The sequence below is a fragment of the Candidatus Chloroploca asiatica genome, assembly GCF_002532075.1.
GTDB lineage: Bacteria > Chloroflexota > Chloroflexia > Chloroflexales > Chloroflexaceae > Chloroploca > Chloroploca asiatica.
This window is the reverse complement of the sequence record NZ_LYXE01000041.1, coordinates 1-57671: the sequence shown is the minus strand read 5'-3', so window position 1 is coordinate 57671 and position 57671 is coordinate 1. Positions and strand designations below refer to the sequence as shown.

Below are 57671 nucleotides of genomic sequence, written 5' to 3'. Positions count from 1 at the left end.
ATGTGCTGACCCGCACGCCGACCGGGTGGCACCTCGAGGGGCATATTACGGCCCCCGGGGCAAGCGGCGTCAATCGCCCCACGTCAATTCCGCCGAATTATACCGATGAGCAAGCGATTGCCGGTGTGGGCACAACCAGCCTTGGTGATATCACGATTAGCCCCGATGGGCGTACGCTCTATGTCGTCAACCTTGGACCGAAACGGATCGAACGCTTTGATCTGACAAGGCTGGGGTTGCCGCGCTATAGCGGTTCACTTCCCATCGATCTGAGTGTCATTTCGTCTGATCCGGCTGTTCAGGCTGATCTGTGGCCGTTTGCAATTGCGTTCTGGCCTTTTTCCTCGGATCGTAATGCGCCTCATCTCGTGGTTGGGCTTACCGATAGTGCTGCGCGTGGTGGTGGTGCAGCGACAGCGAGTGGCGACTATTTTCAGGTGCCGCCACGGATCTATGTGCTTGCGCAACATTTGGGCGTAGGACCCTGGGCGCTCGCGTTGCACCAGGATCTTGGCAATACGCTGATCCAAGGCATTAGTCAGCGCCATGCGGGGACGCTCTTTGAAGAGGTGTATAGCCAGTGGCCTGGTCTGACCCGCAGTTGGAACCCCTGGCGTGAAGACTTGCAAGCGTTACCGCGCTTTGATAATAGTGTTTTCTATGCGCAGCCCATGTTGACGGCGATCGAGTTTCTCAACGAAGCACCGTCAACAGGCTCACCGGCCCAGGGCCGCCCACTGATGATCCTTGGCCTCCGTGATCGCACCGGCGATCAGAGCTTCAATGGCAATGCCCAGACGCCAGACTTTCATTACAGCTCAATTGCGCAGGGCGACACCCTCACCTACCGCCTGAATAGCTCGTGGCAGTGGGTTTTCCAATCAGGTGAAGCCTACGAAGATAACGATTATCAGGGTATGGCAACTGACCCAATCCCTGCCCATAGCGAAAACCATATGGGGGCGCTGGCGAGTGTCCTGAATAGCCAGACTTCGGTTGAGAACATTGGGACCACGCTGGGGATTACGGCGTTGCGTGGACGCAATGCCCAGGAGGTGCGGGTCTACGAGCAGGCCAGTGGAGCGGTGACGAGTAGCGCGATTTCAGGCCGTGCCCCGGTGATTGCCGGCGAGACCGCGTCGGCGTCGAAAGCCTCGAACCTGGGCGACCTCGAGGTCTTGTGCAACTACGCGTTAATTGGTGGGCGGGTCTGGGATGACCTGAATGGCGATGGGATTCGTCAGACAGGTGAACCAGCGATGGCGAATGTTGCGCTCGAACTCTTTCAGGGCATCCCTCGATCGGCTCCGGTGATGAGCTCGACAGCCCGTGCGGTGACTGATAGCCAGGGGCGTTACCTATTTGCCGTTCCGCCCAATACCAACTTTGGCATCCGGATCACTGCCAGCGGTGGGAGTCCGGGTCAGTGGACACGGGCGACGCTGGCGCAGGCGGGATATCATTTCACGCTGCCTCATGCGGTAGCTGACGATACGATTCGCAGCAATGTTGATCCAGCGCTTGGCATCATCGAGTTTGCGTATCCCAATGAAGATCTGAGTCCATATGCCATCCGTCCACCATGGAATCGTGCTGATGAACGCACTTTTGATCTTGGACTCACGCGACAGCCGCCAACGGGACGGATTGGGGATTGGGTCTGGCTTGATACGAATCGCAACGGCCTGCAAGATGATGGGGCAACGGGAGTTGCCGGGGTGACGGTAGCACTTGAAGAGGCGACGCTTGGGGCGACGCTGCCGCGGCTGGTTGATCCAGTCACTACCGGGGGGAATGGTGCGTTTGCGTTCACCGATCTTCCTCCAGGTCTTTATCAGGTGCGTTTTAGCAACCTGCCCTTTGCACCAACTCTTTTGAGGCAGGGCAGTGACCGTAACCGTGACAGTGATGCCAATGCCAGTACGGGGTATGCAACGGGGTGGATCAGGCTGCAGCCGCATGAGACGCGCAACGATCTTGATCTGGGCCTTGTGAGTGAGGCCGATCTCTGGGTCACCAAACAGGGGCCACCCAGCGTGCGTGCCGGGGTGAGTTTTGAGTATACCCTGGCCTATGGCAATCAGGGAAGCAGCGTAGCGGCAGGTGTCGAGATGCGCGATTTGCTCCCGCCTGGCCTCACCTATGTTGCGGCGCAGCCCGCGCCGACAACGGTCAACGGGAATGACTTGCGCTGGAGTATTGGGGCACTCCATGCAGGTGCGACGGGCAGCATCCGTTTGACGGTGCGAGCCGCAACAACTTTTAGTCCGCCGGATGCGGTGCGTTGGCCGGTCGAAAACCAGGCCACGATTAGTACGACGAGCTACGAGGTGACAACTGCAAATAACGAGGCGCGCTACACCACCGAATTGTTGCGTCCCGAGCTTGGTCTGAGCAAAACAGCACCAACCCACGTACTGGCTGGCGAAACATTTACCTATCAGCTCGACTATCACAATAGTGGGAGCACAGTTGCCCGCAATCTTGGGATCACCGATCAGTTGCCTGCAAACGTCGCTTTTGTGGCCTTCGAGCAGAACCCTGGCAATATCTGCCATTATCTTGGGACGGCCATCGAATGTGCCTTGCTCTCGCTTGCCCCTGGCGGGCATGGCACGATCCGTTTTCAGGTCAGAGCGCTACCAAGCGAAGCTAATGCACTGGTCAATGAGGCTCACATTAGCACAACCGACGAAGGGGATCGTCTCGGCAATAATCAGGCGACCACCACAACGCTGGTGCAGTACCCCGATTTAGGTCTGAGCCTGCAGATCAATCCCCGTCCCTTGCCAGTTGGCGAGACCGGAACAATCAACCTCAGCTATCGCAATAGTGGCCCTGGGATCAGCTGGGGCAGTGTGCTAACGGTCACACTTGATGCCGAAACGCGGGTAGGCAACCTCACTGGCAACTGCCAGAGTATAGCACCGCTCAATGGGGAACCGCGGGTGCAATGCAATCTTGGTGAGATCAATGCCAATGCAGCGGGGAGCGTCGTTGTGCCCGTGCAACTTCCAGCGACGCCCCTGGATGCGGCGACGTATGCCGCCAATACATTGACAGCCCGCGGAACCATTGCTGGCATAACGCCCGAGCGCAGCAGCACCCTGGCGAATAACCGTGCCAGCGATCAGGTCGACGTCACGCGCCCGAATGTCTGGGTGCGGGTACAGGCCGTCAACAAGAGTCTGCCCGCTGCCGGGCCGGCTGGTTGGCTGAGCTTTGTCAGGTTCCGGGTGACATACGGCAATAACACAGCGAGTCTGACATTACCGCCGGCGTTACGGCATCCGGCTCACCTGACGCGCCCGGCTGCGGGGACGAGTCTGAGGATTATGCTGCCAAGCAATGCCGAACTGGAACAGGTGAGTGACGCAACAGGGGCTCCCCTTGGGGGCTACGTGAGGACGACTGATGCCAGCGGCGCACCAATGCTCGTCTTTGACTACGGGACACTTGTCGCACACGCGAGCGGCGATCTCTACCTGACGGTACGTGTGCGCGAGCAGCCAGGGGCTATCGTTGGGCTGGCGGCGAGGATTGCAACGACAACCCCTGGTGATGAAACGATTGACAACAGTGCCGCCGATGCAACTGATATTGTTGCTCCTCCTACGGGCATTGATGGCACAGGAGTGGTACGGCTCGCCATGCACTCAGAGTTTGACCCAAACCATGGCGGGAGTGACCCGAACGATGCTGTCTACCTCTCTGAGGGAACCCGGATCACGTGGCCAGCCGGGGAAGTGCTCGATTTCACGCCGCGCCTGACCGAATTACGGGTCAATGACCCCTTCAGTGGCCTCGACCCATTGTTGCCATATGCCTATTACGGACGCGTCGTAGGCTGGAGCGTGGTGAATTACCAGGTCAACGGACGCACCATTGATGCGCGTAGCGACGCTGATGCGGCCGGGAGGGTTGGGTGTCGGGTGGGAAGCAGCACGCTCGCGCAGACGGCGCTTGCCGGTTGCACCTACATCTATCCCGGGGCAACCACGGTCGGCGGGCCAATCAATGCCGTCTTGCCAACAGCCCCTCTGACCGAAAACGAGATGCAGAGTCAGGGCCATGTCTACTGGACCCATCGAGGACCGGCGGGCACCCCACTGCCAACGATGCGGTCGGATGTATATCTCTTTACGCTTGACCCGATGGAGGAGGTACGGCTTACCGTTGCGATCGAAGTAGAAGTCTGGGTTGTCAACCTCTACCCTGGCGCACCCTTGGGCGACTGGACGCTAAACCCGATCAGGATCACCAGCATTCCCGAGGTGCGCCAGATCTACCCCGAGACGTTCGGGATCACGCTGGTTGTCCCACGGAGTGTCGTTGGCCCGGGCCATCGTCCAGGTGGCGCACCAACGACACCATAACAACAGCGGAACACCGCAAGGAGGAACGAAATGATAGTCAGACGTGAACGTGGACAGGCGATTGTCGAATTTATGCTGGTGATAGGCATCTTTCTCGCCCTCGTTTTGTGGCTGGTCTGCATCGGGCAGATCCTGTTGGCAGGCTACACCGTCAACCAGGCCGCACGTGCAGCAGCGCATCAGGCTGCGCTAGCGGGCGGGGCCTCGGCAACGGCCTATGATGCGGCGGCAGCGGTGCTCAATGCGGGCGTGGGAACACGGGCCGATGCGGCGGAGGTACGGATCGAATGTCTGCGGACACCGTGCCGACGTTACGACCCGATCACCGTCAACATTGCCTATCAGGGAGCGTACTGGGCGCCGGTAGCCCCCTTTTTCAACGAATTCACCCTTGAGTCTGAAGCTGTGCGCGCTGCCGAGCGTGATCAGCAATAGGAGGGTTCACATGAAGCAAGCGCAACCAACCACCTTTGAACAAGCCTCACAGGTTGCCTCCAGCAAACGTGAGACAACGCCACTTCAAAGCAAGCCCCAGCGTTCATTGCGTGGCACCGCACCGCAATGGCAATGGCGGCGACGGCTCGGGGGGCTACGTTCGGCGAGGGAAGCGGGGCAGATCATCCCGTTGGCAGTGATCATCCTGCCCTTCCTGGTGCTCTTTACCCTGTTGGTGATCGAAGTGGCGGAGCGCTGGCTTGAAGTCGCTATGGTCGAAGATGCCCTGCAGCAAGCGACGCGCTCGGCAGTACAGCAACTCGACTATGCCGCCTTTGCCCGGGGCGAGATCGAACTACGGGGAGGCGCGGCCTGCCAGTCCGTAACCGTCGCCCAGGCCCAGGGGACAGCCTGTGCCGCCATTCTTGGGGTTGCTGCCGAACTCTTTCGCACTAACCTCACGAGTGTCAGGGGGCTCGTTGCTTCACCGGCAAGCGTCACCGCCCAAGTACGCTGGACCGTCTTGCCCGCAGGAGGGAGTTGCACCTACAGCAATGGGGTGAATGTCCCAACTGAAACCACGCCCCTGATCTGTGCCGAGGTTCGCCCGACTATGAAGGGGTTGGTCGGGTGGGGCACCTACACACCCCTGATTATCGCAGCGGATCGACTAGAGCCTGTGACCCCGCTTATCTATTGAACTCTTTTTTGGAAAGGAGCGAACACCATGACGACCATGACACCCAACGCGCCCTCTTTAGGGCAGGCCCTGACACGGAAGAAGGCGAGTCCTTTGCCAGTTCTGATGCTTGCGGCAGGCTTGATCGCAGCGATCGCTTTTGCGGTGATGGGATATCTCGAGAGCCAACGAACCGAACAGGTCGTAGTCTTGATCCATGAAGTGCCCTTTGGTCAACAGCTTGTGGCCGAAGACTTGGGCATGGTTGAGGTACCTCTGCATCGTCCGGTGCCCCTGGCGGGCATAACCGACGCGAGTCTTGTGATTGGACAGTATGCGGCACGCAACCTTGGCGTCAATGATCTCGTGCAACCAGGGATGCTTATGGCTGCACCACCGGATCAACCTGTCTATCCGAATGGCGAGCAATTGACGGTCAATATGGTGCCAGTCCCCTTCAGCGTCGCAGCGCTCGGGCCAGTGAACTACCGTGATCGGGTCAATCTTGGTTTTAGCGATCCGTCGGGCGATCCGGCGCTTTGTGATGAGGCAATTGCAGCGGCGGCAGGCGAAGCACCAAGCAGAGTGACGGTCAGCCAGGGCGAACTCGGGACACCACGCCCGTATGCGTGCCGCCTGCTCAGTTCGGTGCGCGTGCTCTGGATCGAAGGAACTACTGCTTATCTTGAGATGACACCCTATCAGGCCCATACCATCTGGGCGTTGCAGGCGGCTGGGTTGCCAATGTGGGGCGAGCGTTACGGCAGCACGTCAGAAGTCCTGAGTGCATTCGACCGGCTCGATATCGGACAGGTCACCCTACCGGCCTTGCTTGCACCTGCGCCTGAAGGAGAGGCCGCTGACGTTGACGCGAACGAGCTCCCCGGAACGCATACATCCCTTCCTGGGGCCAATAGTCCTGTGCCTGGAAGTGAGCAGCCTTGAGACGGGAAGCCGAAGAGATGCAAGCGAGGCCTGCGGCCTTGAATAGGGGCGCGCCGTGAGGTATTCAGCCAGGTCAAGCCCTGCCTGAGCGCCTCCCTAGTGCAGAGAGAGAAGGTTTATATGCATACCGAGTGCGATCTGGTCGAGACCGAACTGGCGGCATGTGCAGGGCAGAGCAACGAGGAACGAAAGAGGGCGCTGCGCATCAGACCTGATTATGCAGCGATCACCGAAGAGTTGCAGATGCTTGTGCGAAGTGGACGCTTCCGTGACTGCTGGGATCTACCGCCTGAAGAAGCCTTTGCGCGCCTTGGGGTCGGCTTAGCGTTGGGGAGCGACGACTGGGTTCATATCAACTGGTACGGCCCGCTGGAGATCTGGCGTGATCCCGAACATCAGGTCTCGGATATTTTGTACAACGGGCCGCCCGAAGAGCCCTTCTATGTGGTGCAACGTGGTGCGATGGTCTGCACCGGGGTCACAGCACATCCCGACTGGATCACCTGGACGCAGCATCAGTTGTTGTTGCGCGATATGAAGGTTTTGCCCTATGTGCTCGACTGGCCGCCTATGGCGCAGGGCGTGGCCGACCTGCTCCGCTATGCCATCACCGGGCCACCTGTCTCACGGATGGGCCGGAGTCTCTCGATCAGGCTCTTGCCTGAGCGCTGGCGAACGCTTGATGATCTTGTGCAGGCCCACATCATTTCGCGTGAGGCTTCAGAGCTCTTGCTTGCAGGACTCGCTTCAGGCGCATCGTTGCTTGTCGCAGGCCCAACGGGGAGTGGCAAGACAACCTTGACGGCAGCGCTGACGCAGGCCGTTGGGCAACGGATGCGGCTCGTCTTTGTCGAAGACGGGGGCGAACTTCCCCGTTCGCCCAACAGTCTCCATCTTGAGGCCCCGGCAGAAGAGGGTGGTTTCACGCGTGCCGTAACCTTTGCGTTGCGCCAGAAACCGAACTACATCATTGTGGGTGAGGTGCGCGGCGGCGAAGCGATGGCGATGCTCCAGGCGGCGGCCACTGGACACCCCGGCGTCGGAACGATCCACGCCGGCGGGGTACAGGGAGCCTTGCGCAATCTCGAACGGATGGCAATGCTTGGTCTCGCCGCCGAAGCAGGTGGTGGCGGTCAAGCGGCAGCGCAGATTGTCCGTGGTTTGATTACGTCTGATACGGTCAATCTGATTGTCGTCACCATTGGACAGACAGCCCGTGGACGGCGTGCCGTCCTCTCGATTGAAGAGGTTTTGCGTCAGGGAGCGCAAGGACAGAGTGGGGATGTTTTTCCGACCAATACGCTCTTTAGCTATGACCAGTACTACGAGCGTCTCGTGCAGACTGGGAATGTCAATGCGGCGTGGGGGCTTGGCCGTTTCTGAGAAGGGCGCGGTCGTTCCGGCCACGCCGATACCGTCTAAGAGGAGAGACCTCGATGGAATTGATCATTTTTACGGCAATGGATGGGCTTGCAACGCACATCGAACAATTTCGCGATCTTGCGGTGCTGGCACCATCGCAACTCGACCAGGTAAATCGCTTGATCGAAGGAACACGCCCCCCCGACGCGCTGTACCTTGATGATACACGCGCAGCACCGCTCGCCGAGTTGTGGCGCACCGCCACACTCGCACGGCGAACAGGGGTACGGGTCTTCGTCAACTTTCCCGGTACTGCACGGGCCGCCCTGAATGAGGCCCAGGGAGCCGGATTGCCTGCCCTTGCCGAACGCGATCCTGCGGTTGTCGCCACCTGGCTGGGCGAGCAACTCGGCCTCCGCCCTGGTACGGGCCTCCGCAGCAGTGCCGTCATTGCGGTTGGTGCAGCCAAAGGCGGCATTGGCAAAACTTTCGCGACCTGTGTCCTTGCCGAAGGCTTACGGCGGCGTGGCCTGCAGGTGCTGGTTTGGGATAGTGACATCTCGAATCCGGGTCTTGTACCAGCATTTCGCGTGCCGTCTAGTGCGCCATCGTATCTGCATCTGATTCAGCGGGGACCAGCGCACTGGAATCCGACGGGTATCGAGCCGTTCATTTACCAACCTGAGCATACGCGTGGCACGGCGGAGGGGTGGGGTGCCATTGATTTTCTGATCGGCTCGCATGCTGTTGCGCGTGCCGAAAATGATGTGCGTCTGCCTGATTGGCAAGGCTTTTATCACGGAACAGCAGCCCTGAGTGGCTATGATCTGATCATTGTGGATACGCCTCCAGATTACCTACGACGTCCGTATGCCACGCATGTGCTGCAATCGGGAGGCACTGTTATCTTGCCGACGCCTCCCGGCGCACGCGAGCGAATGGGTGTAGGCCACCTGCTCGACCATTTGCGTGACCATGCCCCAGATAGTCTCGAACGGTGTACGTTGCTCTTTATCGAACCTGAGCGTGGGGTGACGGCAACTGTCCCTGATGTTGCAGCGCTCTTTCAGCGTCGTTACCCACAGGTACGTCCACTGGGTACCTTGCCGCGAGCGCCACGGCTAGCCAGTCTTGCCGACGAGCATGACGGCTATATCTCGATGCTCGATCTTGGGCCACACTCAGCTTTTGCTGGAGCCGTTCACCGTGTCGCCGATACACTCTGTGTCCGTCTCGGGCTGCAACCAACGCTCCCGATGCCACGTTCGAGTTTCTGGGCGCGGATGCATGCCCGCCTCCGCGGTGATCGGACGCTGGCGGTGCCTACACCGGCTGTCGCGTAAGGAGAGAGCACATGCTTACCTCACATCGTCCATTGACCGTGATTGAAGATGGTGGCCTGACCAACTTGAGTCCCGTTACGTCGGGGCAAGCTCAGGCGAGTGGCCTGGATGCCCTGACGCTTCAGGCGGTGCGCGAGTCGCTGCGCGATCGCATGAGTGCCACCTTGCTTGACCCGGTGGCCCCCGCATCGGTACGCGATCCAGAAGTGTTACGCGTCTTGCGTGCCGAGATTGGGCATCAGGTCGAGGCAGGGTATGGCCCATTGCGCCATTTGCCAACTGATGAACACTCACTCTTACGGCTCTTTCAAGAGGCGCTCGGCTGGGGGCCGGCCCAGCCATACCTGGATGATGAGCGCATTCAGGAGGTAAAGATCATTGGTGATCTGATTATGGTGCAGGAAGAAGGCGCCGATTTTAGTCTGGTTGCCGAGCGGTTCCAGGATCCACGTCAAGCCCTGGATCGGGCGATGCTTCTAGCGGCGCGCTTGAATGTACCGCTCGACCGTTCGCGCCCACAAGACACGCTGCCGCTTGCGCATGGAACACGGATGCATGTCACCATTCCGCCGTGTACACCCGATGGGACTGGCCTGATCTGCATTCGTCGCGGGCGACGCTATGCCTGGGTGCTCGATGATCTGCTGCGTCGGCGGGCGTGCGATCAGGTCGTGAGGGATCTCTTGCGCCTACTTGTGCGGGCGGGCTGTTCCTTCATCATTGCGGGCGAGACCGGGTGTGGCAAAACGGCGCTACTCGAAGCCCTGGTCAACTCGTGGCCGGGCGAGCCGCATGTCATCACAATTGAGGACAATACACTGGAGATCAACGTTCGTCATCGGGCGTGGACGCGCGAACTGGTGCAGACCGCCGTCGAACGGGGTGCCTTTGGGCGCGCAGCGCGTGAAGTCTTGCGCCAGACACCCTCGCTGGTCGCACCTGGCGAGACGCGTGCCGATGAAGCGGGGGCGATTCTCGCCGTTGCCGTCAGCGGCCATGCCGTTGTGACCACCATCCACGCCCGCTCGGCAGCGCGTGCAGTAAGCCGTTTTGCCGATTGTGCTGCCATGCCAGGCTCCTATATCTACGAAGGGCGACGTGAGCATGCGCTCGAAGATACGTGCGATAACTTTCAGGTCGTGATCCACCTTGAGAAGGTGAGCGGACGGCGCTACATTGACGAAATCCTGCTCCTTGATGGTGTCGAGGCGCAGGGAGAGCGTTTACGCCCCCGGTTTGTCCCGCTGGCACGCGTGAAACATACTGAAGGCGAGGTGACATGGCACGTCGAGGCAGTCGCCCAGGGTGATCGTCTGGTCTGGCAAACAGAGGGGCAAACCCCAGAGGCCTTGCAGCGCCGGTTTGAGCTCTTGCAATTGCGGGCCGATGTACGTGCCGCCGCGACAACCCATACTGCGGTCAGTGAAGCCATTGCGCGGGCAAGTGCCGTCACGCGCTCGGGCGATGCAACGCAGGCGCTGGCAATCTTGCGGCGAGCCTGGAGCGATCGCCGTGATCAACGGCTTGTCACTGCGGCTCAGCGCGTCCTTGAACTCGATCTTGAGACTGCCAGCACGATGGCGACCCAGTCGCGTCAGGCCGAGTCCACTATTCAGGCGGCGCTTGGTTCGCGTCGTTGGCCTGACGCACGCGCCGCCTATGGCGAAGTCATGGCGGATCTCGCGATCGTCGCAGCCCACAGCCCCTCGGGGGGGTGGGAGCACCTTGAGCGCATGATTGCTGCTGGTGAAGACCGTGACTACCTGGCCCGGTCTCAGATCGCCGAGGCCCGGTTGGCCCTGACGCAAGGTCGTGCCCGTGATGCGGTTGACTTGTTGATCCAGTGCGACCCGATGGCTCTGTCGAAGAGCGTGGCCGTTGAGACGCTCGCAACGCGGCGTGACGCACTCACCATCCTACACGCCGCCGGTGAGATTGGTGGAGACGCGCTCGGCCCGGTGCAGGCTGCGCTTGAAGCTTTAACTACTTGACCAGGGATACGACAATGATATCACTTCTTGTTGCGATTACCCATCCCGAAACCGCGTGGCTGATCCACGCCGTCATGCCTGTGACCGGCTTGCTGACGTTGCTGATCCTTGCCACCCTTGTACGTCCTGCCCTGATCAGGCTCACGGTCACCGTGCAAACAAAACGGCAGCGGCACAGGCTTGCCACGATGCCTGAGCATATGCGTCCTGATCTTGCTTTGCTCTGGGCACCCGTGGTGATCACGCCAACGCAACTCGTCACAACTGGCCTTGCGCTAGCGATCATGCTCAGCATCGGCTTGGTCCTTTTTGCCCCGCTGAGTCTCGCGCTCTTGCTGGGGCTCCCACTGACTGCTGTGCTCGTGTGGGGAATGGTGTTGGTCGCTCAACAGCGTTATATACATAAACTCGATCAGCAATTAACCGCTGCTGTTGGGCGTCTGAGTGCGCTGCTCAAAGCAGGAACTGGTTTACGTCCTGCGCTGGAGCGGGTGACCGTCGATCTTGGTTCCGGCCCCTTGCAGAGCGAATGGAGCTACCTGATTTCGCGCCAGGGGATGCCCTTGGAAGGAGGAGGCATTGCCACCGCACAACAGGTGGTGATTGCGCTCGCTGATCAGACGCCCTCACGCCGCCATGCCAACCTGCTCAACCATCTAGGGGCCTCGGTCGGGCAACCACAGGATGTGCTGGCGCGGCGCTGCGAAGCAGCCTATGCCGCGCTGCAAGCGTCGGATCGCCGACGCGACGAAGCACGCACTGAACTTGCCCAGATGCGGTATAGCGGGGTGGCCGTCGGCCTCGCCGGCGTAACCATGGCGCTCTATCTGGCATGGACACAATGGGAACGGGTTATTGTCGCTTACACCACGCCGCTGGGCATGCTTGTCGCCCCGATCGTTGGCCTGGCCCTGATCTTGCCCGTCCTCGGAGGCTTCGCACTCGCCCAGGTTGAGGATGCCGACTATTAGGTTCAGCTCACGTAGCGGAGAACATCAACCTTCTTGAAAGAATAGAGAGGCCCCTATGCCTGATCTTTTCCTCGCTCCTGGAGCGCCATTCTATACTATGGCGCTCGCGGGTGGACTCTTCAGCCTTCTCGGACTCACCATTGGTGGCCAAAGTTTGTCCCGCCGTTCCTTCACCTTCAGCAACGCACCGTTGACGGCGACAGGGCGGTTGCTGGCCGGGCAACTTGCTGGCCTCAGCCTGGCCGCACTGCTCTTGGGGGCAACCCTGGGGAGCGGTGTGAGGGGGAACCAGGCGAACTTGCTGGTGTGCGCTGCACTCGCGGCATATCTCGCGCTAGGCTTTGTCTTGCCGCGCCTACCGCAACTGCGGCACGAACGGCAGGCCGCTGCATTACGTCGTCTCACGCCGGGCTTTATCAGCTTTGTACGGGTTGCGCTGGGCAGCTTTGAAGCACCGATTGAAATCATGCGGCGGTACACCCGACGACCACATCCGCGTCTGGCCGTGATGCAAACCCTGGTAAGTGACGCCCTTGAAACAGGGGCTGATCAGCGTCTACGGCCTTTTGCCGCCCTGAGTCTTACCGCACGCGAACGAGGGTGCCGCGAACTCTGCGACGTAGCCGATGCGCTTGCCCAGGCCGAGGCCGAAGGAGCACGGGTAGAGACTGTGCTTGCCGCCCATCAAGAGACCCTCGAATTGATCTTGCAGGGCGAATTCAAGCGCATGATCCGTCGCCGCACCATGTATCTGCTCTTGATGGTTGCCATCAGCCTTGTTGTGGGCATTCTTGCCAATCTGCTGTTTGTCATGACTGCCGGAGGGAGCCTTTTTAGCACTATCTGAGAAGCGGTCGGCGGACGTCAGACCTGCCAGGTGTGCGCCGGGACGATTCTCCGGTACGTCCAGGGTTCGTGCGGCGCACACCTGGCAGGTCTCCCGCGACCAAGCCGCTCGCGCTCCCGACCCGCGCAGTCTTCGCGCTTCATGGCGTAGACAACGTCGGGGTTGGGGTGAGTAAGGGTCTTCCCCCTTCAGTAACAGGCGTACGCAAAAGCGACGGGATGATCAGCGTCTGACCAGGTTGGAGCGCGTTGGGGTCAGTGATACCATTGGCAACCGAGAGTTCGTCAATGGTTGTATTGAAACGGAGGGCCAGGTCACTAAGCGTATCACCAGGCTGAATCGTATAGAGAGCGGCCGGAGTTGGGCTTGGGAGCGTAATCAACGCAAAAGCGGTTGCGGTCGCATCAATATCAAGGGTAGGTGCCGGTGTAATATCGAGCACCGCTGGCAAGGTCGGCAAAACACTTTGTGGTGGTTCGGGTACACACGCCACCAGAATCAGCAGCAACAAACTTGCACCTAGCACACGGGTCAGGGGTTGTTGGAAAAGATACACTGGGCTCCTCACTCACTCGAAAGAATCGGGTATACTATAGCTGATGAAGTAACATAATCTGTCTAGTCAAGGTATGACATGGCCATCACATTGAAGAGTGCGCGTCAGATCGAGTTGCTACGCGAGTCAGGGCAACTTGTGCGTGAAACCTTCGAACTCCTGCGCACTCAGATTAGGCCGGGGATCACCACGCTGGAACTGGATGCCATTGCCGAGGATTTTATCCGGTCGCGTGGAGCCGAGCCAGTTTATAAAGGGTATGTACCCCAACGTCGCCGCGGTTGGCCTGCAACGCCACCGTTTCCGGGTACGATCTGTGCTTCGGTCAATGACGTTATTTGCCATGGTATCCCCAGCAAGAAGATTCGCCTCCGTCAGGGCGATATTATCGGCATTGATATTGGCCTGCGCCTCAACGGGTGGATCGGCGATGCCTGCGAGACCTTCCCGGTCGGCGAAATTGATGAAGCGACTCAGCGCTTGCTGGATACCGCCCGTTATTGCCTCGAACTTGGGATTGAGCAAGCGCATCCTGGCAAAACGCTTGGTGATATTGGCGCGGTCATTCAGCGTTATGCCGAGGGCAACGGATTCAGTGTCGTGCGTGAATATACTGGCCATGGTCTGGGACGAAACCTCCACGAAGATCCCACAATCCTGCATTATGGTGAACCTGGAACAGGTCGTAAAATTATGACCGGGATGGTCTTTACTATCGAGCCAATGGTCAATGCCGGCGTTGCCGAGACAAAGCTTGAACGTGATGGCTGGACCGTACGCACTGCTGATGGCAAGCGTTCGGCTCAGTTTGAACATACCCTTGCTATTACGGATCAAGGGCCGCTTTTATTAACTGCATAAATAAACATGACAATACCACTCGAAACCCAATTAATCATGGCTCTGGTGGATGAAGATCAAGATGAAGCTCACCGGATTGCCGCCTTGTTACAGGCCCGTGGCGTCGATATGACGCTGATCGCAAGCTTGATTGAGGATCATCCCGACCAGGAAACAGCCCTCTATGCTGTCCTGAATGATGTTATACCCCTGTCACGTCGCGCTGCCAAGCGTCGGGCAATCCGTGCTGCTGAAGAGCGCGATTGGGGCGATTGGAACGATGGCCGTCGTCAATCATGATTGGCAGCCAACCCCATGTCTCTTATTGTACACCTGTCCCACTACGACAACGAAATCTGTCATGCTGAACGCAGCGAAGCATTTCGAGTTCTGATGCACACGAGCGCCCCTTCGCTCCGGCTGCGCCTCTGCTCAGGTTGACATAGGGATGACATCCTGATGCTCGCACATGCCAGCCCTTATTGTAATACTACTATACCATGACGCAAAAACGAGCCAAAAAGATCCACCGATTAAGCGCAAATCCGATCGTTTTCAGCGTGCTGCTCATTGCAGGAGCATGCGAAATGCTGTTGCTCGCCCGGTTGGTAGCGCGTGCGCTTGCAGCACGCCCCGATAATCCGGCGATCATGGTGTTGTATACGGTGACAGCCCCTTTCGTGAGGCCCTTTGATTTCTTGAATGCGGCCCAGCCGCCTTTTGGGGCAGTGCTGGAATTCTCAACCCTGCTGGTCGCCCTGCTGCTGCCGCTGCTTGCCCTCGTGATCTGGCACTATGCAAGCAAGCACCACGATGACGTGTCTACCAGGGGCAATGACGCTTGGCAGGCGAGCGCAACTAACCTCTCCGAACGAACGTCAACATAAGAGGGTATGTTGTTCGTTGGAAGTACCAACTGCATGAAGTTGCGCTAGATGATGACAATGTTAGAAAACCTTAGTACTATTTTTTTCTGGATCCTGGTTGCGATGGGTGTTGCCCTGATCATCGCGGTGGTCGGGTTGGCCTTGATGTGGCGCCAGATCAAGGCGCTGCGTGTGCCATACCACGCGGGCTTTTTTACGACCCTCCAGTATGTTCCGCTCTCACTGGTCATTTTGTTAGATCTGCTCGATTTTGCGCTCGATATTTTTGCTGCGCCGATTAGCTGGCTTACCCTCGATCGCCTCGGGCTGCGTGGCTTGCGCAATAAGGCGGCGCTTGAGGCGCTTATTCCCTTTACTCAGCCGATTCCAACTTTTACCATTGCCTGGATCGCAACCCGTCTGCTCGATCTTGATGATACGGTTGTACCACAATTCATTGTTGGGGATGACCGTTCCCATGGATAGTTGTTGTTTTGTCGAGGAGCAAGGTTAGCATAGCTAACCTTGCTCCTCGACGGTAGCGTTGAGGGCGGTGAGGAGCAAGATGATGACGGATGAGCCGGTACGCTTCAGGGGGGCATGTCCCCACGATTGTCCCGATACGTGCGCAACGATTACCGAGGTAGAGGATGGACGGGCCGTTCGGTTTTATGCTGATCCAGAGCATCCGGTGACCCGCGGCTGGCTCTGCGCCAAGGTGCGCCCTTATCTTGAACGGGTGACAAGTGATGAGCGCCTGCTCTATCCGTTGCGGCGGGTGGGGCCAAAGGGTGCAGGTCAGTGGCAACGGATCAGTTGGGACGAGGCGCTTGCCACTATTGCGGTCCGCTGGCAAGCAATTATTGCTCAGTACGGAGCAGCGGCAATCCTGCCCTATTCGTATAGTGGAACCCTGGGCCTGGTGCAGACGGTGATGATGGATGCACGCCTCTGGGGGCGGATGGGGGCAAGTGGGCTCGAGCGGGCGATCTGTTCGGCGGCGGCCCACGCAGCCGTGATGGCAACCCTCGGGGCACGCCATAGTGCCGATTATGCCGATGTGCGCCAGAGCAAGCTGGTCTTGATCTGGGGGCACAATCCCGCGAGTACCGGGCCACATTTTATGCCCTTTCTCCGCGAGGCGCAGAAAGCCGGTACCTATGTGGTCGTCATCGATCCGCGCCGTACGCTGACGGCACGCTCGGCGGATGAACATCTGCAGCCCCGTCCCGCGACTGATGGGGCGCTGGCCCTCGGGTTGATGCAGGTCATCTTTGCCGAGGGTTTGCACGATGAGGCCTGGCTTGAGGCGCATAGCCACGGCTGGCGTGAACTGCGCGAACGAGCCAGTGCGTATCCGCCTGATCACGTTGCCGCTATCACGGGCATACCTGCCGAAACCATTGTCAACCTGGCCCGCCGTTATGCGACGACGAAACCAGCGCTGCTCAAGACCGCCGACGGTGTGCAGCGGCATCAAAATGGGGGCCAGATTTTTCGTGCCTTGCTCTGTTTGCCTGCGCTGGTTGGGCAGTACGGTGTACGGGGTGGGGGCCTAGCATATTCAACTGGCGGCTATGCCACCTGGGATGCCGAGGCGCTGACCCATCGCAGCGCGTGCCCACCGGTGCCGCGGGTGATCAATATGAATCGCCTTGGGGCAGCCCTGACTGGCGAAGCGACCGACCCTCCGGTGAAGTCACTCTTTGTCTACTGTGCCAATCCCGTGGCATCGTCGCCCAATGCGGGCCTGATCGTCGAGGGTCTGCAGCGCGAAGATCTCTTTACGGTTGTACACGAGCAATTTATGACCGATACCGCCGACTATGCCGATCTCGTCTTGCCGGCCACAACTCAGCTTGAGCATACGGATCTCCATCGGGCCTATGGGCATCGGTACCTGCAATACAATCATGCCGCCGTTGTGCCCCCCGGCGAGTGCAAGAGCAACTGGGACGTGAGTCGTCTGCTCGCCCAGGCAATGGGCTATACCGAACCCTGGCTGCACGAGAGTGCCGAAGAGGCGCTTGCCGGGGTGCTTGAAGCTTCGCGGGCGACGAACCCCTATCTCACCGGCATTACCCTCGAACGCCTGCAACAAGAGGGGACGGTACCCCTGCACTTCACCGAGGCAACTGACATCCCCTTTGGGGATCTGCGTTTTCCGACGCCTTCAGGCAAAGTCGAACTCGCCTCGAGTCTGATGGAAGCGCGTGGGCTTGACCCCTTGCCCAACTATGAAGAACCGGACGAGTATGTCGCGGCAAGGGCGCATGGGGCCACCGATGGGCTGATCCTCATTTCGGGAGCATCGCACCACTTTGTCTCGTCGAGTCTGGCGAATCAACCTAGCTTGCGAGCCAAAGAGGGCGAACCATTCATTGAAATACATCCATCTGATGCGGCGCAACGTCAGATTAGTGATGGTGCGTATGTGATTGTAGAAAACCAGCGGGGTTGGTGTGAACTGCGTGCCCGCGTTACCGACGATGTGCCACCTGGCGTGGCTGTGGCCCCCAAAGGCCCCTGGGCAAAATTCTCGCGCCACCAGCGCAACATCAACTGGACCACCCCCGATGCCCTGGCTGATCTCGCTGGACAGAGCACGTTTCATTCAAATATTGTCTATGTCCGACCTGTCTCATAACGTTGCTTCGGTGATGGGGGCTGGAGCTTTGGGGGCCTGCGGCCTCCAGGAATCTTTCTTTGGCTGGAAAAAAGTCAGCGTAGCTGGCTTTTTTCCAGCCAAAGAAACCAGGTTTTGGGGCGTAGCCCCAGCAATCCTTGTTGTTCTGGTTGGGAACCAGAGCAACAAGAGGAATTTTCTGTATGAACTTCTTCCGACGTTTGTTTGGCGGTCAGGCTCAACAAGAAGATCCTGCGCTGCACCTCTATGTGCAGTGCAGTCGTTGTGGCGCACCGGTGCATGTGCGCGTGCATCGCTACAATGATCTCACGGTGCTCTACGATGACAACGAGAGCGTCGAAGGCTACCATTTACGCAAAGAGATCATGGATGCGCGCTGTTTTCGGTTGATGTATGCGGAACTTACTTTTGATCGGAAACGCAACGAACGAAGCCGATCAATTGAGGGTGGTGAATTCATTACCCAGGAAACATATGCCCAACTTGTGGCCGAGCAAGCGAGGTCTGTGTGAAGGTCTCACCGGCTTTTTTGATTCCGCTTGGGGTGAGTGCGCTGCTTGGCGGAATCGGGGGGAGTGCATTTCTCTGGGCGGGTGCCGAGCAAGCCTGGAATCTCTTTACTGCGGCGTTTCTCTGGACCCTGATTGCCGCAGCAGGAACAACCATTGGTCGCTTTGCCGGCGAACGGGTGCGCCGGGGCAACTGGCGCCGCGGGCTCTGGCTGGCGCACACCCAGACTTTTCCGTTGACGACGGTGTTCCTTGGCTCTGCCCTGCTCGTCGGTGCGCCTTCGGGTGGCTCAGTGGTGGTGATTCTCTACGTATGTACGCTGGTGGTGGCAGTAGCGATGAGTTTGCTTGGTGTCTTGAGTTCGCCTTATCGCTGATCCAGATCCAATACGTTGCACATAAGGTTGACGCAAAGGCGCAGAGGCGCAAGGTCTGCTCTTCGGCTGAACATCCTGCATTGTCACCCCGAGCAGAGCGAGGGGTCTTGCGCGACCCGCTCAGATTCCTCGCTCCGCTCGGAATGACAAGCAAGCGGCATCACTGGCCCATGGGCCACGTGGTACTCGGAATGACAAGCAAGCGGCATCACTGGCCCGTGGGCCACGTGGTGCTCGGAATGACAAGCAAGCGGCATCATCAATAGTAATTGGTATAAAAGGCATACACCAATGACGATTTGTACGTTGGAGACCCTGGTTAAGGAACGCGCTCGCTGCGAAGCGCAGGGTTTGCGTGTCGTGTTGACCAACGGGATCTTTGATCTGCTGCATGCGGGCCATGTGGAGTATCTGACGCGGGCACGTGCGCTTGGGGATCGGTTGATTGTCGCCCTCAACTCGGATGCGTCGAGCCGGTCGCTCAAAGGGGCGCAACGTCCGCTGATTCCTGAGGCGGATCGGGCGTTGCTGTTGAATGCCTTGCGCCCGGTCGACTATGTGACCGTCTTTGCCGAGTTGACTGCCGAGCGCGTGGTGGCTGCGTTGCGCCCCGATCTCTATGTCAAAGGGGGCGATTATGCCAGCACGCCCGATCTTTCACCAGATCTGAGCCGCTTGCCCGAGGCAAGACTGGTGCTCAGCTATGGTGGTGAGGTGCAACTGCTGCCGTATAGTACCGGTCGGAGTACGACCACGTTGATCGAGCGGATCGTGACCGTCTATGGGCGTGATCCCGTGACTCACGACGAAGCCTCCAAAAAAAACCTGATGGTAGACACGTAAGATGCCAGCGCAGTTGGCATCTTGCGTGTCTACCATCAGGGTTAAAAGAAGACCTTCACCACCTTGAGAATCCCCTGGTTCCAGGGGACACGGTGCGAAACGCCGGTGGCATTCTGGAAATCGCTGAGGTGGTCGATGTACCAGCGATAGTTGCGCACCAACGCATCCTTGTTGGAGTATTTTGGTTCAAACCCGAGGATGCGGGCGGCTTTCTCCACCGAAACAAAAGAATCTTCGGTGACCGTGCCATAGGCCCATTTGTAGACCGGCGAAAGCTTGAGGCGTTCGAGCACGACCAGGGCTGCCGTCATCGGGGCCGCCGGGAAGGTGATAATCTTTTTGCCAAAGCCGGCAGCATCCAGAACGGCCTGAAAGTCCTCTTTGATCGTTGTAAAGACTTTGGCACCAATATTGAAGGTGTCATTGACCTGTTCGCGCTCAAGCGTTGCGCAGCGATAGATTGCTTCGCACAGGTCTTCAACATCAAGTAGTTGATAACGATTCTTGCCATTGCCCGGCAGCGGGAAGTTTTTGCCGTCTTTGGCCCAATCGTAGAGCATCGCAAAGATGCCGAGGCGCTCGGGGCCAATAAATGATTTGGGCCGCAGAATCGGGACACACATGCCTTGTTCACGATAACTGAGACAGATCTGCTCGGCTTTGACCTTGGCTTCGCCATACGGCCCGACCCCATCCATCGGATCGCTTTCGAGCAGGGGGTGATGATCGGGAATGCCATAGACGGCTGTGGTTGAGATGTGGATAAACCGCTCAACATTCTGGGTCAGCGCCGTCTGGATGACATTGCGCGTGCCGTCAATATCGGTCGAAAAGATATCCGCGGGTTTGTAGAGAGGGAGGGCCGCAGCAGTATGGACAACGAGATCAACCCCCGCCATAGCCCGTTCAACCGTGGCCTTATCACGAATATCGCCGGTATGCACTTCGACGCGATCACGTTCGGGGTAGTCGAAGGGGGCAATATCAAGCGAACGGACAGCATAGCCACGCTCAAGCAAGTAGCGGGCCAGGTTGATGCCTAAAAACCCGGCCCCACCAGTAATCAAAACCGTTTTACTCATATTCAAAGTACCTTATTCACTCTGTTGCAAAAGAGCTCGAACGAGTCCACCAGGCGCTATTATACCCAATAATGTCTGTTCGCCATTCACGACAGGCAATTGGGTCGCCTGAAGCTCGATCAGACGATGGGCCGCGTCGATCAAGTTCGTATCGGGGACAAGTGAAGGAGGCGGTGGCTCCAGCAGTTCGGCAAGGGGACGATCGCGCCCCGGCAAACTGGCCGCCTCTGGTGGCTCGGGTTGCTGAAGGGCGGTCAGCAATTTCGTTCGTTCTTCGCCAGCCAACCCCTTCAAGACTGAGGCAAGGGTGAGCAAACCAACGAGACGACGCTCAGGATCAAGGACAAAGAGCGGCTGAAGAGGCGTTGCCAACAGTTGCGCCAGGACCCGGTTGAGCGGTTGTGTTATGGTCACCGCGTGAAAGACCGTCTGCATCACCAGGCTCACCGGAGGTGGCGGTTCAGCCTCACGCACTGCGGGTTCATCAGCACTGTTCTCTGCTTGCATCACAGCTTCACGCAAGATATCGTCTTCACCAAGCAGACCGACGAGCCGGCGGTGGCGATCCACGACAGGCACCTGGCGCAGGCCCCATTCGATCATCGTGGTCAGCGCCTGCGGGATCGTGATCGTCTCCACGACATACCGTGGTTCAGTCGTCATGATGCCGCCGACTGTGAGGCCATTCAACAGTTGCACGAGTGGTTCACGTTCAGCAGAGGTCAACTTGGTAAGCATCCAGATAGGCATACGTAGCGGTGAGCGCCAGGCTACCTCCTGGCTGGTCAGGGTGCCCACGAGCAGACCCGTCGCATCAACCACAGGCAAAACCGCAAGTTTATCGGTGACAAAATGGCGCAGCGCCTCAAGTAACGGGGTAGCACTGGTGACGGTAGGCGATTCGGTTTGCATCAGATCGCCAACCGAGCGATCGGCGCTGAACGGCCCCCGCGCACGCAACGTGGCGCGATAGACCGGCACGGGCTCACTCGTCACCATGGCCTCACCACAGAGATCGTCGAGCAGCGGCAAGATGCGGGCAACCCGCTCGGGGCGATCTAACCATTCGATGATGACCGGTAGATCGTATCCCGACTCATTGAGCATAGCGAGACGACCGCGCTGCCCCGGTCCAAACCCGGCCAACCCCGTCAGCGCCGTGGCCCCGGTCGCCCCAGCACTGCGGAGCCGCTCGAGAATCGCCAGATAGAGTGGGCCGCCTTGCCACTGATCGCTCTGGCTAAGATAGATGCGCACCCGCTGAACACTTGCCTCAAGCGCCATCACGCGTTCCTCCTGTCGTGATTATAGCGCAAAGTGTGGGGGCAGGGCAATGGCGGCGGCGAGGGGGCCATAATCTATGCATGTGCGAGGGAAAATGGCTAGCTTCGCTGGCTATTTTCCCTCGCACATGCGAGATTCATTTGTCTAGTCAAATAATGTTGCCCATCTTGTGGTATGATACAGGCCTGTTTTCCGTGCTCACAACAGGCAAGCACTCGTGAATAAAGGTGTACTCTACGCAATCGGGGCGTATGTTTCGTGGGGCTTACTGCCCATCTTCTGGAAAGCCTTGCATGACGTACCAGCGCTTGAGATTCTGGCGAATCGGGTTGTCTGGGCAATGGTTGCTGCGCTCATCGTCGGGTTCTTTGCGTTCCGCACAAACTGGGGGTGGCTCTTCCAGGCGTTGCGCCAGCCACGTACGATGCTTGTCTTTGTGCTGTCAGCGAGCCTCCTCTCCTTCAACTGGGGCCTCTATATCTGGGCGGTCAACGCCGATCATGTAGTTGAGACCAGCCTGGGCTATTTTATCAATCCGCTGGTCAATGTCTTTCTTGGGGTTGTCGTACTACGCGAGCGTTTGCGGATCGGGCAGGGCCTTGGCATTGCGCTCGCGCTTGCCGGGGTGCTCTACCTGACGCTCACCTATGGTTCGCTCCCCTGGATTGCCCTTAGTCTGGCTGGATCGTTCGGGCTCTACGGCCTGTTACGTAAAACGGCCCCGCTCGCTTCGATCCAGGGCTTTACCCTCGAAACGCTGGTGATGGCACTCCCAGCCTTGGTCTTCCTGGGTTTTGTCGAGCGCAGCACTGGTGGTACGCTCGGCCATGCGGATCTCTTTACGACAACCCTGCTGATCTCATCGGGTGTGGTGACAGCGGTGCCTCTCTTGCTCTTTGCCGCAGGGGCACGCCTCGTGACCCTGACCACGCTCGGGCTCTTGCAATATATTGCGCCGACGCTCCAGTTCCTGCTCGGGGTCTTTGTCTATGGTGAGTATCTCAGCACGCAGCGCTTGTTTGGCTTTGTGCTAGTCTGGATTGCCCTGGCGATCTATTCGATCGAGGGCATTATCACGAGCAGGCGACGCCAGACGATGACCCCGGCACAGCATACCAGTAGCGTCTAGGGGCAATACTTTGCAAATAAGCTCACGCGAAGACGCGAAGGGTGAAGCTCACCTACGCAAAAACCTTTGCGCCTTTGCGCCTTTGCGTCAAAAGAGCCGCCTTATTTGCAAGGTATTGCGTCTAGGGGCGGTTGGTTCTGGCGAACGAGGCCCAGCAAAGCGGGCCTTGTTCGCCAGAACCAACCATTTTCTTGCTCCCGCCGCGAGGCGTTTACGCTTACGGCAAGGCCCAGATCTCAACAAATCCGCGGCGTGAGCCAACAACAGCCAGCGTATCGTCAGCAGTGACGGCAAGGTTATCGCCATTGCAGGGGCTACTAGCAAGCTCGGTTAGCCCATTAGCCTCAACCTGCCACAGGCTGAGCCCGCCTGTTGGCCCGACGGTCAACAGGTGCCCTGTTGCCGTCGCTGCGAGTGCCGTTGCATCAGCGAGTGCTCCCCGTCCAAGCAAGGTGCCAGCCTTATCCCAGACCCACAGGCGTCCGGTATCATCAAGGGCGGCAAGTTCGTCGTGCGCCCCATTGGCAAGCGCGATCAACCAGCCACCATGGGCAGTACGCAAGACGGTCGGCGCACCTCCAGCACTTGTCTGGAAGAGGCGTACCGACCCATCGTAGGCTGTGCCAATGACAACTTCGCCCTGGTGGGCAAAGGCAACACCGAGGACGGCAGTGGCATTCAGGCCGCCATCCTCGATGACCGTCAATCTACGTACGGCTTCGCCCTCGGGTATGCGCCAGAGGCGAATCGTGCCATCCAACCCCGCCGAGGCGAGCAAGGTACCATCCTGCGCAAAGGCAAGTCCAAGCACCCGGCCTTTGTGTCCCGCCAGTCGGGTTAGCAGCGTACCTTCAGGCAGACTCCAGAGGAGGATGCTGCCATCAGCACCCGCTGAAGCCAGCATGCGTTCGTCAGGGCTCACCGCCAGGGCGTGGATTTTGCCTCGATGTTCCCAGGTTGTCTCACGCAACTGACCTTCCTGGGTCCAGAGCATAAGGCTACCGTCTTCGCCACCAGTAATAACCTGACGATTGCTTGTCGTCATCGCAACGGCGGTAACGGCAGGTACCCCTTCCAGAGTATCAAGAGGCAGCCCATCGGCATTCCAGCGTTTGAGCGCACCGTCGCGGCCCGCCGTAAAGAAGCCCCCTCCGGGAACCGTCACCAGGGCACTGAGCGCCCCACGGTGCGCCTGGATCACCCGTTCGCGTTGTCCAGAGGGCCACGCCCAACGTACGACTTCGCCGCTGGTTGTGCCAGCGAGCACTGACCGACCATCAGAAGCAAAGGCTATCCGGGTGACCGGCGCAAGCTGCGCTGTCTCACTCATGATCGTCAGATAGGCTCGGGCATAGCCACTGACCACATCCCAGATCTGGACTGAACCTGGTTCACTGCGCGATCCTGCGGAAGCCACCGCGAGCGTTGTACCGTCGGGGGTAAAGGCGAGATCGGTGACCTCGCGCAGGCCAAGGGAGAATTGACGGACAGGCGTAGATACAGGCAACTGCCAGACCGTCACCGTGCCATTGGCATCACCGGCAGCTACATAGGTACCGTCGTGATTGAAGGCCACGCTGGTGAAATTCGCCGTTAGTCCACTTATGTCATTGCCTTCTGACGGGCGCAATTCAGATAAGGGCACCCGTTGCTCTACTTGCCAGATCACAAGCGAGCCGGTTGCAAGTGCGACGGCCAGGCGATCACCCCCCGGAGCAAACACAAGATCAGTCACTCTGGCCCGATGCGCGAGGGTCGCAAGCACCGTCCCATCGTGCAGGCGGCGCAATTCAACGTCACTGCCAAGGGCAAGGGCCAGCAGCGCCCCCGAAGGCGCAACGGCAAGGCCACTCGGCGGTACCGCGAGGGCATGTTGCCAGCCAATGCGCCCGAGCAACCCTGCGTCGTGTTGTTGCAGATGCAGCGCAGTCGCCACAAAGAGCGTTGTGCCATCGGATCCAAGTGCCAGATCCAGCGGCACGCCACTGCCCCACTGATGCAACCGTTGCAACATCGGTGCAGACAGGCTGAGGGGCACGTCAGGATCGGGGGAGATCGGGGCTACCGTCGCCAGAGGCACCACCGCATCAAAAGGGGCCATCGTTTCAGCTGTTGGCGACGGGGCAACCACACCGGGTGGCTCAGCCGCCAGACGTGGTGACGTCAACTGAGGCACGCATGCCGCAAAACCTAACACAACGAAGGTCACAATTAGAATAGGGGTAGTTTTGCTTAGCACTGACATAGACAGGCATTGTAGCATACCCTGAGAGGGGATTCACCCCTCAGTGGGCGTGCCGTTCAAGCCATGCCAGCGCAGCATAGAGCCCGATCAAGGTTTTGCCATCCTCAAATGTACCATTGGTGAGTGCCTCGGGCAGGGTTGCGAGGGGCAGCGCAACCTGATGAATGCGTTCATCCCAATCGGGGGTTGCCGCAACGGGATACAGATCGAGCGCCAGAAAGATGGCCGTGGTCTCATCAGTAAAGCCCGGGGACGTGCAATAATTCAGCAGAGGGATAAGCCGTTCGGCCGCGTACCCGACCTCTTCGGCGAGTTCGCGGGCAGCGCACGCCTCCAACGTCTCACCAGGTTCGCGCAGACCAGCAGGAATCTCGATGGTCTCGCGCTCAACGGCGATGCGGAACTGACGCACGAGCAACACCTGCCCGTCTAGCACTGGCACAACCCCGACCCCACCCCGATGGCGCACCACATCACGACGTGCCCGTTGCCCATCATCGAGCACGGCCTCACCCGTCACCACGGTAAAGACCGGGCCTTGAAAGGCCTCGCGCTGTTCAACCCAGGTTTCCATAGAGCTCCTTTGTTATGGCAAGACAAAGCGTATTTCAACGTGGGTACGCGTACGCAGGATCGAGCGCAAGACCGTTAACAGCTCAGGATCGGGATGCTGCTCGATCAAATAATCGAGGGTTGGCTCATCGAGATAATAGGTCTCGTCATCCGAATGTTCTTCAACGAGATAGGTATCGAGAAACTTCATCTGAGTAGGCGTAATCGTGCCGAGCAGCACCCCGGTCTCATCATCATAAAGAATCACGGTATCAGGGGGCGGCGGCACCACCAGTTCTGGCTCGGTTTTGCCGCGTGACACCGCAATAATGCGCCGGCGCTGTTCACGGTCAAAGACATAGGGGCTTGTGGTATCGTTGAGCAGCGTCTCAATCACCACGCGGGCGGCATCAGGACGCGCCAGGCGTTGGGTTCCAGCCCGCAGACCTTCGAGGCGACCAGGCTCTTGCAGCACCTGATCGATCTTGAAGCCTAACACCGGTAGATCGCGACAACGGATGGCGGCCCCGTTCTCGAGCAGATGATCGCTATTGCGTTCTTCCTGCCCGGGGATCGGGTCAATGACGACCATCGGCAAGCCTGCCGCCATACACTCTGCCGTGCTCAAGCCGCCAGGCTTGCCCACAAAAAGCGTCGCGGCGCGCATCAGATCCGGCATTTCGTTGGTAAAGCCAAGCACACGAAAGTGTTCAGCCTTGGCTGCCGTCATCGTCGTAACAGCCTGACGCAATGGCTGATTGCGTCCACACACCACAATCGTCTGTACGGGTGTTTTCATGCCCATAATCTGCTCGACAATCTCGAGGGCTGGCCCACCACCGAGGGCACCCGCTGAAACAAGCAAGACCGGAAGATCCGCCTGGAGATTGTAGCGCTCATAGACCCCGTTGCAATCAAACGGTTCCGATAACAGTGACGTAACCGGAATACCCGAGACGGTAATGCGTTCGTCGTCAACGCCAAACGATGCCAGCAAAGCCCGCGCCTCGTCAAGGGCAACAAAATAGTGATTGAAGCTACGACTGAGCCACATTCCCTGAAAATCATAATCGGTGGTGACAATGCCGAGGCGTGAATTGATCCGCTCTTCGAGCAAGAGTTGCGCCGCAATGCCGGCGGGCATAAAGTGGGTGCAGATAATAATATTGGGATGGTAATCTTCGATCAGTTTGACCAGAGGCTGACCGTTGAGCATATTGAGCACGCGGGAGAGTCCGCGTTCGTTCTTGAAAGGTTCGTCATTATAATCATAGAGCCACCCAACCGACCAGGGATTCTCTTTGACCAGGGCAAAATAGGCATCAGTCGCGGCCACCTGATAGATGCGGGACGTATGTAGCAGCGCATCCTGATTGATCACCTCAAACTCAGGGTAACGCTGGAAAGCTTGTTCAATCGCTGCGGCCGCTGCCTTATGACCTGATCCAACACTTGCCGAAAGAATAAGCACTCGTGTTGGCATACGCTCCTCCACACTCTTTGCTAGGGGTTTCCGGTCTTTGACGCATTTTCAGTATACCTGAGATTGATACATCAGTGGTGGCTTCTTGGTATAATGCCCCGTGCGTGGCGTAAGAGCGGGCTGGTGCTAGCGCAAAAGGGCAGCACAGCCACGGGGTTTTGAGGGCGGTAGCCCTAAAGCAGAGGAAAAAGTTATGGCTCGTGTGGGTATTTACGGGGCAACCGGGTACACCGGGTACGAATTGATCAAACTGCTGGTACGCCATCCCCAGGTTGAGATTAGCTTTGCTACGGCACGCTCAGCAGCGGGCAAACGTCTGTCTGATATCTTCCCTACCCTGATTGATACGCCGCTGGTTGCCGTCGAAGAGGCCAATCTCCAGGATGTAGATCTGATCTTCACCTGTCTTCCGCATAATACTCCCGATCTTATTCCTCTGGTGCAACAGGCACTCGAGGCGGGCAAGCGGGTGATTGATTTCTCTGATACCTTTCGGCTCCACGATGCCGATGACTATGAGCGACGCCGTGGCAAGCCGCACCCGGCCCCCGAGTTGCTCAGTGCCGCCGTCTACGGCTTGCCCGAGTTGCACCGCACAGCGATCCGCGAGGCACGCCTGGTCGCCAACACGGGTTGTTATCCACTTACGGCGATTTTGCCCTTGTGGCCGCTCGTGCAGGCCGATCTGTTTGCTGATCGCACGGTCATTGTTGATAGCAAATCGGGGGTTTCGGGGGCGGGACGGTCGTTGTCGCTCAAGACTCATTTTGGTGAAACGCACGAGACCTTCAGTGCCTATAACGTTGGGCGGGTGCATCGCCATCTCGGCGAGATGGAACAAGAGACCGGGCTGCATATTATCTTCTCGCCACACTTGTTGCCAGTCTATCGCGGGATTCTCTCGACGATCTATGTCACCCTCAAGCCAGGCACATCCTCCGAAATGGTTCACGAAGCCTACAACGTCTTCCGTGACGAACCGTTCATCACCGTGTTGCCTACTGGACACTTCCCTGAATTGCGCCATGTGCAACAGACGATGGATTTTGTCCTCGGTTTTCAGCCAGTGGAGATCGAGGCGGGACGGATGATTATCGTCTCGGCGCTTGATAATCTACTCAAAGGGGCTTCTGGGCAGGCTGTGCAGTGCATGAACTTGATGCTCGGGTTTGAGGAGACCGCCGGGTTGAAGTAGGGGCGAAGCACTCGCCCCTGCTTCAACCCGACGCTGTACCGTCCGCGTGGGCGGGTGCTTCACCCTTACTTTAGACGAGCGCCTTTTCGGTCTCGCGGTCAAAGACGTGCATCTTATTCATATCCACGACGATCTCGACCTGCTGACCAGTCCGGGCTCCGGTACGCGGATCGAGGCGCCCAACAAACTCTTTGCCGCTATTTTCGATATAGGCATAGACTTCCGAACCAAGAGGTTCAATGACATTGACCATCGTCATCAGGCGCGCACTCTCATCCACGCCACGCGGCACATAGTGCGCATCGTGGATATCCTCGGGCCGAATGCCGAAGTAGATATTCTTGCCAACGTGTGTCCCAAGTTGCTCGGTTGCACTAGAGGGCACAGGGACAACAAACTCCTTGCCGACCACGACAGCCAGACCGCCCTGTACCCGGTCGAGTTTGGCCTCAAAGAAGTTCATCGAAGGGCTGCCAATGAAGCCTGCCACAAACATATTGGCTGGGCTATCATAGAGATTCTGAGGGGTGTCGAGCTGCTGCAGAATGCCATCACGCATCACGGCAATGCGCGTCCCCATCGTCAACGCCTCGGTCTGATCGTGAGTCACATAGATAAAGGTTGTCTTGAGGCGCTGATGGAGACGGCTGATCTCAGCGCGGGTCTGCACCCGCAACTTGGCGTCGAGGTTCGAGAGCGGCTCGTCCATCAAGAAGACCGACGGGTCACGCACAATCGCTCGTCCGAGCGCGACACGTTGGCGCTGACCACCCGAGAGCGCCTTGGGCTTGCGGTCGAGCAAGTGCCCAATCGAGAGCATCTCGGCGGCCTCTTTGACCCGAGTGTCAATTTCAGTCTTGGGCAATTTGCGCAGCTTCAAGCCAAAGGCCATATTGTCATAGACGCTCATATGGGGATAGAGCGCGTAGCTCTGGAAGACCATCGCGATATCGCGATCTTTGGGGGGCACATCATTGACGACGCGGTCGCCAATCCAGATATTGCCATCAGTAATCTCTTCGAGACCGGCGAGGCAGCGCAACGCGGTTGATTTACCACAGCCCGATGGCCCAACGAGCACCAGAAACTCGCCGTCATTAATGTCAATATTGAGATCCTTGAGCACCGAGACCTCACCAAAGCGCTTCCAGACCTTCTCGAACTTAATACCAGCCATAGTATCCTCCTCAGGCAAGAAAATATCAACTCCTCAGCGACTATCGTGAGGATCATCAGCGAGCGCTCACTCAGGTAACGGGCAGGTTGTCTTACGGACAATCAACTGTAGCGGCAGGGGCGTAAACGATGGCAGGGGTTGCTGTTCTACTAGGGCGATCAACGTATGAGCAAGCGCCGCACCGAGGGCGCGGCGAGGGGCACGGAGCGTCGTCAGGGGTGGATGCGTATGGGCGGCGAGCGGAACATCACCACACCCGATCAAGGCGACATCGCGACCCACCTCGATCCCGGCATCACGCAGCGCGTGCATTGCCCCAAACGCAAGTTCATCGCTTGCGGCCAGCACTGCGGTTGGCCCTTCAGGTTGCGCTAGCAGCTCTTGCATCGCGGCCAGGCCATCATCTTGACTCGTCCCCGCCTCGACAATCAATGAGGGAGCCACCTCCTCACCAGTTTCAGTCAGAGCTTTGGCAAAGCCCTGGTACAAGAGGTCGCTATCGGTCAGCTCAGAAGGCAGATTGATCAAGGCAATGCGGCGGTGCCCCAGGGTACGCAGAGAGCGCGTTGCGATCAACGCCCCACCGGTGAGATCGAAGCTCAAGCCTGGGCAAGCATTGCCCAAGGCAGGCGCACCAACGCCAACATGAAGAATGCCCGCAGCGGTAAGGTGAGCGCTCCGCTCGTCATCAACCCGCAGGTCAAGCAAGACAAAGCCATCCACCCGCCCGGTTCGCGCTAAACTGGTGGCAACAAGGCGCTCAGACTGAACAGGATCACCCGCGAGCAAGAGGTAATAGCCGTGGTTCGCGGCAGCCTCAGTCAAGCCTGCGACTAGTTCTGCCAGGGTTGGCGTACTCAACCCGGCAGTCCCGTAGGGTAAAATCAGGCCGAGGGTTCGCGAGCGTGAACGCATACTACGGGCAGCATGATTTGGCTGATACTCAAGTTCAGCGACCACCTGCAACACCCGTTGCCGGGTTGCCGCCGTCACCGATCCCGTACCGTTGAGCACGTACGAAACCGTTGCCGTCGAAACGCCTGCCCGCTCAGCTACATCCTTCATCGTCGCCACATTGCGCCGCCTTCGCCTCACCATTGACCGAGCACTTAACCGATTAACTAGATTATAACGAGCTCAGCGATCATTGTCAAGTCGCCCTACCCTTGCTTGTTGGGCGATTGCATCTTCCGTGCATGCACCCCGCCAAGGCACCCGCAAGGGCACCCGCAAGGGCACCCGCAAGGGCACCCGCCAAGGCACCCGCAAGGGCACCCGCAAGGGGTGCCCCTACACCGGGCCCGCCCCCGGCCCGGTACGGGCACCCCTTGCGGGTGCCCCGTTGTATCCGATTTCGTATGATGCAATCGCCCTACCCTTGCTTGTTGGGTACGCAAAAAAGCCAGCATGGCTGGCTTTTTTGCGTACCCAACAAGCATACCCTTAACTCACGTGAGGAATCACCTCTTCGGCAAAGATGTGCAGGGGCGTGTGATCATACGCGATCCGGGGGAAGTAGGTAATGAAATAGTTCACGCCAGCATCGGCAAGCACTTGCAGGCGCTCGGCAACCTGTTCGGGTGTACCGACAATCGAATTGCGCATCAGATCGTCGAGGCTCCAGTTATAGGTTGCGCGCACCGCGGCGGTAGCCTGTTCGAGATCATCACCGGGCCGCACAAAGACGATATTGGCATTTGAAGAACGAATAATGTCGTCATAGTTCCGGCCAACCTGCTCACAATGGCCGCGCAAAATAGCAAACTTCTGTTGGAGCGTGGCAGGGTCGCCCATCACATTGCAGGCATTGCCGTACTGCGCCACCAGTTTGAGCGTCACCTGTTCGCCGCCACCCCCGATCCAGAGGGACGGATAGGGCTTCTGGATTCCGCGCGGCTCGTTGATCGCCCCACGAATATGGAAATACTCGCCCTCGAAGGTTGGTGTCTCCTCCGTCCACATCTTGACCATAATCTGCGTGGCCTCGCGGAAGGCCCGCATGCGGTCGCGTGTTTCGGGGAAACCATAGCCATACGCACGCCACTCGTGCTCGTACCAACCCGCGCCAATCCCACAATAGAGCCGCCCGTGGCTCAGGACATCCACGGTCGAGGCAATTTTGGCTGCCAGGGCCGGGTTGCGATACCCAATACAGGTGACCATCTGACCGACCTTGACCCGCTGCGTATCACGGGCCAGCGCTGCGGTGATTGTCCATGCCTCAAAAACCGCCTCTTGCTCAATCCGAGGTACCGTGTGAAAATGGTCATAGATCCAGATTGAATCATAGGCGGGCATGCCATCAACGACACGGGCGACCTGCGTCATTGCTTCATACTTCTCGATGGGATCGGCAATCTCCATCAAGTCCAGTCGCCATCCTTGCGGTACAAATGTACCAAAACGAATAGTCATTGCTTCCTCCTCTAACCTTTGTATTCTCTATTATAATATACTGGCCCTATCAAAGTCCGCCCATTGCCAGGAGGCATGAATGAGCGAAATGACAACCCATCCATCCAGCCGCCCGGAGTGGCAGGCCCTGCAGTCACACGCCCGGGCGTTCCAACAGGTGCATTTGCGTGAATTGTTTGCCGCAGATCCCGGACGAGGCCGACGTTTCACCGCTGAAGCGGCCGGTCTCTATCTTGACTATAGCAAGCATCGCATCAGCGAAGAGACTATCGCGTTGTTGATGGCGCTCGTGCGTTCGGCTGGCCTGCCTCGCCGCATTGATGCAATGTTCGCTGGTGAAAAGATCAATGCAACCGAAGGTCGTGCTGTCCTGCATGTTGCGCTACGCATGCCTCGTGGCGCGATTGTCAATGTTGACGGTCAGAATGTGATCTCCGAAATCTATGCCGTGCTCGATCGCATGGAAGCTTTTGCCAACCAGGTGCGCAGTGGTGCGTGGCTGGGTCATACGGGGCGTCCGATCAAGAACATCGTCAATATTGGCATTGGCGGCTCGGATCTCGGCCCGTTGATGGCCTATGAGGCGCTGCGCCACTACAGTCAGCGCTCACTGACCTGCCGTTTTGTCTCGAATGTTGATGCCACCGATTTTATCGAGACCGTCCGCGATCTCGATCCCGCCGAGACGCTCTGCATTGTCGCCTCCAAGACCTTTACAACGCTTGAGACCATGCGCAATGCGCACACCGCACGAGCATGGCTGGTCGCACACCTCGGCGACGAAGCTGCCGTAGCCCGCCATTTTGTCGCCGTCTCAACCAATGCCCGCGAAGTGACCGCCTTTGGCATTGATCCGGCCAACATGTTCGGCTTCTGGGATTGGGTCGGCGGGCGCTACTCGATGACTTCGGCCATCGGGCTCTCAACGATGCTCGCCCTCGGCCCCGAGGCCTACCACGAGATGCTCGGTGGCTTTCGGGCCATGGACGAACACTTTCGCACCGTGCCCTTCGAACGCAATATGCCGGTGATCATGGGCATGCTTGGGCTCTGGTACACCAGTTTCTTTGGGGCCGAGACGCAGGCCGTTCTTCCCTACGATCAATATCTCCGCCGGTTTCCGGCCTATTTGCAGCAATTGACGATGGAGAGCAACGGCAAACGCGTACGCTTCGACGGTACACCGGTTGATTATCAAACGAGTGCCATCTACTGGGGCGAACCAGGTACCAACGGACAACACTCGTTTTACCAGTTGATCCACCAGGGCACCAAATTGGTACCGTGCGATTTCATCGGGTTCTGCCATAGCCTCAATCCCGTTGAAAACCATCACGATCTCTTGATGGCCAATATGTTTGCGCAGGCCGAAGCGTTGGCCTTTGGCAAGACCAGCGAAGCCGTAGCCGATGAAGGTGTCGCTTCCGAACTTATCGCCCACCGCACCTTCCCCGGCAATCGTCCGAGCACCACCATTCTGGCCCATCGCCTCACTCCGGCGATTCTCGGAGCGCTCATTGCCCTCTACGAACACAGCGTCTTTACCCAGAGCATTGTCTGGGACATCAATGCCTTTGACCAATGGGGCGTTGAACTCGGCAAAGTACTGGCGGGGCAGATCGTACCTGAACTCACCGCCCCCAGCGAGCCTGTCCTCAACCATGACAGCTCAACCAACAACCTCATCCGTCGTTATCGCGACGCCCGAAAATAGGTGGCAATACCATCGGGGCCAGCAAAGCTGGCCCCGATAGGTCGTCTTTCCTCTTGACAATTTCAGCCTCACGAGCGCGGGGTCAGCGTTTCGAGGGGCTCACGCACAGGATGATAGCCGTTCTGAGAGGCACCGATCTTCGCCACACTCGGTGCAAAATCAGGCAAGGGAGCCACATGTTGCGGCGGCTGATATTCAGGCACCAGGGTGCGCAACATCTGCAGCAACACCTCTTCGTCGTGTGCGTGGATCGCACCCTCGATCACGGCGAGTGAGTCGGCAAGTTCAACGGGAACCCAGTTGTTCACCGTGCCTGCAACAAAGATCTTCGCGTGGGTCGTCGCACGATACTTTTCACCGGCAGCAAACAACTCCTCAAAGAGCTTCTCACCGGGGCGCATCCCCTGGAAGACAATATCAATATCCTGCCCCTCTTCAAGGCCCGAGAGACGGATCATATCGCGGGCCAGATCAACCACTTTGACTGGCTCGCCCATATCAAGCATAAAGACTTCGCCCTGAGTACCGAGCACCGAGGCCTGCAACACAAGTTGGACAGCCTCGGGGATGGTCATAAAGTAGCGTTGCATCTCGGGATGGGTCACCGTCACTGGGCCACCTGCGGCAATCTGCTGCTTGAAGGTCAGCACCACGCTGCCTCGGCTGCCGAGCACATTGCCAAAGCGCACCGCAACATAAGGACGGCCAGTGCGCTGACCCATCTGATGAACCAGCATCTCGGCCATCCGCTTGGTAGCCCCCATCACGCTCGTTGGATTCACGGCCTTATCCGACGAGATCATCACAAAGCGTTCGACGCCTGCGGCCTCGGCTGCTTCAAGCAAATTCCGGGTTCCAAGGACATTATTGCTAATCGCCTCGATCGGATTCGCTTCCATCAGGGGCACGTGCTTATGAGCAGCGGCGTGGAAGACAATCTGCGGTTGGTGATGTTGGAGCAAGTTGTTCAGGCGGACAGTATCACGAATATCGGCAATCAACGGCGTGAGGATTGGCGGTGACACATCTCTCTGCGCAGCGATGGTGCGACGCAACTCGCTATGAATCTCAAAGATACTATTTTCGCCATGGCCGAGAATCAACAATTCTGCCGGGCCAAAGCGGACAATCTGACGGCACAACTCACTGCCAATCGAACCACCGCCACCCGTGACCAGCACACGCCGACCACGAATCAAATCACGCACCGCACCAATATCGGTCTGCACTGGCTCACGCCGCAAAAGATCGGTAATCTCGACCGAACGCAACTGGTTCAGCTTGAGACTACCGTCAAGCAACTCGGACAATCCGGGCACCGTCAACGTCTGCACGCCGACACTCTGACAGATCTGCACAATCTCGCGGATCGCCTTACCGGGGGCCGTTGGCATCGCAATGATCACCTGGCGCACCCGATATTGCTTGACGAGTTCGGGGATAGCATAGCGATCCCCAAGCACGCTCACCCCGTGGATGCTCACCCCTCGTTTCTTCGGATCATCATCAAGAAAACCGACAACCCGCATCCGCCAGAAGAGTTTGCTCTGCAACTCACGCACCGTCATTGCCCCACCGTCACCGGCTCCCATCACCAGCACCGGTGTCCGGGCCTCTTCGTCCCAATGAGGAATCTCGCGCCGCTTGCGCTGATTTGACCAGACACGCAGGGCGAGCCGGGGAGAACCCAGCATTGCCACGAGCAACGGCAAGAGAATCAGTGGGATCGAGCGCGGAATCCGCAGGGCTGGAACGAGGGCTCCAAACGTCAGCACAATGGCTCCGAGCAACAATACGGCCAGAGTCACTGTCCGAATCAGTACCAGGATCTCATCAACCGACACATAACGCCAGTATTGCTGGTAGATCCTGGCCTGGGCCAGCATCAATGGTACCAGCGCCATCGCGGTCGCCACCATAAACAAAAAACCCGGACGATACCCTCCGATCCCAAAGAGTTCGAGACGTAAGAGAAATGCAGTATAGACCGCAAGAGGGATCAGGATCAGGTCAGCTAGGAGTAAATGGCGGTTACGAAAACGATCCACAGCTGTACTCCTGGTCTATGCCATTACACAGAATCGACTCACCCTGGCTCACCTTTGTCTGCTGCTGCTAGACACACTCTAAAGAACTGCCCTTGACAGCGATGTGTCGCGGCAGCATATCTATGCAAACTGAGCGTAGCACTTCTAGTATAACCTTGATAAACACGGGCGCTCTGGATTTTCCTTACCACCATGGGGACAACAATAGACGTAGATAAAGTGGCATGTACTTCTTGTCCTTCTGGAGATCGGCCAGGTCTGGGCTTGAACAACAGCTTTTCATCCCGAAGGTGCTGTATACGCGGCAAGAGCGATTGTGCGGTCAGGATAGATCTGAAAAAAGGTGTCAAAACGACTTTTTCGAAAAATTTCGGCAATTGGTGGTTGGAGTCCGACCAAGCGGACGTCGCCACCAAGAGGTTGCACTGCTTTCAACGTCGTGAGCAACATCCGTAGCGCAAGACTGGCAACAAAGGTCACCTGGCTCATATCAGCCAGCACTTTCCCATGATGGTTGGCGACGGCGATCGCGAGTTGTTCTTCAATCGAGGCAACGCCAACTGCATCAAGACGTGCCGGCAGTTGAACGACAAGCACATCATTGATCAGTTCAACCTTCACCGTTTTGCCTTTCTTCATCTATGCCTTGATCACCGCTGTCGCACAGGAGCAGGTATGGAGAGAGATGAGTAGGCTTATTATAGCATCACTCTGCTTATCCTCACATCCGCGACACGACCAGGATGGTAATATCATCAGACTGAGCGGCACCATCAATATGGAGATCAACCGCATCAATGATACCCTGCATCAATTCAGGTGCAGCCAGAAGGGCATTTGTGGTCAGCACCTGACGCAGATGCCCTTCACCAAACATCTCGCCATGCGGATCAAGTGCTTCGGTAATGCCATCACTAAACATCACCAGACGACATCCAGGGTTGATGACCGCATGCTGCACATCGTACCGCTGATCAGACAGAATACCGAGGGGCATCGAGCCAAGCTCAGTTTCGCCAAGCGTTGCGCTCGCCCCATCGACGATCAAGGGGGGATTATGGCCAGCATTGACATATGCCAGAATCCCGGTACGAGGATCAAGCAACCCATAAAAGAGCGTAATGAACATCGTATTATCACTATGTTCACGACAGAGATAGTCATTGACCAGCCAGAGTGCATCAGCCAGGATCGCTTCGGCATCTTGTTGATCGGCACATTGGAAAACACGTGGCGAAAGTGAAGCCGCCCGCAACAACGAGCGGGTCAGCGCCACAAAGAGGGCTGCGGTAACCCCTTTGCCACAGGCGTCTGCCACCACGAGACCGAGCAACTGATCAGGCAATTCAATGCAATCAAAGAAATCGCCACCGACGGCCTGTGCCTCACGGCTCATCGCCGTCAACTGCCAGCCCTCGGGTTGGGGCAGATGCTTGGGTAAAAAAGAGGTCTGGATCCGCCGGGCAACGGCCAATTCCTCTTCCAGACGGTTGAGGCGCACCAGTTCCGTTTGCATCGCCTGAAGTTGCCGATACGCGTCGATTAATTCGGCATTCTTCCGTTCTAACCCGGCAATCATGCGCCGGTTGGCCTCACGCACCCGTGCCGAGCCACTGCTCAACAGTTGCATCGCTAGGTCAGGATTCGACCGTAGCAGCGTCTTGAAAGCTTCTTCACCCAGAGCGATCAGCTTACTATCAGCGATAGCCCGTACCGTCGCCGAGCGTGGACTCCGATCAATCAAGGCCATTTCACCAACAATATGGCCGGCCCCAAAGGTGTCGAGACGCAATTCAGTTCCGTTAACATAGGTCAAGACATCAACATTGCCTTCGAGAATAATGAAGCATTCATGCCCCGCTTCGCCTTCAGCAAAGAGAAGCGCCCCTGCTTTAAGCTGACGGTAGGTGATTGTTTCAGCCAGGCTTCGCAAGGCATCAAGAGGTAAGTCGCGAAAGAAGGATACCTCACGCAAGAGGCTCTCGGTCATGGGTAGATGTCCCTTCGTTACGGTCAGTTCATTCCATCCGCTCTGCGGATCGTGGGTATAACTAATCTGGTCAACCAGTTCACGTACAAAAAAGATACCCAAACCACCAGGATCACACTCAGCCGCGCTGGTGTGATTCAAGTCAGGTGGTGGATGTTCACGGAGATCAAACGGGCATCCCCGGTCACGAATGATGAGTTGCAGTGTCTCGTTGTGATAACGACATTCCAACTGGATGGGGCCGGTATGGCTTTCACTGTACCCGTACTTGATAATATTGCTCGCAATCTCTTCAACCACCAGGCGCATCAAATAACGCTCCTCAGGCGATAGCTTAAACTCGTGCTCGATACTATCGCTGAAGGTAAGCAGAGTCACCAGCCCAGACCATGTACCAGAGACTTGGATCTGCCGTTGCATACGCGCTCCAGAGGTTGAAGACGAGCCAAGGACGGATACGCTTGTGAGCGCATCAGAAGAGGGTTCGTGTTTGTCTTCTTGTTTCGAGTATACCATTTTTCAGGTGGTTTGTGGCGTTGCCTTTGGCTGAACGTGGGGCCCGCGACCCCTAAGAAGCTCGCGTGTGCTGGCGAAAACGGCTAGCTTCGCTGGCCGTTTTCGCCAGCACACGCAAGGGTTTGTCGGGCGCTAGACCTAAAGGTTATGCCTATGGAGCCGTAGGCTCCATAGGCATAAGACTGAAACCTCCTTGCCTCTTTCGTACGAGGTGGTATCATAGAGTTTATCGGCATGAAGGCTGCTATGCAGGAGACTCGCAGTGACACGTTCACACTGGCATGCGACACTTGACCAGGCGCCTTTACCAGGGCACGCGTTGCCACCCCGCGCCGAAGTGGTCGTCATTGGTGGTGGCATCCTGGGGGCAATGACTACGTACTGGTTGACCCGCGCCGGGGTCGCTCCACTGGTGCTCGAACAGGCTGGCCCCGCTGCAGGTGCCTCGGGCAATAATGGCGGCCTCTGTATTACCGGTACTCCCGAGTCCTACCCCGCTGCCGTACAGCGCCTCGGTCGCGCAACAGCCCAGGAGGTCTGGGCATTGACCCTACGTGGCCTGGCGATGCTGCGTTCGGTTGTCGAGGAAGAAGGCATCGCATGCGATTTGCGCCCCGATGGCCACCTTGAACTTGCCGCCAATCCTGCCCAACTAGCGGCCTTGACCCAAGCGGCGGTCGAGCTCCAGGCTGATGGCTTTCAGAGTAGCATCGTTGACCGTGCGGCGATCACCACGTTGTTTGGCCTGCCACCAGGCGATGAATTGATCGGTGCCAGATACAACGAGGCCGCAGCGCGACTCCATTCGGCTCGTCTGGTGCATGGCTTGTTTGCGGTGACCGCCCGTCGCGGCGCACGCTTCTGCTGGCAGACGCCCGTTACCAAGCTGGACATATCAGCCTCACCTCGTCAGCCCCGTCAAGTCACGCTCACCACACCCCGTGGCGTTGTGACCGCCAGTGCTGCGGTGGTCGCTCTCAATGCGTGGAGTAGGGATCTCTTGCCGGAACTCGACGGAATCGTGCGTCCCGTCCGTGGACAGGCGCTCGCAACGGCACCGGTGGCACCCTCACTCAACCTGGCTTTTGGCGTTGATCTCACGCCGACCGGCGAGTATGGGCAGCAAACCGTTGATGGAACGATCGTCTTTGGCGGATGCCGCGCTCTTGCCCCGCAACGTGATGTAGACATCCGTGAACCGGTGCCGACCCCTCTGGTGCAAGAAGCCCTCGATACTGCGCTTGTGCGCATTTTTCCGTCGCTGGCCGGTGTCCCTGTTGTCCGTCGCTGGGCCGGGTTGATGGGCTTTACCCCCGATTATCTGCCCGTCGCAGGCGCAATGGAACGCTTGCCTGGGGTCTGGTTTGCCGGAGGGTTCTGCGGCCACGGTATGCCGTTTGCTGGCCCCTTCGGGCGCTTCCTTGCCGAAGCGGCCCTGGCCGGTACGCTTCCACCTGAACTCGAACCCTATCGTCTGCAACGCCCCACGCTTACGCAGGGATGAAGATGAAGCATCCCATCGGGCATACCGTAGTGCCGACTTCAGTCGGCTGAGCCGGAAGCCGACTGAAGTCGGCACTACCTGATTTCATTCTTACTAACCATTGGCTCTGAAACCGACAATCGCTGCTTGAGCGCCTGGGCCGCTAGGGCATACCCACCCTCGGCACCGTCAACCAGATGGACTTGACGGCCCATACGTTCAAAGACGAGACAGGTAAGAATAGCCCGGTCGGTAATGTGGAGGCCATAGACAAGGTCACCGTGCTGATACTGGGCTTCCAGGTAGGTTTCGAGTTGCATGCGCTGGGCAGGTGTGCTAGCGATAACCATGCGCAGCGCACCATCGAATTTGCGGTAATCAGTCGTACGAAAAGCCAATGCCCGATAACTGTCCCACCAATGTCGCAAGCGGTAGATTCAGGCCAGCACGTGTCGGGCTGCGGCAATGACGTGCTCAGGTGTAATCTGTTCCATACATTCGGGGCCACTGGTGCCCCGTGGACAAGCATCAAAGACGCCACACGGGCTGCAAAAGAGGTCGGTCCGCAGCACGCGCTGCCGCCTGGCGTCACCCCACGGCCCAAAGCGTTGATGGTCGCTTGGCCCAAAGAGGTGAATTGTCGGCACGCCCTGGCTCACCGCCAGGTGCAATGGCCCACTGTCCACGCCGAGCACCAGGGCCGCGCGGCCAAGTAGCGCCGCCAGTTCGCCGAGTGTCGTTGCCCCGGCGAGCGTCAGCGGGGCAGGCTCGATCAGGGCCGCCAGTTCGGCAACCAACCGCTCTTCACCGGGGCCGCCAGTACAGACAAGGTGTATCCCGGGCAGTTGCGCCAAGTCGTTGGCAACCTGCGCCCACGCGGCGACCGACCAGTGTTTGATGACACCGCCCGTGCCGGGATGGATAATCACCATACGCTCGTCGGGGTGCAGGTGTGTGGCGAGCCAGCCATCAGCCCAGCGTTGCGCATCAGCCGTGGGCGTAAAATGCAGGGCCGGCAGACCAGTGGTAAGAGTTGATGAAGGTCCAGGTTGCACCAGTGCCTGTACCACCTCGAGGGCCTGACGGGTGACGTGGGTACGCGGGTCATAGGGCAGGGCCGTGGTCAGGAACGGTACCGAACGGGGGTGCGCGTGGCCGATGCGCTGGGGAATGCCTGCGAGCGCGACCAACCCAGCCCCCCACCAGTGGTCATCACGCAAGAGCAGCGCCGCATCATAGCGGCCCTGGCGCAAGAGGGCGGCATACTTTCCCAGAAGCAGATAAGGACGCAAGCGGTTACGCCCCTTGCTGGCGCGCTCGAAGCCAGGAAAGGGCAACTCGATCAGTTGATTGAGATCAGGGTTCGTCTGCCACATCTGGCGTGACCAGGGGCCGACAAGCCCGACGAGGGTAGCATCGGGCAACGCCTGCCGCAACTCGCGCAGGGCAGGCGTTGCAAGCAGCAGATCACCGAGATGATCCGGTTTCACAACCAGGATACGCTGTAGACGGTACGCCTGCATAGGCTTAAAAGAGCATCGCACCACACTCGCGGGCGAGTTGCCGCAAGCGCTCAGCAATGGGCTTATTGGCCCGTCGCTCTTCTTGGTCGGCCAGTTCGTTGAGTTGCTTGACCAGTTCAGGCGTAATCCGACTAACATTGGTACGCAAAAGACGCGTTGCCGCCTGGGGCGTCTCGGCCATCAGCAACTCATTGATAAAACGCTCTTCGGGCGAGAGACGCGCCTGGATGACATCAATCGCAACATCGGCCAGGCGGGTCAGCAAGGTCTCGATATCCTCGCGTCCGGCACGCTGCGCGGCACCAACATTGGCCGAAAGCACCATCATAAAGGCTTCGTCAATGGCTTCACCACGCTCACGGAGGGCGACCTCGGGATCGGGGGCTTGCATCACCTCTTGCAGCAAGACACTGCCGGCCTCGAACATCGCCTCGGCTTCACGGTCGAGTTGTTCGACCGCCGCGAGAATGCGGTCACGCCGGTCAGTGAGCGCCGCTGCGGTTGCCTGCTCACCAGCCTGTTCGGCCGCCTCAATCCGGCCCGTCAGCAATTCAAAAAAGCCATAATCGAGCACCGGGCGCAACTCGGCCACCGCCAGGTCAAGCTCTTCATCGGCTACGGCAACGAGACGCTCGAGCGCCTCTTGCATCTCCTCCTCATCGGGTGGATCTTCGTCATAGGTCTCAAGCAACTGATTCTGGATCGCCATCAGCAACTGACGTGTTTCTGCCTGATCAGGGGGCGTTGCCTGCACAAAGGCCGACAGCGTTGCAAAAAACTCGGGGGTCAGATCGGCCCGCCGTTGGGTCACCATTGACGCAAACTGGGCCTCATCACCAACCACACTCGCGAGTTCACTGATCAACTCGATATGAGCACGCTGCCGATCAAGCGCCTCACGGCTCACCCCGTCGGCTTCAAAGATCGCCTCAACGAGCGACTGCATAGTCAAAAAGCGGCGCGGGGCAAGCAGATACGCCCGTGACACATCTTTGGGCAGCTCGCGCAACAAAAAACTGGTCGCTTCACCTACGAACTGTTCTTGTTCCTGGGGGCTGCTATTTAACTCGGCTGGAACATGGACAAGGCAGAGTTGCTTGGCGGCATCGTGATAGACAAGCGGAGCACCAATCATGCTCGGTGTACTACACTTTGGGCAGACAGCCACATTCAACTGGCCCCCCAGAAGGGCCGGCTTCAATTCAGGCTGTACACTTACATCAACCAACGTATAGATACCAGTGCGAAATGACGTACCACACGCTGGGCAGGTAATTTGCACAGGCTGGGGGGCAACCGGGGGCATAATGCGCTCCAATCCTTTTTCGATTTTACTTCGGGCTTGATTATACCAGGATTCAGAGGATACTCATGCCCGCTCGGTCACACCAACTACAGCATAGAGGGGGTCACTGAGCCAGCGTCGCGGTGAACGATCCAGGGTGACGATCTCTTCAAAACAACTGGCCAGTTCAAAATAACGCCGCACCAGGATGCTATGCTGAGCATCACTTGTATTGACCCAGATCTGTACGGCTTTGCTGGGGAAACAACGGTTGGAAAAGGTCACAATAAAGGGCGAACCAGGTCGCAAGACCCGCCCCACTTCGGCAAAGACCTCAATTGGGCGCGTCAGATATTGCACGGAAACCGTACAGACGGCACCATCAAACGAGGCATCGTCAAAGGGCAGGCGCGGTTGTTTGTTGAGATCATGGATCACACACGCATTGAGTTGCGCATTGTTGCGCATCTCTTCTTCATTCAGCCCTAGGCCAATCACCTCGTCATACGCGATCTCAGGAGGCATATGGCTGACAAAACTACTCATCAAATCAAGGATGCGACCGCCAGGTGGCAACAACTCGCGGAAGAGTTGCGACGTCGCAGCCGAGGCAGCATCATCAATATGCGCCGTCAACCGTGGGTAGAGGTAAAAACCACGGTCGTCGCTTTCGTCATAGCGCTTGAAGTAATTTGCGGGCAGACCGTTCTTCTCCAGGCGCAACGTACTACTCCTTACCTGACATGGTGTCGGACAGCCCGACAACAGCACTAGCCATTTACGATTCCTGTTATAGTATAGGCTGATTTCTGATACTGGCGCAAGGGTGCGCACAGTAAAGGGTGTGACGAGGAGAAGTGACTATGCGCGCGATTCACGTTCATGCAACAGGTGGTCCCGAGGTTTTGCAACTGGTTGACATCACTCCACCCGAGCCTGGGCCTGGTCAGGTACGCGTCCACGTGGCCGCCATCGGGCTCAATTTTATTGACACCTACCATCGTACCGGGCTCTACAAACTGCCCTTGCCCTTTACCCCCGGGATGGAGTTTGCTGGTACGATTGATGCGCTGGGCGCAGGGGTGACGGGTTGGACCGTTGGTGATCGGGTCGCCACCGCTTCGGGATCGGGTGGTTATGCCGAATATGCCCTGGCCCCTGTCGAGCGCCTGGTCGCTGTGCCCGCCGAGGTTGCTTTGAACCAGGCTGCGGCGGTGATGCTCCAGGGTATGACGGCGCACTATCTGGTGACGAGCACGTATCCGTTGAAGTCCGGTGAGACCTGCCTTGTCCACGCAGCCGCAGGCGGGGTTGGGCTCTTGTTGGTGCAGATGGCGAAGGCGATCGGCGCACGGGTTATCGGAACCGTCTCGACTGAGGCCAAAGCTGCGCTTGCACGGGGTGCCGGGGCCGACGAAGTCATTTTCTATACGAGTGAGCCCTTTCCCCAGCGCGTGCGTGAGTTGACCGATGGGCGGGGCGTTGATGTGGTCTACGACTCGGTCGGGGCGACAACCTGGGAAGGGAGCCTCGACAGTCTGCGGCCCCGGGGCATGATGGTCACCTTTGGCAATGCGAGTGGCCCGGTGCCTCCTGTCAGCCCCCTGGTCTTGAGCAGCAAAGGCTCGCTCTTCCTGACGCGCCCGACCCTGGCCCATTATATTGCTACCAGTGAAGAATTAGCCTGGCGCGCAGGCGATATCTTTGCCTGGATCGGCAGTGGCAAACTGAACGTACGCATTGATCGTAGCTATCCGCTGGCCGACGCCGCAGCGGCGCACCGTGCGCTTGAAGGACGCGAGACGACCGGCAAGGTCTTGATCTTGCCGTAAATGTGCGCCGTACGGCGCAGCTTCGCGGCGAATACGTTTCAAAATATCAAGAGGAACGCATGCGAGTTGTGATGAAATTCGGCGGAACATCGGTCGGCAGTGCTGATGCCATCCGCCACGTGGCCCGGATTGTCGCTGACAGCCACCGCGAGCACGAGGTTGTGGTCGTGGTGTCGGCAATGAACGCCCCCGATTTACGTACTACCGACACCCTGATCGCAGCGGCGAAGGCCGCAGCTGCCGGCAATGGTGAGGCAACGGGCGAAGTTGCACCACGTTTGCTCGACCTTCATCTGCGAGCCGCCGCCGAACTTGCTTCGCCCGAAGAGTGTGCCGCCCTTGAGCCTGAACTGCGGGCGATGCTGGCGTATCTGAGCAATCTTTCGCATAGCATTGCAGTGCTCGGCGAATTGACGCCACGGGCGCTCGATCTCTTTAGTGGGCTCGGCGAGCGCCTCAATGCCCGCCTCATTGCCGCTGCACTGCGTAGCGCTGGTCTCGCTGCTGAAGCCGTTGATGCGACGCGCCTCATTGTCACCGATGAACACTATGGCTCGGCGTCACCGCTGATGGACGAGACTCGTGCGACGAGCCGGGCTGTGCTTGAACCAATGCTGGCCCAGAAGATTGTGCCCGTGGTGACCGGTTTTATCGGGGCCACCAAGGCTGGCGTGCCAACGACGCTCGGGCGCGGTGGTTCCGATTATACGTGTGGCATCCTGGGGGCCGTGCTTGAGGCAAAGGAAGTCTGGTTCTGGAAAGAGGTTGATGGCGTCCTGACGGCCAATCCGAAAGTGGTGCCCGAAGCCCGTACTCTGCCTCGCCTCTCGTACAATGAAATGGGCGAGATGGCCTACTATGGGGCCAATGTCTTGCATCCCAAGACGGTACGCCCGCTGGTGCAAGCAAAGATCCCGATCCGCATTCGGAACACCTTTAACCCGGCGCATCCAGGCACCATCATCAACGGGGCCGACATGCCCGGCACAGCCCGGGCAGTCACGGCGATCAACGATGCCAGTCTGATCACCGTCGGTGGCCCAGGCATGCTCGGGCTGACGGGGGTCGCCGCACGGATCTTCGGGGCCGTGGCGCGGGTAGGTGCCAACACGCTGCTGATCACCCAGGCGTCGAGCGAACAGAGCGTCTGTTTAGCCGTGCCCCGGGCCGAGGCCGCGGCGGCGGTTACAGCCTTGCGTGCCGAGCTCGCGGGTGATTTGTCTAGCCACAATGTCGAACATGTCGAAGTGCTCGACCAGGTCGTCATCATTGCCGTCGTCGGCTCGGGGATGCGCGGCACCCCAGGTATTGCCGGGCGCGTCTTTGGTGCGCTGGGCAATGTTGGCATCAATATTATTGCCATTGCCCAGGGTAGTACCGAGAATAATATTTCACTCGTTGTGGCTGCCAGCGATGGCGATGCTGCCGTACGTGCGATCCATCATAGCTTTGACCTCTGAAAAGCAAAGCAGATGCACAATTATTGCGCATTGATTACCTCTTGACGCAGTGCGCCGTGAGCAGTATCATAAACCTGTGAAGTAGCTCACAAACTGTGCGAGGTCTTCAATGCTTATTCAGTTGCGACCATCACCCCATGTGCCGCATCATGCGCACCGACGCCGTTGCTACTTTGCGCCCGAGTCGATCCATCTTTACCGCCGGGTGCTGATACGACGGATCGGTATAACCCCTGGTCCGCGGCCTGCGTCAATCCTTGATACAGTGGCCCGTGCCTTGCTTAATGCACGGGTAGCGTAAGTTACACCGAGCGCACACAAGCACCCTGAGGGGTTGTCTGTGTGCGCTCACTTGTCGCAGGGTTTACGAAGAGGCAAGCAGGCGAAGGGCTTGACGCTTCATATAGGCCAGCAGCGAGGTAATGCCATTGAGCCGCTGGGGGCTCAGCACTTGATGCAGGCCCATCGCCTCAAAAAAATTCCCCGGTACCTCCAGCACCTCTTGTGGTGTCAAGCCCTCGAAACCTTCCGTGAGCAGTGAGGCATACCCACGAATCGTTGGTGCTTCGGCTGGCACATCAATATGAAAGATGATGCGCCCGTCAATCAGTTCACTCTGGACAAAGACCGGGCTCATACACTCGTGCACCTGTTCCATGCCAGTATGGCCTTGCAAATGCGGGGGCAAAGGAGGAAGGCGGTCGGCATACTCCAGCATTAATTCGAGTTTCTCGGTACGGTCACTCGCCTGGAAGTCTTCAATAATTTCCTGTAACCGTGGAGGAATATGAGGTGTTTCATTCATTGAGCATCTCTTCTTTTGCTGTTAGGCATGTTTCAAACGAGCTTGACCGTTTGCGGTGATCGGAGTGCCGACTTCAGTCGGCTGAGCCTGGAAGCCGACTGAAGTCGGCACTCCAAACGGTCAAGCAACCGAGTTAATCAATCTGCAAAATATACCCTTTGCCGCGCACATTCAGCAGATACCGTGGCGCACTTGGATCGGGTTCGATCTTCTGGCGCAGATGATGAATGTGCGGCTTGATCAACTCGCCAGCCTCCATATCATTGGCCTCGTAGCCCTGGGCACAACGCACCAACTGGGTATACGAAAGCATCTGTCCGGCGTGCTCAGCGAGGCAGAGCAGCAGACGAAACTCGGTTGGCGTCAGATTGAGCGAGCGCCCACCAAGCATGGCTGTCTGGTGCCAGGTATCGAGTTGCAACTGGCCGATAAGCACCTGGCGATCATTGCTACTGGTCGTCGACATAACTGGCGTAGGCTGGGTGGCCGGCGATGAGGGGGCCGGGGTGGTTGCGGCAAGCGGTGTAGCGGTATCGTCCCCTGGCATTGCCCCGGTCAATTCCTGAGCAGCGGCCCCGATCGCATTGATCAGCGCATGCTGACGCTGACGTTTCATCCGTTCATTCAACCCGGCCTTGACACGCTCAATGATCTGTCCGGGGTCACTCGTCTTGAGCATATAATCGAAAATACCTTGATGCAACCCTTCGATCGCTGTCTCCAACGAGCCATGGCCGGTGAGGATAATGACCACCGTATCATTTGAGCGCTGTCGCAGGGCTTCGACGACCTGGATGCCATTGATGCCCGGCATCTGCAGATCGACGAGCATCAGATCAAACTGCTGACGCTCGAACATTGCCACGGCCTCTTCACCACTCGCCGCTACGGTGACGATATATCCGGCGCGGCTGAGCAATGTCGAGAGGGTCAGGCGGATGTTTTGCTCATCATCAACAACAAGAATATGGGCAGATTGCGTCATTCGTTTGCACTCCGTGCCAAAAAGCACTATAGTTTGGGGGATTCATCTTTTCGGCATTATACTGTGCGACGCTTTGCAGTGTCAACGCGTTGGAGCGATAACCATGGGCGATCTCGAAGAAATTCGTGCATATGTTCAATCCCTCGAGAAGCGCCTGCAGATTGCCGAGGCGCGGGCAGAGGCAGTTGAGCGTGAGGCGGAACTGCAACAGAGTCGGGCTGTTGAGTTAAGTGCCCGTTTGAGTGCGATCCTCTCAATTTCGGCGGTCTTGTTGATCAGTCGCGATGTAGACGCCATCGTGCAACTGGTTGTCCGTGAAGCGGTGAATCTCTTTCCCGGAACGAGTGCCGCCCATCTCTTCTTGCGTGAGCCCGAGAGCGACCGGCTGGTGCTCTGGGCGTCGGCTGACGAAGAAGGACGCCCATGTGGGCCCGGGCTCGCCGAGATGGCGATTATGTCGCCGCGGGCAATGTTGCTCGTTGGCCCTGAACTTGAACTCGCGCTGGACAGGATGAGTCCGCATAACCTCGCGGCTTTGCAGGATGGGTTGCCATCCTGGCCGCCTTATAGCGCATTGCTGGCCCCGCTGCGCGTCGAGAGTGCCCAGATGGGCGCACTGGTGCTGTATGGTGGGGTGCATGCCCATCTCTATCACCCGCGTGATATTCCGTTTGTTCAGGCCCTGGCCGATCTGACCGCAGTCGCAATTGACGAAGTGACCCAACGTGCCCGTGCCGTCGTCTTGCAACGCGACCTGGCCCTTACCCAGTCGCTACACGCCGAGGCCCAGGCGCGCTTGAATACGGCCCAGGCCCAGTTGTTGCAGAGTGCCAAACTGGCTGCGGTGGGTGAGTTATCGGCGTCGGTGGCGCACGAAATCAATAACCCTCTCTATGCCGCTCGCAATAGCCTCTACCTGGTCGAGCAGGATTTGCCCGAGGATGCACCTCAACGCACCTTTCTCGCGATTGCCCAGCAAGAACTCGGGCGCATCGCACGCATTATTACGCGTATGCGCGACTTCTATCGGCCAACACGCGCCGAGCTTGCGGCAACGAGTATTAATGCGTTGCTCCGCGAAACCCTCGAACTTGTCCAGACCCATCTGCGTCACGGGCATATTCAAGCCGTTGCCAACCTCGAGCCTGATCTGCCGCTTACCATCGCCCACGCCGATCAACTCCGCCAGGTCTTCCTCAATATTATTCTTAATGCATGTGACGCCATGCCACGGGGCGGCGAACTGCGGGTGACTACGCAGATGCTGCAGGCACGCCCTGAGGCACCGTCAACGATAGGGATTTATATTGCAGATACAGGGGTAGGCATCCCCGCAGAGCACCTCCCCCATCTTTTTGAACCATTTTATACCACCAAAGTCCAGGGGACAGGTCTTGGGCTTGCCATTAGCGCCCATATTGTCACTCAGCACGGAGGGCGCATTACGGTCGAGAGCGAAATAGGCACGGGAACCGTGTTTACGCTCTTTTTACCAGTCAACGCCTAGCGCAGACCGAACCTTGATGACAAGCAGTCTAGGCCCAATACCAGGCAAATAAGCTCACGCGAAGGCGCGAAGGGTTCGCTCAACTACGAGAAAACCTTTGCGCTTTTGCGGCATAATGTTGAAACATCAATAGTTGACCCCTTTAGCTTTTAACCTCATGCTGACGCATTAGAGTGCGCCCTCTACAGCAAAAGTGTAAATCGTTTTGCCATCCCAACACAGCTAGTTGTGGCTTTACAACGCTCTAGATTGCCTGTCAGGTCAAATCAGGTGAGTTGTTATTTTGCTACTACCAGTTGCGGCGTCGCCCCATCACAGAGTGGGCTGAGACTGCTACGATAGGGGCAGGTGAATTGTGTCGCTTCGCGTATTCTACTCCGTACCTCGTAGGGCGGAGGAGCGTAACCCATGCCTGTTCGTCAGATCTACATTGTTGATGATGACCCGGCTGCTGCGCTGATTACCCAGCGCGGGCTACAAACCATGCTTGGCGAACGTTTTAGCGTTTGGGTTGCACCCTCTCCAAACGCGGCGTGGCTCTCGTGTGCAATGGGCAATGTTGATCTTTTAATTGTCGATCCGAATCCCCACACCAATGGTGCGCTATCCCTGATACGAGTAGTCCAAGCGTTCCGGCCTGATATTCCGGTGCTGGTACTTACCGCGTATGATACACCTGGGTTGCGTGCACGTATGCGCGAGTTGGGGGTAGCTCGTTATGTTGCCAAACCGATTGAGTTACGTGAGCTTGTACCGATTGTGAAAGCGATTATGCCTCCTGAACACATGCACCCGGTGTTGAATGGGCCATCGCTCGCCACGTTGAGTTTGAGCAGCCAATCAGGGAAATAGGTCGTCATTCTCCATTCACGTCGATGTTCGTTTGTCAAAGCCGCCTGTGTTGCAGGGGGCTTTTTTTTGCGATTCGCCTGTCTACACTATGGTATGATACGATATACGTATCATGGCAAAGGTAAGACAGCATGCGACAGTTTCGTTTTGATTGGCGCTGGGTGGCGCTGCTTGGTTTCATTGTTGTGCTGGCCAATGCCCAGACCTTGCCCTGGCCGGTTATCGTGCTGACCTTTTGGGGTGGCGGGGGCTACCTCCTCTGGCAAGCATGGCAGGCCTGGACGTTGACCGGGGGCCGCTTGCCCGGTGCCCGTGAGACCACACGAGTCACTTACTGGCGTGGGCAACGCATCGAAACTGCAGGCTCGCCCCGTCGTTTACGTTCCTTCACTTGGGGCGAACTTGCTCCCGTTGTGCTCTATGGCTTGATCGGGTTGGCCCTGGTTTTTGCCGGCCTTGCGTCGCTGTTACGCGCAGTCTAACGCAAAAAACTCTGGGGGTAGTGCCCTTGGCACTGCCCCCAGAGTGAGAGGAGAAGGAGATACTCTATAGTATAGCACCTTCTGCGATGGGTTGCATGTGTGCTGGATTACATCAAATGTGACATAAAAGATATGAATTGAGTGAAGGCGTTAGTTTATGACATTTATGGATGGCTTGCTGCAACGTAAACGCTTGATCACCGATCGCCAGGAGGCTTTGCTGGCCGAGTTACGCTCAATCCTGGAGCAATTGGCGGCTGCGCTTGAGTCATTTGGGGCCGATCTTGATGTAGCCGATCAGCGCACGCTGAACGAGACGCTTGAGCATCTTGAGGGCCTCTTTCTGATTGTGGTCGCCGGCGAGTTTAACTCGGGCAAGTCGAGTTTTCTCAATGCGTTGCTCGGTGACCAGTTGTTGCCCGAAGGGGTGACGCCGACCACCGATGCGATCACACTCTTGCAGCATGGCGATGAGGTGACAAGTAACCTGCGTTCCAGTGGGTTGCGCGTGACGACCTTCCCTGCCGACGTACTGCGCCAACTGACCATTGTGGATACACCGGGCACCAATGCGGTCATTCGGCATCACGAGCAACTGACCCGCGATTTTATCCCTCGCGCCGACCTCGTGCTCTTTACAACCTCCGCTGATCGTCCGTTTACCGAGAGCGAACGCGGTTTTCTGGAGTTGATCAAAGAGTGGGGCAAGAAGATTATCATTCTTCTGAACAAAATTGATATTCTAAGCCCCGCTGAACAAGAACAGGTGCTCGGCTTTGTGCGTGACAACGCGCATGCCTTGCTTGGGGTCACCCCCGAAATCTTTCCTGTCTCGGCACGCCAGGCGATCCGCGCCCGCCAGAGCGACGGCGAAGAGCGTGAGCGCCTCTGGGAGATGAGTCGTTTTGGCAAGGTGGAAGAGTATGTTGTTGATACGCTTGATGAAGAGACCCGGGTCAGGCTGAAATTACTCTCGCCGCTCGGGGTAGCCCAGCGCCTCAATCGCAAATACCAGGGGGCAACCGAAGTCCTCCTCGCAACCCTGCGCGAAGATCTGGTGACGATTGAGAATGTCGAGCAGCAATTAACCCTCTTCCAGGAGGATCTGCAGAACGATGCACGCTACTATCTGGGCGAGATCGACCAGATCCTGCAGGATCTGGTGACGCGTGGCGATACCTTTTTTGATGAGCATATCAAAATTCAGCGCTTGACTGATTTGATGAATGGCGACAAGTTTCGGGCCATGTTTGAAGAGGAGGTCGTCGGTGATCTCAATGCCGAAATCGAGAACAAGGTTCATGCGCTCATCGACTGGATCATCGAGAAGAACCTGCGTCTCCAGCAAAGCATTGATGAGTATATTAAACGACGTTCGAGCCAGCACACTGATAAATTGATCGGCTCGGTTGGCGGCAGTTTTGAATACAACCGACGGGCCTTGCTCGACTCGGTGGGACGCACGGCCAGTGCGGTGGTCGCAAGTTATGATAAAGAGCAAGAGTCGGCCATGCTGGTCGACGAAGTTCGTGCGTCCATTGCCGCAACGGCGTTGACCGAAGCGGGCGCAGTCGGCCTCGGCGCGGTTGTCGTCACGCTTGCCTCGGCAGTCTGGATTGACTTCACCGGTATTCTGGCGGCAACGCTGATGGCGGTTGGCGGCTTTGCGTTGCTCCCTGCCAAACGCCGCCAGGCCAAAAGAGCCTTGCGCGAGCGCGTTGATGATATGCGGGCCAAACTGCGCCAGGGGATCGAGCAACAGGTCAACCGCGAGGTTGAACGCTCGATAAGTCAGATCCGCGAACGCAATGCCCCCTTTACCCGCTTTGTGCGTGCGCAGCGCGGGCAGTTGAGCGAACTGCAGCAAACCTTCACTGATCTTGATGTCCACCTTGCCCGTTTGCGCAAAGATATCGAGGGGTGAAAAATCTTGACACTACCTGAAACTTCGTGCTACAATTCACGAAATCAGCCGAATGTCAATCTGTGGGCGGAGGAGTGGAGTGGAACGTCTTGATGTACCCCCTGATGTTGTCATCCGCCGACTACCGCTCTATGCGCGAAGTCTTCGTTATCTGCTGGATGAAGGTGTGCTCTCCGTCTCCTCCCAGGAGCTTGGAGAGCGTATTAATGTAACGGCGGCTCAGATCCGCAAGGATCTCTCCTATTTTGGTGAATTTGGCAAGCAAGGGATAGGCTACGATGTGGAAAAGCTCCTTACCCACATCGAACGCATCCTGGGCTTGAATCATCGCTGGCCCGTCGTGCTCGTCGGGGCTGGCTATCTCGGTCAGGCCATTGCCCGCTACGAAGGCTTCCAGAAACAGGGTCTGCAGATTGTCGGCCTCTTTGATACCGATCCAACAAAGATTGGACAGCAGGTTGGCGACAATGAGATCCGCGATTATGCCGAGATGCCCGCTATCATCGAAAAGTATCAGGTGCGCCTGTCGATCATTTCCGTTCCCGCAGCCCACGCGCAGAGCGTGGCTGACCTGCTGATCAAAGCTGGCGTGCGCGCCATTCTTAATTATGCCCCGATTATCCTCCAGACACCTGATGACGTGTGGGTGCGCTATATCGATCCGGTTGCGGTGCTCCACAGCATGACCTATTATCTCGCCCGTGAGCAAAGTTAAGCGTCTGTCAACGACGTTTTTTTGTTCCTTTAAGGGTGCATCACGTGCTGGCGAACGATACTGACACCCTTTTCAGACAGCCCGTGAGCCAGTGGTGTGGAGAGAAACAGTGTCGGTGCGTAGCCTGCACGGTCACCCCGAACGGAGTGAGGGGTCTTCCGTGCGGATCAGTGCAGATTCCTCACTCCGCTCCGTTCCGTTCGGAATGACAGAGGACACGCTGTAGCCGACAACACGGTTTGTTGCTTAGGAGCTCAGCGAAGGGTCTTCCGTCGCTTACGAGAGATGCTTCGCTACGCTCAGCATGACCGGTGGGCGCGGACTTTGCTCAAGCCCTGTCACGGGCACTCACCCTGTTGCTCGCGACGCCACTGGCCCGCAGGCTATGTGGTACTCGGGGTGATACAACCCCAGAAAACGTGCGCTACAGACGACTTACCCCACGCGTATCCGTGAACGTAGTGAGAGCGCCGAGATGCTGACAAGCCAGCGCGTGGCCTGTTCAGCCCGAGTCAGTGGGACAGTGGGCTCAACCAGGATGACCTGCTCTTGCTTGATGATGCCTCCTTGCTGGCGAGATGTGAGTGTCGTGAAATGCCAGTAAATCGTAGGGGGAAAAGACTCGACAGAATACCGTGGCCGGGATGTCTGGGACTCCGGGGTGCTATACCAGCGACGCGGCTTCATCAAAAACTCCACACTCATATGATGGGAAACAACCTCAAGGTCACACGTGCCCTAATTGTACTATAGTAGCACGGAGATAGCGATACCTTTGCAGACGTCATGATTGCTTATTGCAGAAAAGTGCAACTAACTGGCCTGGTACGCCAACGAGGGTTCGTGGTTGCACTAGCTGATGTGCTGATCATGGGCAAAGAGGGCGAGTTGAGTACGATGTTCAAGGTGGAGCTTATCGAGCAGGCTGCGAATATGGGCATGCACGGTACGGATCGAGATATGTAGTTCATCGGCGATTTGCTGATTGGTCAAGCCCTGCCCGACGCACCGTAACACAGCACGCTCGCGCCCAGTCAGCGCGGCAAGCGGCCCTGAAGGTGGCAGGGCCGGATGTTGCAGGTGTTGGAGCAAGCGGCGCGCCAGCAGCGGATGCAGCGCACTCTCACCGTGCGCCACAGCTCTGATGGCCTCAAGCAACTGATCAGGGTTCGAGTCTTTGATAATGCATCCGGTAGCACCTGCCTGCAATGCGGCCAGCAACTTCTCATCATCGGTAAAACTGGTCAGAATGAGAACGCGTACGTGAGGCACAGCCTGTAACAACCCGTGAATGGCTGTCACGCCATCCATCCCGGGCATGATCAGGTCAAGGATCACCACATCAGGCGCGAGTGAGGCCGCGAGCGTGATCGCTTCGGCCCCACTGGCCGCTTCGCCAACCAGTTCAAATTCTCGCGTCGCCGAGAGCAAGAGCCGCAAACCCTGACGCACGATCGGATGATCATCAGCCACCAGCACTTTTAACACGCTTCACCTCATCATCACTGCGCGCTCAGCGAAAGGCTGCGCGCCAGGGCCAGCTACCTGCGAAGGCACCGTTACCCGCACCACCGTGCCATGACCAGGGGCACTCGCCACATGCAACTCACCGCCGATCGCTTCGGCCCGTTCGCGCATGGTGATCAAACCAAGCCCGGCCGAGTGAGCCATGGGCAGAAAACCGCGACCATTATCGCTCACCTCAAGCAAGACACCCTGCGTTTCATCACTGCAGAGTACCACCGAAAGCAGCGAAGCCCCAGCGTGGCGTAAGGCATTATTCAACGACTCCTGCGCAATCGCATACAGTTGCGGCTCAATCATTGAAGACAGCATCCGTTGGTAGCGATCCGCATCGAGATATACCTTGATCCCTGTGCGCTCTTCGACCGCCTCAAGGCGGAGCCGCAACGCTTCGGCAAGCCCCTGCTGATCGAGTTGGGGAGAGCGTAATTGATAGATGAGCAGGCGCATCTCTTTGAGTGATTGGAGTGAAATCTCCTCAATTTGGCGAAACCAGTTGGTAAGATCTTCCTCTGTAGCTTCGTGGATCGTCATTGTCCAGGCACGGGCCAGCAACGTCATGCTGTAGAGCGACTGGGTAATCGAATCGTGCAGTTCACGCGCCAGACGCCGCCGTTCTTCCTGTGCGGTACGTACCATCGTATCTTGATAGAGGCGGGCATTTTCGATGGCGCTGCTAAGCATCCCCGCAACAATCTGGGCGAGTTCACGTTCGTTCGTGCCAAAAGTTGTGCGTTCTGGAGAGGCATGGATGACAAAGAGTCCGAAACCCCGTTTACGCGCAATCAACGGTTGCACAAGGTATGTCCCCGCTGAGGGGGCCGTGCCATCATCGGGGCCAAGCAGTAGCGCACACGCAGGCTCTGTCGTAACCGTGCCATTGAAGCTTGTCAGAACCATCTGGGCAAGGGGGAGCGCATCCATCGGAACAACCTGACCACTGCTGATTACATCAGGATGACCAATGACCGCCAGTGCGACCAGGTTCTCAGTCTGTTCTTCACAAAGCCAGATAGCAAGACGGTTCGCTTCAAAGAGCGGCAGCAACGCGCTTCCAACCGTGCGCAGAGCCATCGGCAGATCGGTCCAACTCATCAGCGACTGGGCAATCTGATTGAGGGTAGCCAGACCATCGAGGCGCCGACGCAACAGACGATTGGCTTCGAGACGACGCAAGAAGGCCCCAACCATCTCGGCCATCGCACTCAAGGGGGCCAGTTCTTCGGGTTCAAGCGGTCGATACGGTCCTGCGAAGCCAAAGGCAACGAAACCCCAGGGACGCCCTTCGACGGCAACAAGGGTCGCGGCGATGCCTGCGATCTTGCGGCGTTGCCAGAAAGCATGTTTCGGTGAGCCAGGAATGAAGATCTTTTCTGCCGGGCCACCAACAGGCTCACCTTTGAGCAAGCGCTCAAGAAAGACTGGATTGATCTCAGTCAGTGGGGTTCCATCATTGATCGTCGTTGGATCAGGCAATTGAAAGACAGCTTTATAGGCAGGAATGCCATTGATCGTCCGCATGGCATAGAGACCGATATGATAGAGATCAGTAGCCTGACGAAACTCATCGAAGACACTCATCAGCAGGGCCTGATGCTGCGCATCATCGACATTGGCGCGCAACAATTGGCGGGCACAGCGCGCAATGGCGAGTTGCACGCGCAACTGGACGGCTAGGCGTTCTTCGGCCAGTTTGCGCGTGGTCATATCATAGGCGATACCGCCTACCGCCATCACTGCTCCGGTCGCATCATAGATGGGAAACTTGGTAACATAGTAGGTATGCAGTGTACCATCTTGCATATGTTCAACTTCACGTTCGATCGGCTGACCACGGATGATGGCTTCCTGTTCCTGGATCCGCCAGGGCAGCGCCCGGTTGCCAAAGAGATCGAAATCGCGCTTGCCTTCTAGTTCGACTTGGCTCAGGTTGAGGGCCTGTTGGGTGAAGACATTGGTCAAGAGATAATGTCCATCAGTGCTTTTGACATAGACCGCAGCAGGAGAATTGTCAAGCAAGGTCTGAAGCAGGGCCTGACTCCGACGCAAATCGTCCGTCCGCGCCTCAACGAGTAATTCGAGTTGGTTATTGAGGCGATCACGCTCGGCCAGTGCGGTTGCTGTTTCACGCAGACTACGGGAAAGCCGGTTGATCAACCAGCCAATGGTGTTGCCAATCAGCACCGCATAGATGACCACCACAAGCGCGTTGAGCAACAATTCATCGATGCTCACGACACGCACAGGAATATCAGATGGGATTGGAACCAGACCAACGGCCATACCCGCCAGGGGACCTGCCACAAACGTCACCGCAAGCACGGTAAAGGGGACAGCATGCCGTGGCTCAAGGAGCAGACTGGCCAGAATGACGGTAAAAAGGAGGTGGATGCGTCCGATACCGACCAACCCGGACTGCACTGTACTGAGAAGAGCCAAACCCAACCCGATGCTCAAGAGCATGTAGAGTTGGAGACGATACCCATAGCGGGGGACGAACACCAGGATAAACAGGGGGATCAACAAGAGCGTTCTGCTGCCCAGGGTGACAAACTGTTGCGCTGCCCATAGTTCGACAAAAGAGACAAGATAGTAGAGGCCAAAAAAGACCAAGAGAGCTCGCAGCAACACCTTGACCAAGCGATCACGCCAGCGCTGCAATGCATCAGGCTGATCAGGTGTAATCATAGAGGCACGCGTGGACTCTGGAGTGACCATTTTGCTATCGCCAAAGCCGATTACTATAAGTCCAAGTATAACATCTGCCCAGGAGCATGTAAACGGGGAGTTGGCGGGGAGTCAGGGCTGATGCAAAGTCAGAGCCAGCAGCGGCAACCGACACATGTGAACACCTTTGCGGTACGATGATGATAGCAA

Annotated in this window: 48 protein-coding genes (1 of these 48 running past the window's edge); 28 read left to right on the top strand and 20 right to left on the bottom strand. The window is 57.7% G+C overall.

Annotated features, from left to right (window positions below):
* From A9Q02_RS03695 to A9Q02_RS03655, 9 genes are all read left to right on the top strand, one after another.
* Positions 1-4376 carry the 3' portion of an SdrD B-like domain-containing protein gene (locus A9Q02_RS03695; protein WP_097651007.1) on the top strand. Its footprint begins 439 nt before the window's first position, so 4376 of the gene's 4815 nt are visible here — the last part of the coding sequence; the start codon falls outside the window, past its left edge; it ends in the stop codon at positions 4374-4376.
* Positions 4377-4406: 30 nt separating this feature from the next.
* Positions 4407-4811 carry a TadE/TadG family type IV pilus assembly protein gene (locus A9Q02_RS03690; protein ID WP_097651006.1) on the top strand — a complete coding sequence of 135 codons (405 nt, stop codon included), beginning with the start codon at positions 4407-4409 and terminating at the stop codon, positions 4809-4811.
* A gap of 10 nt (positions 4812-4821) precedes the next feature.
* Positions 4822-5511, top strand: a complete 690-nt coding sequence (locus A9Q02_RS03685) for a hypothetical protein (protein ID WP_245860296.1) — start codon at positions 4822-4824, stop codon at positions 5509-5511.
* A 27-nt stretch (positions 5512-5538) separates the two neighbouring features.
* Positions 5539-6435: an SAF domain-containing protein gene (locus tag A9Q02_RS03680; protein WP_097651005.1), complete on the top strand. Its 897-nt coding sequence runs from the start codon at positions 5539-5541 to the stop codon at positions 6433-6435.
* A gap of 120 nt (positions 6436-6555) precedes the next feature.
* Positions 6556-7818, top strand: coding sequence for an ATPase, T2SS/T4P/T4SS family (locus A9Q02_RS03675; protein ID WP_097651004.1), 1263 nt, complete (start codon positions 6556-6558; stop codon positions 7816-7818).
* 53 nt (positions 7819-7871) lie between these two features.
* On the top strand, positions 7872-9140 hold the full coding sequence (locus tag A9Q02_RS03670; RefSeq protein WP_097651003.1) for a ParA family protein: 1269 nt from the start codon (positions 7872-7874) through the stop codon (positions 9138-9140).
* Between the two features lie 11 nt (positions 9141-9151).
* Positions 9152-11131, top strand: coding sequence for an ATPase, T2SS/T4P/T4SS family (locus A9Q02_RS03665; RefSeq protein ID WP_097651002.1), 1980 nt, complete (start codon positions 9152-9154; stop codon positions 11129-11131).
* 14 nt (positions 11132-11145) lie between these two features.
* Positions 11146-12102, top strand: a complete 957-nt coding sequence (locus A9Q02_RS03660; RefSeq protein ID WP_245860294.1) for a type II secretion system F family protein — start codon at positions 11146-11148, stop codon at positions 12100-12102.
* A gap of 55 nt (positions 12103-12157) precedes the next feature.
* Positions 12158-12949 (top strand): hypothetical protein, encoded by a 792-nt coding sequence (locus A9Q02_RS03655; protein ID WP_097651001.1) that lies wholly within the window; start codon positions 12158-12160, stop codon positions 12947-12949.
* 139 nt (positions 12950-13088) lie between these two features.
* Here the strand turns inward: A9Q02_RS03655 and A9Q02_RS03650 are convergent, their stop codons facing one another.
* Positions 13089-13505: a LysM peptidoglycan-binding domain-containing protein gene (locus A9Q02_RS03650; protein ID WP_245860291.1), complete on the bottom strand. Its 417-nt coding sequence runs from the start codon at positions 13503-13505 to the stop codon at positions 13089-13091.
* A 78-nt stretch (positions 13506-13583) separates the two neighbouring features.
* On the opposite strand from A9Q02_RS03650, the gene map reads away from it, so the two are divergent.
* The 8 genes from map to A9Q02_RS03610 all read left to right on the top strand — a co-directional run bounded on the left by map (position 13584) and on the right by A9Q02_RS03610 (position 19587).
* Positions 13584-14366 (top strand): type I methionyl aminopeptidase, encoded by a 783-nt coding sequence (gene map / locus A9Q02_RS03645; RefSeq protein ID WP_097651000.1) that lies wholly within the window; start codon positions 13584-13586, stop codon positions 14364-14366.
* A gap of 6 nt (positions 14367-14372) precedes the next feature.
* On the top strand, positions 14373-14645 hold the full coding sequence (locus A9Q02_RS03640) for a hypothetical protein (protein WP_245860289.1): 273 nt from the start codon (positions 14373-14375) through the stop codon (positions 14643-14645).
* A 287-nt stretch (positions 14646-14932) separates the two neighbouring features.
* Positions 14933-15232 (top strand): YggT family protein, encoded by a 300-nt coding sequence (locus A9Q02_RS03635; RefSeq protein ID WP_172450598.1) that lies wholly within the window; start codon positions 14933-14935, stop codon positions 15230-15232.
* Positions 15233-15280: 48 nt separating this feature from the next.
* The gene (locus tag A9Q02_RS03630) at positions 15281-15697 is read left to right on the top strand and encodes a hypothetical protein (RefSeq protein WP_245860287.1); all 417 of its coding nucleotides are present in this window, start codon (positions 15281-15283) and stop codon (positions 15695-15697) included.
* 79 nt (positions 15698-15776) lie between these two features.
* Complete coding sequence (locus A9Q02_RS03625) at positions 15777-17858, top strand: molybdopterin-containing oxidoreductase family protein (RefSeq protein ID WP_245860281.1); 2082 nt, start codon at positions 15777-15779, stop codon at positions 17856-17858.
* Positions 17859-18040: 182 nt separating this feature from the next.
* Positions 18041-18370: a hypothetical protein gene (locus A9Q02_RS03620; protein ID WP_097650997.1), complete on the top strand. Its 330-nt coding sequence runs from the start codon at positions 18041-18043 to the stop codon at positions 18368-18370.
* Positions 18367-18744, top strand: a complete 378-nt coding sequence (locus A9Q02_RS03615) for a hypothetical protein (RefSeq protein ID WP_097650996.1) — start codon at positions 18367-18369, stop codon at positions 18742-18744. The genes A9Q02_RS03620 and A9Q02_RS03615 overlap by 4 nt, the downstream gene beginning before the upstream one ends.
* A 291-nt stretch (positions 18745-19035) precedes the next feature.
* Positions 19036-19587: an adenylyltransferase/cytidyltransferase family protein gene (locus tag A9Q02_RS03610; RefSeq protein ID WP_097650995.1), complete on the top strand. Its 552-nt coding sequence runs from the start codon at positions 19036-19038 to the stop codon at positions 19585-19587.
* 41 nt (positions 19588-19628) lie between these two features.
* Here the strand turns inward: A9Q02_RS03610 and A9Q02_RS03605 are convergent, their stop codons facing one another.
* Both A9Q02_RS03605 and A9Q02_RS03600 read right to left on the bottom strand, forming a co-directional pair.
* The gene (locus tag A9Q02_RS03605) at positions 19629-20669 is read right to left on the bottom strand and encodes an NAD-dependent epimerase/dehydratase family protein (RefSeq protein ID WP_097650994.1); all 1041 of its coding nucleotides are present in this window, start codon (positions 20667-20669) and stop codon (positions 19629-19631) included.
* Positions 20670-20681: 12 nt separating this feature from the next.
* Positions 20682-21953 carry a DUF190 domain-containing protein gene (locus tag A9Q02_RS03600; RefSeq protein WP_097650993.1) on the bottom strand — a complete coding sequence of 424 codons (1272 nt, stop codon included), beginning with the start codon at positions 21951-21953 and terminating at the stop codon, positions 20682-20684.
* 217 nt (positions 21954-22170) lie between these two features.
* Here A9Q02_RS03600 and rarD point away from each other — a divergent pair, with 217 nt between their 5' ends.
* Complete coding sequence (gene rarD, locus A9Q02_RS03595; RefSeq protein WP_097650992.1) at positions 22171-23082, top strand: EamA family transporter RarD; 912 nt, start codon at positions 22171-22173, stop codon at positions 23080-23082.
* A gap of 217 nt (positions 23083-23299) precedes the next feature.
* On the opposite strand, the gene A9Q02_RS03590 is transcribed toward rarD, so the two are convergent.
* The 3 genes from A9Q02_RS03590 to A9Q02_RS03580 form a co-directional block, all read right to left on the bottom strand.
* Complete coding sequence (locus A9Q02_RS03590; RefSeq protein ID WP_172450595.1) at positions 23300-25258, bottom strand: WD40 repeat domain-containing protein; 1959 nt, start codon at positions 25256-25258, stop codon at positions 23300-23302.
* A gap of 109 nt (positions 25259-25367) precedes the next feature.
* Complete coding sequence (locus tag A9Q02_RS03585; RefSeq protein ID WP_097650990.1) at positions 25368-25901, bottom strand: NUDIX hydrolase; 534 nt, start codon at positions 25899-25901, stop codon at positions 25368-25370.
* Between the two features lie 12 nt (positions 25902-25913).
* Positions 25914-27362, bottom strand: a complete 1449-nt coding sequence (locus tag A9Q02_RS03580; RefSeq protein ID WP_097650989.1) for an MGDG synthase family glycosyltransferase — start codon at positions 27360-27362, stop codon at positions 25914-25916.
* A 193-nt stretch (positions 27363-27555) separates the two neighbouring features.
* On the opposite strand from A9Q02_RS03580, the gene argC reads away from it, so the two are divergent.
* The gene (argC, locus tag A9Q02_RS03575) at positions 27556-28557 is read left to right on the top strand and encodes an N-acetyl-gamma-glutamyl-phosphate reductase (RefSeq protein ID WP_097650988.1); all 1002 of its coding nucleotides are present in this window, start codon (positions 27556-27558) and stop codon (positions 28555-28557) included.
* 70 nt (positions 28558-28627) lie between these two features.
* On the opposite strand, the gene A9Q02_RS03570 is transcribed toward argC, so the two are convergent.
* The 3 genes from A9Q02_RS03570 to A9Q02_RS03555 form a co-directional block, all read right to left on the bottom strand.
* Positions 28628-29734: an ABC transporter ATP-binding protein gene (locus tag A9Q02_RS03570; RefSeq protein WP_097650987.1), complete on the bottom strand. Its 1107-nt coding sequence runs from the start codon at positions 29732-29734 to the stop codon at positions 28628-28630.
* Positions 29735-29800: 66 nt separating this feature from the next.
* Positions 29801-30799: a LacI family DNA-binding transcriptional regulator gene (locus A9Q02_RS03565; protein ID WP_245860321.1), complete on the bottom strand. Its 999-nt coding sequence runs from the start codon at positions 30797-30799 to the stop codon at positions 29801-29803.
* A gap of 378 nt (positions 30800-31177) precedes the next feature.
* Positions 31178-32149 (bottom strand): LLM class F420-dependent oxidoreductase, encoded by a 972-nt coding sequence (locus tag A9Q02_RS03555; protein ID WP_097650985.1) that lies wholly within the window; start codon positions 32147-32149, stop codon positions 31178-31180.
* A 79-nt stretch (positions 32150-32228) separates the two neighbouring features.
* On the opposite strand from A9Q02_RS03555, the gene pgi reads away from it, so the two are divergent.
* Positions 32229-33863, top strand: coding sequence for a glucose-6-phosphate isomerase (pgi, locus tag A9Q02_RS03550; RefSeq protein WP_245860280.1), 1635 nt, complete (start codon positions 32229-32231; stop codon positions 33861-33863).
* Positions 33864-33931: 68 nt separating this feature from the next.
* Here the strand turns inward: pgi and A9Q02_RS03545 are convergent, their stop codons facing one another.
* The 3 genes from A9Q02_RS03545 to A9Q02_RS03535 form a co-directional block, all read right to left on the bottom strand.
* The gene (locus A9Q02_RS03545) at positions 33932-35911 is read right to left on the bottom strand and encodes a polysaccharide biosynthesis protein (protein ID WP_097650984.1); all 1980 of its coding nucleotides are present in this window, start codon (positions 35909-35911) and stop codon (positions 33932-33934) included.
* 279 nt (positions 35912-36190) lie between these two features.
* Positions 36191-36550 (bottom strand): STAS domain-containing protein, encoded by a 360-nt coding sequence (locus tag A9Q02_RS03540; RefSeq protein WP_245860277.1) that lies wholly within the window; start codon positions 36548-36550, stop codon positions 36191-36193.
* Positions 36551-36632: 82 nt separating this feature from the next.
* Positions 36633-38321 carry a SpoIIE family protein phosphatase gene (locus tag A9Q02_RS03535; protein WP_097650983.1) on the bottom strand — a complete coding sequence of 563 codons (1689 nt, stop codon included), beginning with the start codon at positions 38319-38321 and terminating at the stop codon, positions 36633-36635.
* 358 nt (positions 38322-38679) lie between these two features.
* Here A9Q02_RS03535 and A9Q02_RS03530 point away from each other — a divergent pair, with 358 nt between their 5' ends.
* A complete protein-coding gene (locus A9Q02_RS03530) occupies positions 38680-39921 on the top strand; it encodes an NAD(P)/FAD-dependent oxidoreductase (RefSeq protein ID WP_097650982.1) in 1242 nt (413 codons plus the stop codon).
* A gap of 74 nt (positions 39922-39995) precedes the next feature.
* Here the strand turns inward: A9Q02_RS03530 and A9Q02_RS03525 are convergent, their stop codons facing one another.
* The 4 genes from A9Q02_RS03525 to A9Q02_RS03510 form a co-directional block, all read right to left on the bottom strand.
* A complete protein-coding gene (locus tag A9Q02_RS03525; protein WP_281256865.1) occupies positions 39996-40328 on the bottom strand; it encodes a DUF3095 family protein in 333 nt (110 codons plus the stop codon).
* A 9-nt stretch (positions 40329-40337) separates the two neighbouring features.
* Entirely contained in the window at positions 40338-41390 is a 1053-nt protein-coding gene (locus A9Q02_RS03520) for a glycosyltransferase family 9 protein (RefSeq protein ID WP_245860276.1), read from the bottom strand.
* 37 nt (positions 41391-41427) lie between these two features.
* Positions 41428-42729 carry a CpXC domain-containing protein gene (locus A9Q02_RS03515; RefSeq protein ID WP_097650979.1) on the bottom strand — a complete coding sequence of 434 codons (1302 nt, stop codon included), beginning with the start codon at positions 42727-42729 and terminating at the stop codon, positions 41428-41430.
* A gap of 63 nt (positions 42730-42792) precedes the next feature.
* Complete coding sequence (locus A9Q02_RS03510) at positions 42793-43431, bottom strand: class I SAM-dependent methyltransferase (protein ID WP_097650978.1); 639 nt, start codon at positions 43429-43431, stop codon at positions 42793-42795.
* 140 nt (positions 43432-43571) lie between these two features.
* Here A9Q02_RS03510 and A9Q02_RS03505 point away from each other — a divergent pair, with 140 nt between their 5' ends.
* Together A9Q02_RS03505 and A9Q02_RS03500 are read left to right on the top strand one after the other, a co-directional pair.
* Positions 43572-44540, top strand: a complete 969-nt coding sequence (locus A9Q02_RS03505) for a quinone oxidoreductase family protein (RefSeq protein WP_097650977.1) — start codon at positions 43572-43574, stop codon at positions 44538-44540.
* 59 nt (positions 44541-44599) lie between these two features.
* Positions 44600-46000: an aspartate kinase gene (locus A9Q02_RS03500; RefSeq protein ID WP_097650976.1), complete on the top strand. Its 1401-nt coding sequence runs from the start codon at positions 44600-44602 to the stop codon at positions 45998-46000.
* Positions 46001-46364: 364 nt separating this feature from the next.
* Here A9Q02_RS03500 and A9Q02_RS03490 read toward each other — a convergent pair whose 3' ends face one another.
* On the bottom strand, positions 46365-46805 hold the full coding sequence (locus A9Q02_RS03490; protein ID WP_097650974.1) for a SufE family protein: 441 nt from the start codon (positions 46803-46805) through the stop codon (positions 46365-46367).
* 133 nt (positions 46806-46938) lie between these two features.
* A complete protein-coding gene (locus tag A9Q02_RS03485; RefSeq protein ID WP_097650973.1) occupies positions 46939-47790 on the bottom strand; it encodes a response regulator transcription factor in 852 nt (283 codons plus the stop codon).
* 103 nt (positions 47791-47893) lie between these two features.
* On the opposite strand from A9Q02_RS03485, the gene A9Q02_RS03480 reads away from it, so the two are divergent.
* The 5 genes from A9Q02_RS03480 (at position 47894) to A9Q02_RS03460 (ending at position 53270) form a co-directional block, all read left to right on the top strand.
* Positions 47894-49297, top strand: a complete 1404-nt coding sequence (locus A9Q02_RS03480) for a sensor histidine kinase (protein WP_097650972.1) — start codon at positions 47894-47896, stop codon at positions 49295-49297.
* 408 nt (positions 49298-49705) lie between these two features.
* Positions 49706-50149 carry a response regulator transcription factor gene (locus A9Q02_RS03475; RefSeq protein WP_097650971.1) on the top strand — a complete coding sequence of 148 codons (444 nt, stop codon included), beginning with the start codon at positions 49706-49708 and terminating at the stop codon, positions 50147-50149.
* Positions 50150-50280: 131 nt separating this feature from the next.
* Positions 50281-50631 carry a hypothetical protein gene (locus A9Q02_RS03470; protein ID WP_097650970.1) on the top strand — a complete coding sequence of 117 codons (351 nt, stop codon included), beginning with the start codon at positions 50281-50283 and terminating at the stop codon, positions 50629-50631.
* 157 nt (positions 50632-50788) lie between these two features.
* Complete coding sequence (locus tag A9Q02_RS03465; RefSeq protein ID WP_097650969.1) at positions 50789-52555, top strand: dynamin family protein; 1767 nt, start codon at positions 50789-50791, stop codon at positions 52553-52555.
* 79 nt (positions 52556-52634) lie between these two features.
* Positions 52635-53270 (top strand): redox-sensing transcriptional repressor Rex, encoded by a 636-nt coding sequence (locus A9Q02_RS03460; protein ID WP_097650968.1) that lies wholly within the window; start codon positions 52635-52637, stop codon positions 53268-53270.
* Positions 53271-54122: 852 nt separating this feature from the next.
* On the opposite strand, the gene A9Q02_RS03455 is transcribed toward A9Q02_RS03460, so the two are convergent.
* Both A9Q02_RS03455 and A9Q02_RS03450 read right to left on the bottom strand, forming a co-directional pair.
* Positions 54123-54758 carry a response regulator gene (locus tag A9Q02_RS03455; protein WP_097650967.1) on the bottom strand — a complete coding sequence of 212 codons (636 nt, stop codon included), beginning with the start codon at positions 54756-54758 and terminating at the stop codon, positions 54123-54125.
* 3 nt (positions 54759-54761) lie between these two features.
* Positions 54762-57482 carry a sensor histidine kinase gene (locus A9Q02_RS03450; protein ID WP_172450592.1) on the bottom strand — a complete coding sequence of 907 codons (2721 nt, stop codon included), beginning with the start codon at positions 57480-57482 and terminating at the stop codon, positions 54762-54764.
* Between the last annotated feature and the right edge of the window lie 189 nt (positions 57483-57671).

Excerpts from the sequence above, each read along its gene's own strand:
- A9Q02_RS03690 (WP_097651006.1), top strand. The coding sequence starts at position 4,407 with ATGATAGTCAGACGTGAACGTGGACAGGCGATTGTCGAATTTATGCTG.
- A9Q02_RS03685 (WP_245860296.1), top strand. The coding sequence starts at position 4,822 with ATGAAGCAAGCGCAACCAACCACCTTTGAACAAGCCTCACAGGTTGCC.
- A9Q02_RS03680 (WP_097651005.1), top strand. The coding sequence starts at position 5,539 with ATGACGACCATGACACCCAACGCGCCCTCTTTAGGGCAGGCCCTGACA.
- A9Q02_RS03675 (WP_097651004.1), top strand. The coding sequence starts at position 6,556 with ATGCATACCGAGTGCGATCTGGTCGAGACCGAACTGGCGGCATGTGCA.
- A9Q02_RS03670 (WP_097651003.1), top strand. The coding sequence starts at position 7,872 with ATGGAATTGATCATTTTTACGGCAATGGATGGGCTTGCAACGCACATC.
- A9Q02_RS03665 (WP_097651002.1), top strand. The coding sequence starts at position 9,152 with ATGCTTACCTCACATCGTCCATTGACCGTGATTGAAGATGGTGGCCTG.
- A9Q02_RS03660 (WP_245860294.1), top strand. The coding sequence starts at position 11,146 with ATGATATCACTTCTTGTTGCGATTACCCATCCCGAAACCGCGTGGCTG.
- A9Q02_RS03655 (WP_097651001.1), top strand. The coding sequence starts at position 12,158 with ATGCCTGATCTTTTCCTCGCTCCTGGAGCGCCATTCTATACTATGGCG.
- map (WP_097651000.1), top strand. The coding sequence starts at position 13,584 with ATGGCCATCACATTGAAGAGTGCGCGTCAGATCGAGTTGCTACGCGAG.
- A9Q02_RS03640 (WP_245860289.1), top strand. The coding sequence starts at position 14,373 with ATGACAATACCACTCGAAACCCAATTAATCATGGCTCTGGTGGATGAA.
- A9Q02_RS03635 (WP_172450598.1), top strand. The coding sequence starts at position 14,933 with ATGCTGTTGCTCGCCCGGTTGGTAGCGCGTGCGCTTGCAGCACGCCCC.
- A9Q02_RS03630 (WP_245860287.1), top strand. The coding sequence starts at position 15,281 with ATGATGACAATGTTAGAAAACCTTAGTACTATTTTTTTCTGGATCCTG.
- A9Q02_RS03625 (WP_245860281.1), top strand. The coding sequence starts at position 15,777 with ATGATGACGGATGAGCCGGTACGCTTCAGGGGGGCATGTCCCCACGAT.
- A9Q02_RS03620 (WP_097650997.1), top strand. The coding sequence starts at position 18,041 with ATGAACTTCTTCCGACGTTTGTTTGGCGGTCAGGCTCAACAAGAAGAT.
- A9Q02_RS03610 (WP_097650995.1), top strand. The coding sequence starts at position 19,036 with ATGACGATTTGTACGTTGGAGACCCTGGTTAAGGAACGCGCTCGCTGC.
- A9Q02_RS03605 (WP_097650994.1), bottom strand. The coding sequence starts at position 20,669 with ATGAGTAAAACGGTTTTGATTACTGGTGGGGCCGGGTTTTTAGGCATC.
- A9Q02_RS03600 (WP_097650993.1), bottom strand. The coding sequence starts at position 21,953 with ATGGCGCTTGAGGCAAGTGTTCAGCGGGTGCGCATCTATCTTAGCCAG.
- A9Q02_RS03585 (WP_097650990.1), bottom strand. The coding sequence starts at position 25,901 with ATGGAAACCTGGGTTGAACAGCGCGAGGCCTTTCAAGGCCCGGTCTTT.
- A9Q02_RS03580 (WP_097650989.1), bottom strand. The coding sequence starts at position 27,362 with ATGCCAACACGAGTGCTTATTCTTTCGGCAAGTGTTGGATCAGGTCAT.
- argC (WP_097650988.1), top strand. The coding sequence starts at position 27,556 with ATGGCTCGTGTGGGTATTTACGGGGCAACCGGGTACACCGGGTACGAA.
- A9Q02_RS03570 (WP_097650987.1), bottom strand. The coding sequence starts at position 29,734 with ATGGCTGGTATTAAGTTCGAGAAGGTCTGGAAGCGCTTTGGTGAGGTC.
- A9Q02_RS03565 (WP_245860321.1), bottom strand. The coding sequence starts at position 30,799 with ATGAAGGATGTAGCTGAGCGGGCAGGCGTTTCGACGGCAACGGTTTCG.
- A9Q02_RS03555 (WP_097650985.1), bottom strand. The coding sequence starts at position 32,149 with ATGACTATTCGTTTTGGTACATTTGTACCGCAAGGATGGCGACTGGAC.
- pgi (WP_245860280.1), top strand. The coding sequence starts at position 32,229 with ATGAGCGAAATGACAACCCATCCATCCAGCCGCCCGGAGTGGCAGGCC.
- A9Q02_RS03540 (WP_245860277.1), bottom strand. The coding sequence starts at position 36,550 with ATGAAGAAAGGCAAAACGGTGAAGGTTGAACTGATCAATGATGTGCTT.
- A9Q02_RS03535 (WP_097650983.1), bottom strand. The coding sequence starts at position 38,321 with ATGCAACGGCAGATCCAAGTCTCTGGTACATGGTCTGGGCTGGTGACT.
- A9Q02_RS03515 (WP_097650979.1), bottom strand. The coding sequence starts at position 42,729 with ATGCCCCCGGTTGCCCCCCAGCCTGTGCAAATTACCTGCCCAGCGTGT.
- A9Q02_RS03505 (WP_097650977.1), top strand. The coding sequence starts at position 43,572 with ATGCGCGCGATTCACGTTCATGCAACAGGTGGTCCCGAGGTTTTGCAA.
- A9Q02_RS03500 (WP_097650976.1), top strand. The coding sequence starts at position 44,600 with ATGCGAGTTGTGATGAAATTCGGCGGAACATCGGTCGGCAGTGCTGAT.
- A9Q02_RS03490 (WP_097650974.1), bottom strand. The coding sequence starts at position 46,805 with ATGAATGAAACACCTCATATTCCTCCACGGTTACAGGAAATTATTGAA.
- A9Q02_RS03485 (WP_097650973.1), bottom strand. The coding sequence starts at position 47,790 with ATGACGCAATCTGCCCATATTCTTGTTGTTGATGATGAGCAAAACATC.
- A9Q02_RS03480 (WP_097650972.1), top strand. The coding sequence starts at position 47,894 with ATGGGCGATCTCGAAGAAATTCGTGCATATGTTCAATCCCTCGAGAAG.
- A9Q02_RS03475 (WP_097650971.1), top strand. The coding sequence starts at position 49,706 with ATGCCTGTTCGTCAGATCTACATTGTTGATGATGACCCGGCTGCTGCG.
- A9Q02_RS03470 (WP_097650970.1), top strand. The coding sequence starts at position 50,281 with ATGCGACAGTTTCGTTTTGATTGGCGCTGGGTGGCGCTGCTTGGTTTC.
- A9Q02_RS03465 (WP_097650969.1), top strand. The coding sequence starts at position 50,789 with ATGACATTTATGGATGGCTTGCTGCAACGTAAACGCTTGATCACCGAT.
- A9Q02_RS03450 (WP_172450592.1), bottom strand. The coding sequence starts at position 57,482 with ATGATTACACCTGATCAGCCTGATGCATTGCAGCGCTGGCGTGATCGC.